Annotated in this window: 59 protein-coding genes (1 of these 59 running past the window's edge); 40 read left to right on the forward strand and 19 right to left on the reverse strand. The window is 37.5% G+C overall.

The window, feature by feature from the left end; translation table 11 throughout:
• Window positions 1–325: 325 nt before the first annotated feature.
• Window positions 326–925: an SCO family protein gene (locus tag J2S10_RS04315; RefSeq protein ID WP_307404727.1), complete on the reverse strand. Its 600-nt coding sequence runs from the start codon at window positions 923–925 to the stop codon at window positions 326–328.
• A gap of 121 nt (window positions 926–1046) precedes the next feature.
• A complete protein-coding gene (locus J2S10_RS04320; protein WP_307404729.1) occupies window positions 1047–1217 on the reverse strand; it encodes a XapX domain-containing protein in 171 nt (56 codons plus the stop codon).
• Between the two features lie 314 nt (window positions 1218–1531).
• Here J2S10_RS04320 and J2S10_RS04325 point away from each other — a divergent pair, with 314 nt between their 5' ends.
• The gene (locus J2S10_RS04325; protein ID WP_307404731.1) at window positions 1532–1720 is read left to right on the forward strand and encodes a helix-turn-helix domain-containing protein; all 189 of its coding nucleotides are present in this window, start codon (window positions 1532–1534) and stop codon (window positions 1718–1720) included.
• A 262-nt stretch (window positions 1721–1982) separates the two neighbouring features.
• Complete coding sequence (locus tag J2S10_RS04330) at window positions 1983–2309, forward strand: Na+ dependent nucleoside transporter N-terminal domain-containing protein (protein WP_307404733.1); 327 nt, start codon at window positions 1983–1985, stop codon at window positions 2307–2309.
• A gap of 9 nt (window positions 2310–2318) precedes the next feature.
• Here the strand turns inward: J2S10_RS04330 and J2S10_RS04335 are convergent, their stop codons facing one another.
• On the reverse strand, window positions 2319–3023 hold the full coding sequence (locus J2S10_RS04335) for a YoaK family protein (RefSeq protein WP_307404736.1): 705 nt from the start codon (window positions 3021–3023) through the stop codon (window positions 2319–2321).
• Between the two features lie 901 nt (window positions 3024–3924).
• On the opposite strand from J2S10_RS04335, the gene J2S10_RS04340 reads away from it, so the two are divergent.
• Entirely contained in the window at window positions 3925–4938 is a 1014-nt protein-coding gene (locus J2S10_RS04340) for a LysM peptidoglycan-binding domain-containing protein (protein ID WP_307404738.1), read from the forward strand.
• A 206-nt stretch (window positions 4939–5144) separates the two neighbouring features.
• Here the strand turns inward: J2S10_RS04340 and J2S10_RS04345 are convergent, their stop codons facing one another.
• Both J2S10_RS04345 and J2S10_RS27385 read right to left on the reverse strand, forming a co-directional pair.
• Window positions 5145–5549 carry a glycoside hydrolase family 18 protein gene (locus J2S10_RS04345; RefSeq protein WP_307404740.1) on the reverse strand — a complete coding sequence of 135 codons (405 nt, stop codon included), beginning with the start codon at window positions 5547–5549 and terminating at the stop codon, window positions 5145–5147.
• Between the two features lie 74 nt (window positions 5550–5623).
• Window positions 5624–5710, reverse strand: coding sequence for an IS3 family transposase (locus J2S10_RS27385; RefSeq protein WP_370876158.1), 87 nt, complete (start codon window positions 5708–5710; stop codon window positions 5624–5626).
• A gap of 90 nt (window positions 5711–5800) precedes the next feature.
• Between J2S10_RS27385 and J2S10_RS04350 the strand changes: the two genes are divergently transcribed.
• The 8 genes from J2S10_RS04350 (at window position 5801) to narI (ending at window position 14919) form a co-directional block, all read left to right on the forward strand.
• A complete protein-coding gene (locus tag J2S10_RS04350; protein WP_307404743.1) occupies window positions 5801–7300 on the forward strand; it encodes a nitrate/nitrite transporter in 1500 nt (499 codons plus the stop codon).
• Window positions 7301–7402: 102 nt separating this feature from the next.
• Complete coding sequence (locus J2S10_RS04355; protein WP_307404745.1) at window positions 7403–7825, forward strand: hypothetical protein; 423 nt, start codon at window positions 7403–7405, stop codon at window positions 7823–7825.
• A gap of 35 nt (window positions 7826–7860) precedes the next feature.
• Window positions 7861–8157, forward strand: a complete 297-nt coding sequence (locus J2S10_RS04360) for a hypothetical protein (protein WP_307404747.1) — start codon at window positions 7861–7863, stop codon at window positions 8155–8157.
• Window positions 8158–8174: 17 nt separating this feature from the next.
• Window positions 8175–8468 (forward strand): hypothetical protein, encoded by a 294-nt coding sequence (locus J2S10_RS04365; RefSeq protein WP_307404749.1) that lies wholly within the window; start codon window positions 8175–8177, stop codon window positions 8466–8468.
• Complete coding sequence (locus tag J2S10_RS04370) at window positions 8452–12117, forward strand: nitrate reductase subunit alpha (RefSeq protein WP_307404751.1); 3666 nt, start codon at window positions 8452–8454, stop codon at window positions 12115–12117. Before J2S10_RS04365 ends, J2S10_RS04370 begins: the two co-directional genes overlap by 17 nt.
• On the forward strand, window positions 12107–13609 hold the full coding sequence (gene narH / locus J2S10_RS04375) for a nitrate reductase subunit beta (RefSeq protein ID WP_307404753.1): 1503 nt from the start codon (window positions 12107–12109) through the stop codon (window positions 13607–13609). The genes J2S10_RS04370 and narH overlap by 11 nt, the downstream gene beginning before the upstream one ends.
• A complete protein-coding gene (narJ, locus tag J2S10_RS04380; RefSeq protein WP_307404756.1) occupies window positions 13606–14208 on the forward strand; it encodes a nitrate reductase molybdenum cofactor assembly chaperone in 603 nt (200 codons plus the stop codon). The genes narH and narJ overlap by 4 nt, the downstream gene beginning before the upstream one ends.
• Window positions 14209–14223: 15 nt before the next feature.
• Window positions 14224–14919 (forward strand): respiratory nitrate reductase subunit gamma, encoded by a 696-nt coding sequence (narI, locus tag J2S10_RS04385; RefSeq protein WP_307404758.1) that lies wholly within the window; start codon window positions 14224–14226, stop codon window positions 14917–14919.
• A gap of 75 nt (window positions 14920–14994) precedes the next feature.
• Here narI and J2S10_RS04390 read toward each other — a convergent pair whose 3' ends face one another.
• Complete coding sequence (locus tag J2S10_RS04390; protein WP_307404759.1) at window positions 14995–15141, reverse strand: hypothetical protein; 147 nt, start codon at window positions 15139–15141, stop codon at window positions 14995–14997.
• A gap of 56 nt (window positions 15142–15197) precedes the next feature.
• Here J2S10_RS04390 and J2S10_RS04395 point away from each other — a divergent pair, with 56 nt between their 5' ends.
• Complete coding sequence (locus J2S10_RS04395) at window positions 15198–15428, forward strand: cold-inducible protein YdjO-related protein (RefSeq protein WP_307404761.1); 231 nt, start codon at window positions 15198–15200, stop codon at window positions 15426–15428.
• Between the two features lie 62 nt (window positions 15429–15490).
• Here J2S10_RS04395 and J2S10_RS04400 read toward each other — a convergent pair whose 3' ends face one another.
• Together J2S10_RS04400 and yhfH are read right to left on the reverse strand one after the other, a co-directional pair.
• On the reverse strand, window positions 15491–15676 hold the full coding sequence (locus J2S10_RS04400; protein ID WP_307404763.1) for a hypothetical protein: 186 nt from the start codon (window positions 15674–15676) through the stop codon (window positions 15491–15493).
• Between the two features lie 130 nt (window positions 15677–15806).
• The gene (gene yhfH, locus J2S10_RS04405) at window positions 15807–15941 is read right to left on the reverse strand and encodes a protein YhfH (RefSeq protein WP_307404765.1); all 135 of its coding nucleotides are present in this window, start codon (window positions 15939–15941) and stop codon (window positions 15807–15809) included.
• Between the two features lie 292 nt (window positions 15942–16233).
• Here yhfH and J2S10_RS04410 point away from each other — a divergent pair, with 292 nt between their 5' ends.
• The 3 genes from J2S10_RS04410 (at window position 16234) to J2S10_RS04425 (ending at window position 22068) form a co-directional block, all read left to right on the forward strand.
• A complete protein-coding gene (locus J2S10_RS04410; RefSeq protein WP_307404767.1) occupies window positions 16234–18777 on the forward strand; it encodes a PAS domain S-box protein in 2544 nt (847 codons plus the stop codon).
• 185 nt (window positions 18778–18962) lie between these two features.
• Window positions 18963–21020, forward strand: a complete 2058-nt coding sequence (gene fdhF / locus J2S10_RS04415; protein WP_370876143.1) for a formate dehydrogenase subunit alpha — start codon at window positions 18963–18965, stop codon at window positions 21018–21020.
• A gap of 220 nt (window positions 21021–21240) precedes the next feature.
• Window positions 21241–22068 (forward strand): LysM peptidoglycan-binding and 3D domain-containing protein, encoded by an 828-nt coding sequence (locus J2S10_RS04425; protein WP_307404769.1) that lies wholly within the window; start codon window positions 21241–21243, stop codon window positions 22066–22068.
• Window positions 22069–22132: 64 nt separating this feature from the next.
• Here the strand turns inward: J2S10_RS04425 and J2S10_RS04430 are convergent, their stop codons facing one another.
• The gene (locus J2S10_RS04430; RefSeq protein ID WP_307404771.1) at window positions 22133–23434 is read right to left on the reverse strand and encodes a NarK family nitrate/nitrite MFS transporter; all 1302 of its coding nucleotides are present in this window, start codon (window positions 23432–23434) and stop codon (window positions 22133–22135) included.
• A gap of 231 nt (window positions 23435–23665) precedes the next feature.
• Window positions 23666–25174, reverse strand: coding sequence for a nitrate/nitrite transporter (locus J2S10_RS04435; protein WP_307404773.1), 1509 nt, complete (start codon window positions 25172–25174; stop codon window positions 23666–23668).
• A gap of 320 nt (window positions 25175–25494) precedes the next feature.
• Between J2S10_RS04435 and J2S10_RS04440 the strand changes: the two genes are divergently transcribed.
• The 3 genes from J2S10_RS04440 (at window position 25495) to J2S10_RS04450 (ending at window position 28286) form a co-directional block, all read left to right on the forward strand.
• Window positions 25495–26775, forward strand: coding sequence for an ArsB/NhaD family transporter (locus J2S10_RS04440; protein ID WP_307404775.1), 1281 nt, complete (start codon window positions 25495–25497; stop codon window positions 26773–26775).
• A 35-nt stretch (window positions 26776–26810) separates the two neighbouring features.
• Window positions 26811–27971: an acyl-CoA dehydrogenase family protein gene (locus J2S10_RS04445; RefSeq protein WP_307404777.1), complete on the forward strand. Its 1161-nt coding sequence runs from the start codon at window positions 26811–26813 to the stop codon at window positions 27969–27971.
• Between the two features lie 153 nt (window positions 27972–28124).
• Window positions 28125–28286 carry a hypothetical protein gene (locus tag J2S10_RS04450; RefSeq protein WP_307404780.1) on the forward strand — a complete coding sequence of 54 codons (162 nt, stop codon included), beginning with the start codon at window positions 28125–28127 and terminating at the stop codon, window positions 28284–28286.
• Window positions 28287–28375: 89 nt separating this feature from the next.
• Here the strand turns inward: J2S10_RS04450 and J2S10_RS04455 are convergent, their stop codons facing one another.
• Window positions 28376–28555, reverse strand: coding sequence for an H-type small acid-soluble spore protein (locus tag J2S10_RS04455; protein ID WP_307404782.1), 180 nt, complete (start codon window positions 28553–28555; stop codon window positions 28376–28378).
• Between the two features lie 168 nt (window positions 28556–28723).
• Between J2S10_RS04455 and J2S10_RS04460 the strand changes: the two genes are divergently transcribed.
• Together J2S10_RS04460 and J2S10_RS04465 are read left to right on the forward strand one after the other, a co-directional pair.
• The gene (locus J2S10_RS04460) at window positions 28724–29002 is read left to right on the forward strand and encodes an autorepressor SdpR family transcription factor (protein WP_307404784.1); all 279 of its coding nucleotides are present in this window, start codon (window positions 28724–28726) and stop codon (window positions 29000–29002) included.
• Window positions 28992–29624 (forward strand): SdpI family protein, encoded by a 633-nt coding sequence (locus J2S10_RS04465; protein ID WP_307404785.1) that lies wholly within the window; start codon window positions 28992–28994, stop codon window positions 29622–29624. Before J2S10_RS04460 ends, J2S10_RS04465 begins: the two co-directional genes overlap by 11 nt.
• Before the next feature lie 104 nt (window positions 29625–29728).
• Here J2S10_RS04465 and J2S10_RS04470 read toward each other — a convergent pair whose 3' ends face one another.
• Window positions 29729–29929, reverse strand: a complete 201-nt coding sequence (locus J2S10_RS04470) for a hypothetical protein (protein WP_307404788.1) — start codon at window positions 29927–29929, stop codon at window positions 29729–29731.
• A 443-nt stretch (window positions 29930–30372) separates the two neighbouring features.
• Here J2S10_RS04470 and J2S10_RS04475 point away from each other — a divergent pair, with 443 nt between their 5' ends.
• The 3 genes from J2S10_RS04475 (at window position 30373) to J2S10_RS04485 (ending at window position 34041) form a co-directional block, all read left to right on the forward strand.
• Entirely contained in the window at window positions 30373–32322 is a 1950-nt protein-coding gene (locus tag J2S10_RS04475; protein WP_307404790.1) for an LTA synthase family protein, read from the forward strand.
• Between the two features lie 140 nt (window positions 32323–32462).
• The gene (locus J2S10_RS04480; RefSeq protein WP_307404793.1) at window positions 32463–33374 is read left to right on the forward strand and encodes a thermonuclease family protein; all 912 of its coding nucleotides are present in this window, start codon (window positions 32463–32465) and stop codon (window positions 33372–33374) included.
• Between the two features lie 145 nt (window positions 33375–33519).
• A complete protein-coding gene (locus J2S10_RS04485; protein WP_307404794.1) occupies window positions 33520–34041 on the forward strand; it encodes an HD domain-containing protein in 522 nt (173 codons plus the stop codon).
• A 39-nt stretch (window positions 34042–34080) separates the two neighbouring features.
• Here J2S10_RS04485 and J2S10_RS04490 read toward each other — a convergent pair whose 3' ends face one another.
• The 3 genes from J2S10_RS04490 to J2S10_RS04500 all read right to left on the reverse strand — a co-directional run bounded on the left by J2S10_RS04490 (window position 34081) and on the right by J2S10_RS04500 (window position 36928).
• On the reverse strand, window positions 34081–34569 hold the full coding sequence (locus J2S10_RS04490; RefSeq protein ID WP_307404797.1) for a hypothetical protein: 489 nt from the start codon (window positions 34567–34569) through the stop codon (window positions 34081–34083).
• 348 nt (window positions 34570–34917) lie between these two features.
• The gene (locus tag J2S10_RS04495) at window positions 34918–36390 is read right to left on the reverse strand and encodes a cbb3-type cytochrome c oxidase subunit I (RefSeq protein WP_307404799.1); all 1473 of its coding nucleotides are present in this window, start codon (window positions 36388–36390) and stop codon (window positions 34918–34920) included.
• Window positions 36380–36928 (reverse strand): cupredoxin domain-containing protein, encoded by a 549-nt coding sequence (locus tag J2S10_RS04500; RefSeq protein WP_307404801.1) that lies wholly within the window; start codon window positions 36926–36928, stop codon window positions 36380–36382. The genes J2S10_RS04495 and J2S10_RS04500 overlap by 11 nt, the downstream gene beginning before the upstream one ends.
• A gap of 287 nt (window positions 36929–37215) precedes the next feature.
• Here J2S10_RS04500 and J2S10_RS04505 point away from each other — a divergent pair, with 287 nt between their 5' ends.
• The 11 genes from J2S10_RS04505 (at window position 37216) to J2S10_RS04555 (ending at window position 47817) form a co-directional block, all read left to right on the forward strand.
• Window positions 37216–37347, forward strand: coding sequence for a hypothetical protein (locus tag J2S10_RS04505; RefSeq protein ID WP_307404803.1), 132 nt, complete (start codon window positions 37216–37218; stop codon window positions 37345–37347).
• A 264-nt stretch (window positions 37348–37611) separates the two neighbouring features.
• Window positions 37612–38610, forward strand: a complete 999-nt coding sequence (locus J2S10_RS04510) for an ABC transporter substrate-binding protein (RefSeq protein ID WP_307404805.1) — start codon at window positions 37612–37614, stop codon at window positions 38608–38610.
• Window positions 38611–38741: 131 nt separating this feature from the next.
• On the forward strand, window positions 38742–39773 hold the full coding sequence (locus J2S10_RS04515; RefSeq protein WP_307404807.1) for an ABC transporter permease: 1032 nt from the start codon (window positions 38742–38744) through the stop codon (window positions 39771–39773).
• Window positions 39748–40542: an ABC transporter ATP-binding protein gene (locus tag J2S10_RS04520; RefSeq protein ID WP_307404809.1), complete on the forward strand. Its 795-nt coding sequence runs from the start codon at window positions 39748–39750 to the stop codon at window positions 40540–40542. The genes J2S10_RS04515 and J2S10_RS04520 overlap by 26 nt, the downstream gene beginning before the upstream one ends.
• Window positions 40543–40766: 224 nt before the next feature.
• Window positions 40767–41882, forward strand: a complete 1116-nt coding sequence (gene hppD, locus J2S10_RS04525) for a 4-hydroxyphenylpyruvate dioxygenase (protein ID WP_307404811.1) — start codon at window positions 40767–40769, stop codon at window positions 41880–41882.
• Between the two features lie 117 nt (window positions 41883–41999).
• Complete coding sequence (locus tag J2S10_RS04530; protein ID WP_307404813.1) at window positions 42000–42620, forward strand: flavin reductase family protein; 621 nt, start codon at window positions 42000–42002, stop codon at window positions 42618–42620.
• 4 nt (window positions 42621–42624) lie between these two features.
• Window positions 42625–43542, forward strand: a complete 918-nt coding sequence (locus J2S10_RS04535) for a fumarylacetoacetate hydrolase family protein (RefSeq protein WP_307404815.1) — start codon at window positions 42625–42627, stop codon at window positions 43540–43542.
• A 20-nt stretch (window positions 43543–43562) separates the two neighbouring features.
• Window positions 43563–44726, forward strand: a complete 1164-nt coding sequence (locus tag J2S10_RS04540; RefSeq protein WP_307404817.1) for a homogentisate 1,2-dioxygenase — start codon at window positions 43563–43565, stop codon at window positions 44724–44726.
• A 141-nt stretch (window positions 44727–44867) separates the two neighbouring features.
• Entirely contained in the window at window positions 44868–45482 is a 615-nt protein-coding gene (locus J2S10_RS04545; RefSeq protein WP_307404819.1) for an NUDIX hydrolase, read from the forward strand.
• Between the two features lie 185 nt (window positions 45483–45667).
• A complete protein-coding gene (locus J2S10_RS04550) occupies window positions 45668–47029 on the forward strand; it encodes an aspartate kinase (protein ID WP_307404820.1) in 1362 nt (453 codons plus the stop codon).
• 170 nt (window positions 47030–47199) lie between these two features.
• Entirely contained in the window at window positions 47200–47817 is a 618-nt protein-coding gene (locus tag J2S10_RS04555) for a GntR family transcriptional regulator (RefSeq protein WP_307404822.1), read from the forward strand.
• A 56-nt stretch (window positions 47818–47873) separates the two neighbouring features.
• Here J2S10_RS04555 and J2S10_RS04560 read toward each other — a convergent pair whose 3' ends face one another.
• The 4 genes from J2S10_RS04560 to J2S10_RS04575 all read right to left on the reverse strand — a co-directional run bounded on the left by J2S10_RS04560 (window position 47874) and on the right by J2S10_RS04575 (window position 52045).
• Entirely contained in the window at window positions 47874–49439 is a 1566-nt protein-coding gene (locus J2S10_RS04560; RefSeq protein ID WP_307404824.1) for an ABC transporter permease/substrate-binding protein, read from the reverse strand.
• Window positions 49439–50563: an ABC transporter ATP-binding protein gene (locus J2S10_RS04565; protein WP_307404827.1), complete on the reverse strand. Its 1125-nt coding sequence runs from the start codon at window positions 50561–50563 to the stop codon at window positions 49439–49441. Before J2S10_RS04565 ends, J2S10_RS04560 begins: the two co-directional genes overlap by 1 nt.
• A 261-nt stretch (window positions 50564–50824) precedes the next feature.
• The gene (locus J2S10_RS04570) at window positions 50825–50950 is read right to left on the reverse strand and encodes a hypothetical protein (protein ID WP_307404829.1); all 126 of its coding nucleotides are present in this window, start codon (window positions 50948–50950) and stop codon (window positions 50825–50827) included.
• A gap of 111 nt (window positions 50951–51061) precedes the next feature.
• Window positions 51062–52045 carry an NAD(P)H-dependent flavin oxidoreductase gene (locus J2S10_RS04575; protein ID WP_307404831.1) on the reverse strand — a complete coding sequence of 328 codons (984 nt, stop codon included), beginning with the start codon at window positions 52043–52045 and terminating at the stop codon, window positions 51062–51064.
• A gap of 267 nt (window positions 52046–52312) precedes the next feature.
• Here J2S10_RS04575 and J2S10_RS04580 point away from each other — a divergent pair, with 267 nt between their 5' ends.
• The 6 genes from J2S10_RS04580 to hxlB form a co-directional block, all read left to right on the forward strand.
• On the forward strand, window positions 52313–53098 hold the full coding sequence (locus J2S10_RS04580) for a sugar phosphate isomerase/epimerase family protein (protein WP_307404833.1): 786 nt from the start codon (window positions 52313–52315) through the stop codon (window positions 53096–53098).
• Complete coding sequence (locus J2S10_RS04585; protein ID WP_307404835.1) at window positions 53080–54039, forward strand: sugar kinase; 960 nt, start codon at window positions 53080–53082, stop codon at window positions 54037–54039. The genes J2S10_RS04580 and J2S10_RS04585 overlap by 19 nt, the downstream gene beginning before the upstream one ends.
• Window position 54040: 1 nt before the next feature.
• Window positions 54041–55321 carry an MFS transporter gene (locus tag J2S10_RS04590; protein ID WP_307404837.1) on the forward strand — a complete coding sequence of 427 codons (1281 nt, stop codon included), beginning with the start codon at window positions 54041–54043 and terminating at the stop codon, window positions 55319–55321.
• Between the two features lie 123 nt (window positions 55322–55444).
• Window positions 55445–56428: a LacI family DNA-binding transcriptional regulator gene (locus J2S10_RS04595; protein WP_307404839.1), complete on the forward strand. Its 984-nt coding sequence runs from the start codon at window positions 55445–55447 to the stop codon at window positions 56426–56428.
• Between the two features lie 169 nt (window positions 56429–56597).
• Window positions 56598–57239: a 3-hexulose-6-phosphate synthase gene (gene hxlA, locus J2S10_RS04600; protein WP_307404841.1), complete on the forward strand. Its 642-nt coding sequence runs from the start codon at window positions 56598–56600 to the stop codon at window positions 57237–57239.
• A gap of 2 nt (window positions 57240–57241) precedes the next feature.
• Window positions 57242–57671, forward strand: the 5' portion of a protein-coding gene (gene hxlB / locus J2S10_RS04605; protein ID WP_307404843.1) for a 6-phospho-3-hexuloisomerase. 119 nt of this gene lie beyond the right edge of the window; only the first 430 of its 549 coding nucleotides appear in the window; it begins with the start codon at window positions 57242–57244; its stop codon lies beyond the right edge, outside the window.

The following is a 57671-nucleotide window of genomic DNA, read 5'->3' on the forward strand; positions in this document are numbered from 1 at the left end:
AAATAAAACAATGTATTTATGAAAAACGGACAAAAAAATTTGACATGAAATATTTTCTAAAAAAATTTTTTGTTTTCACACATTATTCATATTTTTGTTGTAGAATTGGTTTAAGAAGTAATCAAAGAAGGTGAGAAGTATGGCAAAAAAACAGCTTACAGAACTAGTTAACAAGTTAAAAAAAGCTGGTATAAAAGTAAGTTTAACAAAACCAAAGTCCAATTACCTTTTATCCTTACAGCAAATAAAAAATTTTCCTTCATCCGTGAATTAAATAAGCAGTAAAAAGCGATTAATCCAATATGGACTAACCGCTTTTTTTATATTAATTAATTTTATCTAAGATATTGTTATAAACATCTTGTTTATTGAATTCTTTACCCATCGGGAACTTTGCAATAAATTTATTGTTTTTATCCACTAAATAAGTAAAGGTTGAATGAATGAATTGACCGTCACCAGGGTCTTTGTATTGAAATTGCAAAGAATTAGCAATCTCCCGTATTTTCTCTTGGTCCTTCTTAATAGTTTGCTTTTCCCCTGTTAAAAACTCCCAATGACCATCATCCTTAATGCCAAACCCTTTCATATACCCTTTTAAAACTTCAGGAGTGTCACGGTAAGGGTCAATGGAAATAGTAATAAATTCTATATTCTTCCCGAAAAGACCCTTCTTTTCTAAATCCTTTTTTAAAAGGCTCATCTTTTGAGTGGTTGTAGGACAAATATCAGGACAATGAGTATAAATAAACTCGACAAGTTTTAATTTCGAATGATCTTGTCCAAGTTTGTAGGAATCCCCATTTTGGTTAACTAAAGTGCTTGATGGTATGGTTGCATTTGCATCTCGAATTAAAAAGAAAGATATTCCACCCGCGATCCCTAGGAATACAGCAAGACTGCAAATAAGATAGATCTTTTTCATAACGAATCCCCTCCTAACAATAAGATAAAGAAGTTTTCAGGAAAAAGATATGGATATTTTGTGAACAAAAAGCAATTTAGAAAAGCAAAAGCATAGCCTTCCAATTGGAAGGCTATGCTTTTTATTTGGTAAAGAAACCCATAATCCACCCTGCGATAACACCGCCAAAGTAGACTCCGAATACACCCAATACTGCGGAAAAGACCGGTGGAGCCGGGAGGGGTAATTTTAACAATTTAAAAAGGATGCCAACAGCTATTCCCGCGATTACACTTAAAACTAATTCTTTCATTCGCAGCCCCCGTTTCCATATTTTTGAATGTTTAAAATGTCTTCTTTTTTTTAGTAGGGTGTATTTGTCTCCTCTTATTCTTTCCCAGCTATTTCATTTTCTTTCATCGGGTATACCTCATTAATTTCCGGAGGCCTTACTAGACCTTTAAAGACAACTTGAAAATAATGGTTTAGATCCAAAAGGAGAAACGATTAAAAAAGAAAGTTAAGATTTACATTTCCACCTTCTTTTATGTTTCCTATTTTAAGACTCTTGTAGTAAAATTTATCGAATCTATCTAAATAATGTTAAATTACAACAAGAGGTGCGGTATGATCGAGGGGAAAATTATCAAGTTTTATCGTGAAAAAGCAGGATTAACCCAAGGCCAGCTTGTTGAAGGAATATGTTTTGTTACACATTTAAGTAAGATAGAAAGAGGAATAACAGAATACTCAGGGGAAATTACTTACTTATTATTTAAAAGATTAACAGTCTATTCCATTTACTGCGTCAATTAATGACAAAGAAGTCGATGTCTTGAAAGCAGCAGGCATAAAGACCTATCAATCTAAAAATCTCCTATATTGGGAATCTAAGAGCATGCATTTTCTTTCATTTTTATATTGGTTATGGTTCCTTTTTTTGTATATTAAATTGACCCTTACTGGAAAATTAATAAATTTGGTTTAGCTCCCGGTCAAAGTGTTAACGGGAATGTTGCAGCAGTTGATGTTACATTAAGAGTGAAGTTCAATTTTAATCGGAATTCTTGGAATTCTTTTGCTAATCGGAATTGCATGGATAATGTCAAACGATAAGAAGAACATCAATTTTAAAGCTATTGGAATTATGATGGTCGTCCAGATAGCTTTAGCTTGGTTTAACCTTAATACTTCCATTGGTAAAATGGTATTAGAGAAAGGAACGGGGCTGTTTAATAAAATCCTCTCGTTTGGTAATGATGGCATAGCGTTTGTGTTTGGAGGATTATCTAAGCAAGGGTTAATTTCCAGTTGCTTTACTTTTAATGAAGTAAAGCTTTTTTCTTTTCTTTGTAGTGATAAAAGATGCAAAAGTTGCAAACTTGATAATAAAAGAAACTATTAAAAAAACCTATTATTTTAACGTTATGGGTTTTCTCAAATAACCTTTATCCCTATGATACAATATAAGAGCAATCACTAAAATTCCAGATGCAATCCATATAGATGTGTTTCCTATATAAGTGGTAGAAAATGTTCCTGACAAAGCACCAAATAAAAAAGAGAGTATGATAACAAAAAATTCTTTAAATTGTTTTTTCGCTTCCTGATTATGTTTAATTACTGCCAAATAAGCTGCCTGCGTTGCTGTTCGAAGATTCCCAGTAGTCATCGTTGAATTGTAGGTCCACTTGTTTATTTTATTAAAGGTAGAGATTTGTAATGATGATACAAACGCAATACATACTGTTACCACAATGTTAGGTACACTACTTGGCAAGATACCTACAAAGATTAAAACAATACATTCTAATATAAGAATTGAACGTCTATAACTATGCAATAATTGTCTTACATGAGGAATCTTAACTAGTTCTGATACCAAAACACCTAATATAAAAGCTAAAACAGGCGGGATATAAAGCAAGGAACCTTCCCATTCCCCATTTGCAGCTCTTACAGCGAGTAGTACTATATTTCCTGTTTGTGCATTGGCAAACACTCCGTCTCTGCTAATGAAGGTATACGCATCTAAAAAACCTCCAACTATAGCTAACAAAACACCTAAACGAACAGAGTTTGAAGATAATGAGGGGATTTTATTTAGTTTATCCTTCATTTAATAACTCCTTGTTCCTTTTATTAAAGTTATTCTTTTAATAATTAATATTCTGCTTAAATGAATACAGCATTCCTTATAAATTTTTCAAGAAGAGTAACATTGTAATTATATTGATAAAGCCATATGCCATATATGGCACTGAAGGTTTGATAAGGGGGAAAACTTGAGAAAGGTCTCCCAACTTTCTTTGGATAAGGCAAGTGTGGACGCACAGTGTTTATTGCGGTCAACAGCCTGAACGCGCAGAGATTATCATCAAGGCCAAGCACGGCAAAACATACAAGGCGTATAACACCACTGTACCAAGTAACCAAATCACAAAATTGCCTAATTGTCCGAAGGGTCACTAAGAAAATTAAGTATGGTCCTGGGGGAGGATTCTAATAGGTGAACAACCAGTCAAAGAAGTGAATAATATCTAAGTCAAAATGGAATGTACTTCTTATAGGATGGTCCAACGAGGCGACACTATATTCATTTAACACATTGGTATGGAACGACAGTTGATGAGATAGTTCGAGACAATGGACTGAGCGCAAGTACAAAAAATATTATTATCCCTTCAGATAGTAGTAAGTATGAAAAAATCATACTCTCTAACATTAACTGGTTCGGTTGAAAGGAAGAAACAATAGAATTAGCTACATAATAAGAGGACCATTTCGCATCGCGATTTGGTCTTCTATTTTATTTATGGCTCTGTCAAAAAATTTTGTCTAAATATTTTAAAGGGTAAAATGGGATAAAATGATTATCCAATTTACTCTTAAATTAACAATTAATTATTAGCATAATTTCATTTTTGTTTTAAAAAATAATAAATATAAAGAAAAAGGTGCTTGCTGAGAAAAGCAGAACTTTTTAATTTTCCTGATATCAAAATGAAAGGATATAAAAAATGAAAAAAAATTTTGTGCTAGTATTTAGTATGATTTTAATAATGCTAATAAATATTTCTCCTGCTCACGCATCTGGAAGTAACTTTAGCAATATTTATGATGTAAAAACTGGGGATACTTTATGGAGAATTGCAGCTAAATATGATGCTTCAGTACAAGACCTAAAAGCAACGAATGGATTGATATCCGATTCATTATTAGTTGGTCAGAAATTGTGGGTTCCGATGATATATGAAGTTGGTACTGGGGACACACTTTGGAAGCTTTCATCAGCATATAATTCTTCAGTCCAGATGATTAAAACAGCAAATGGACTCTCATCTGATGTAATCCGTAAAGGTCAAAAATTAAAGATTCCTCCTAAAAGAATGACCATGCAGGGACAATATATCCTTATGACAAAGGAGGAATTTAAGGATTGGTTATTTCACAATAAATTTACCAGAAAAATAAGTTTAATCCAAGAACATAACACGTGGTCACCGTCATACAAGAACTTTAATGGCTCTAATCATTTTTCATTGTTGAAGGGCATGGAGAATTATCATGTTAATGTAATGGGATGGAAAAATATAAGCCAACACTTAACTACATTTCCGGATGGAAAAGTAGTAGTTTGCAGACCAATTAACACAGCTCCCGAAGGTTCATTTGGGTTAAAGAATAAACCTGTAGGTTTAGCCATTGAATCTAAATCTTTAGCCATTGAAAATCTTGGGAACTTTGATATAGGTAATGATGTAATGACTCAGAAACAAAAGGAAACTATTGTTTATATCACTGCCTTGCTTGGTTTAAAATTCGGGTTAACTCCTTCAATTGATAGTATCACTTATCATCACTGGTGGGATATAAACACGGGGGAAAGAGTGTTAGATAACAGTTCAGGGCATGCTGTTAAAACTTGCCCAGGTACTGGATTTTTCGGGGGTAATTCCACAAATAGTGCAAAAACTCATTTTTATCCCCTAGTGTCACATAAAATGCAAGAAATTTTAGCATCTATGCATTAATCTTAGAGTAAAAGAGCAGATAGCTAAATTATCTGCTCTTGCGTCTATAAATGATTTTTTTTCGTAAAAAACTCTTTAGTAAAATAATCAGTTGAAGGAAATTCTAATCCTATTTGCCAAGCCCCAAATCCTCTTATTCCATAAAGACAAAATCAACTGCTGCTTCAATTCCCCCATAGTCATATCCCTTTAGCCAAGGAACATCATCATTTGTTTTCGCTGGAACAGCAACTGATGTAGTTTTTTGTTTTAACTAATTTGTAGATATTATTAATTAATCGCTCTCTTATTTCAGGAGAACCTAATACTCGTTTTGTTAATTCGGGACTAAATCCAGTTGGAGTTAAATTCGTAATAACGGCCAGGGGTGCTAACCTATTCTCTCTTAATATTCTAATAAGTTGCTGATCATCTAAAGTACTCAAACTTCCATCTTCAAGAATAGGGCGTTTAAAAATACCAAGATAATCAATAATCGGTGCAACACTCTGAACTAACAATTGATTCTTTTCAGGAGTAGATGGTGTTATATAACTAAGACGGTCTACTTCATCATAAGGGAAGTCTATATGTTTACCTTCGTGGAATGGGCTACACAGATAAAGTACCAATGTTTATGCAACTGCCAAGATAAGAAAAAAACTGGGATTTGTGTCCTATAAAATGGAAAGTTTAATAAAAGGGCCTATGCTGCTATAAGGTGAACTCGGTATTGTACTGGGGTCTCTTTATTTAAACCCCACTGGTATCGGTGATTATTGTCATCGAATATTTGAAAATATGGTTTGAAATGTTTTTATAATCGTAAACTAAAATGAATTTACAAAATATTTTTCATCCAAATTGAAAGGAGAAAAAGGGTATGAATTTACAAAAATTTCAGCTTCCTCTTCAAACCTTAAGCCTTGTAGTAGGATTTATGGTATGGGTGATTATTTCAGCTTTAATGCCAAATATAAAAAAAGACATTCCACTAACCCCTAATCAAATTGCATTGGTTACGGCAGTTCCGGTTATTTTAGGTTCGGTTATGAGGATCCTTCTGGGATACTGGACAAACCGATTTGGTGCTAGAATCATCTTTTTTATCAGTTTTATCATTATAATATTTCCCGTCTTTTATATAAGTGCGGCAAATTCACTTACGGATTTAATTGTTGGTGGATTAGTGCTAGGGATGGGGGGCGCTGTCTTTTCAATCGGTGTGACGTCATTGCCGAAATATTATCCGAAGGAGAGGCATGGTTTTGTGAATGGGATCTACGGTGCAGGAAATATTGGTACTGCGATCACATCCTTTACGGCTCCTATGCTGGCAAACTCCATAGGCTGGCACAATACCGTTCGCTTATTTTTAATTCCTGTCATCCTATTTGCTTTATTAAATTTCTTAATCGGTGATCGTAAAGAGCCGAGAGTGAATAAGCCTTTATTAGAGCAAATCAAAAGTGTTTATCGGAATGAAAAACTATGGTTTTTAAGCTTATTCTATTTCATTACATTTGGTTCATTTGTCGCGTTTACGGTGTATCTTCCTAACTTTTTAGTGACAAACTTTAAGTTAACACCGGTGGATGCAGGTTTACGAACAGCAGGATTTATTACCATCGCCACACTGTTACGCCCGATTGGCGGCTGGCTTGGTGATAAATTTAATCCCTTTATCATTTTGTTATTTGTATTCGGAGGATTAACCTTTTCAGGTGTCTTACTTTCTTTTTCACCTACAATTACCTTGTATTCAATTGGCTCTTTAACTGTCGCATTCTGTGCGGGGATTGGGAATGGGACCATCTTTAAGCTTGTACCATATTATTTTTCCAAACAAGCTGGTATTGTCAATGGGATTGTATCTGCGATGGGAGGATTAGGTGGATTTTTCCCCCCTCTAGTTCTTTCAACTGTTTTCAATATTACCGGGCATTATGCGATTGGATTTATGTCCCTAGCAATGTTTGCATTGGCTAGCTTTGTCATTGTGGTGTGGATGTATTACTTAGAAAAATTAAGCTTGGAAACAAAGATTATGGAAAACGTTGGACAAAGCATGATGGTCACCAATTCCAAGGGAATAATCGAAAAAGTAAACCGAGCCTTTACAATTGTAACTGGGTACCAAGCTGAGGAGGCAGTAGGAAAGAATCCTAACATTTTACAGTCTGGAAAACATGATCAAAGCTTTTACCAAAAAATGTGGGATGCGGTTCAGAAACAAGGCTATTGGCAAGGGGAAATTTGGAATAAACGAAAAAATGGAGAAATTTATTTAGAATGGCTAACCATCAGTGAAGTGAAAAATGATGCAGAAGAAGTTAAATATTATCTTGGATTATTTAGTGATATGACAGAACAAAAGAGCTGAAGGCTGGACTTTAGCTCTTTTTGTTGTATTGAAGTTTAGTGTATAGGATTTTGGAAAGGCTTATGAAGAAAACTTTCATATATAAAGAAAGGAGAAAAAGGAATGTCAGGACCGAGCTTAAAGAAACAGGATGCACATTCATCCATCCACGAGGCGGCATTGAATGAAGCGAAAGAGTTAAGAAGCTTATTTTATAAATGTCTGAAGGATGGAGAAAAGGAAAAAGCATTACAAGTTGCAGAAATTGTCATTGAACATTGGGAATCACGGACTCTAAAGCATGCCGAGTCAGAAGAGGAAGGTTTATATAAGGAACTTGTGGAAGAGAACGCTGATTTAAATCATCTTGTCATCAAGCTCACACGTGATCATGATCTTATGCGCAGGATGGTGGAACAAATGAAGGAGCTGCTCATAAAGAATGAAATGGATGAAAGGATGATTGCTTTACTTGATTCCCTTATTATTGTGGATTCCATCCATAATGAGGATGAAATGAATAAACTTCTAGCAAGTAACGAATGATAAAAATTAGGAAGAAATGGAAAAAGGTGATGTTTATGGTAGAGGAAAGATTATTACGTTTTGCTGCGCCGGAGTTATATCAGAGAATGGTCGAGACCTTTTCAACCTATCATCTTCATCCTTACGATGTTCAAGCTACTATTTTTAAAAGTGAGGATGGATTTGATGTCACATTAAGATTTTCAAATGATTTCTCTAAGTCTGTTACTACCTATTTCAAGAATGAACAGGCGGCACATCCGGATGAAGCTGTGACACGTTTCTTTGAAGAGGCGGCAGACAAATGTAAGTCCACCCTAATTGCAGATTATTTTAAAATGATAAAGGTATAAAAGGAGCTGGAAGACGATTGTTTTCATTTGAAACAGAAGCGCTGCTCGTCGATGACCGAGAAGATTTAATTGCTGTCCTGCAGATGCGATTCGGAAATATAACAGGTGAATTCATAGAAGAAATCTATGAAATTGATGACATGAATATGTTGCAACGTCTCATACTCTCAGCAGCAAATGCGGCTAATTGGAATGTTTTTTTGGAGGAATTTAATGCTGGCAGGGATTCGTTTCGACTAGTAGGGGAAAATTTTAACCCCCTAAGAGACCTTTTGGAAGAAAGGGGTGGAATCGATGGAAAAGAAGCATAATAATTTGCTGCACTCCCTTAAACATCTTGTTCGGGGGGAACGAATTAATGATGGTTGGACAGAGGAAAGTCCAAGCTCTCGTGATTGGGAATCCGCCTATCGTAACCGTTGGGGACATGATAAAACTGTCCGTTCCACTCATGGGGTGAATTGCACAGGATCATGCAGCTGGAAAATCCATGTGAAAGATGGAATTATTACATGGGAAACCCAGCAAACAGATTATCCTTCAACAGGTGATGATTTCCCCGAATATGAACCGAGAGGATGTCCTCGCGGTGCCAGTTTTTCTTGGTATACATATAGCCCAACGAGGGTGAAGTATCCTTATGTTCGCGGGGACCTTTATGCGTTATGGAAGGAAGAGCTAGGAAAGGCCAAAAATCCTGTTCAAGCCTGGGAGAATATTGTCTCAGACCCGGTAAAACGCGAACGGTATGTGAAATCAAGAGGAAAAGGCGGCTTTGTCCGTGCAACATGGAACGATATTTGTCAAATGATTGCAGCAGCATCCATTTACACGATCAAAAAATACGGACCCGATCGAATTTGCGGGTTCAGTCCTATACCGGCAATGTCCATGGTTAGTTATTCAGGCGGGACAAGATTTTTGTCCTTAATCGGCGGCACTATTTTAAGCTTTTACGATTGGTATGCAGATTTACCGCCGGCTTCTCCACAGGTATGGGGGGATCAAACGGATGTTCCTGAAAGTGGTGACTGGTATAACTCCAAGTATTTTATCATTTGGGGGACGAATATCCCGCAAACGAGAACACCTGATGCCCATTTTATGGTGGAGTCTAGGTACAACGGAACGAAAGTAGTCGGGGTTAGTCCTGACTACGCTGAGTATGATAAATTTGCTGACATGTGGCTGCCTGCAAAAGCGGGAACAGATGGAGCACTTGCCATGGCGATGACTCACGTCATTTTAAAAGAATTTTACGTCGATAAAGAAACTCCGTATTTTATGGAGTATGCCAAACAATATACTGACCTTCCTTTCCTTGTTCAATTAAACAAAATGAATGAATCTTACCGCTCAGACTGCTTTTTGAGAGCATCTGATATTTCAGACCAGCATGATCTTGGGGAATGGAAAACGGTTGTATGGGATGAAGATACGAAAGATTTTGCTATCCCTAATGGCAGTGAGGGGTTTCAGTGGGATAAAGGGAATAAGTGGAACCTCGATTTACATGAAATCAACCCTAAAATGAGCTTTATAGATGAATCAGATGCAATCGCCATGGTTGAGTTCCCGTATTTTGGTGAAAAAGACGGCGGTATGGTGAAACGTGGTGTCCCCGTTAAAAAAATAAAAGATAAATCAGGCAATGAATTGATGATTACAACTGTTTATGATTTAATGCTGGCTCACACGGGGATCGGCAGAGGGTTAATGGGGGATTATCCAGCAGACTATAATGACGCAAATAAACCCTATACACCTGCTTGGCAAGAAAGTATTACGGGTGTGAATCAATCCCATGTCATTCAAGTAGCGAGAGAATTTGCTGAAAATGCAGCTCTTACAAAGGGAAAATCAATGATTGCCATGGGTGGAGGAACCAATCATTGGTATCATAGTGATCAAATTTATCGTTCTATTTTGAATCTTGTATTATTAACAGGCTCACAAGGAGTGAATGGAGGCGGCTGGGCACATTATGTTGGACAAGAAAAAGTGCGCCCACTAGAAGGTTTCCAACAAATTGCCTTTGCAAATGATTGGGTGAAATCTCCAAGGCTGATGAATGGAACCTCTTTTTTTTATTTTGCGACCGAACAATTCCGCTATGAGTACGAGAAACATGAAGAAGAAACCGAGTGGGGCAGTCAATACACGAACATGCACCCGGCAGATTTTAATGCACTTTCTGCAAGATTAGGATGGCTGCCAAGTTTTCCACAACTTTCGCAAAATTCCTTAGATGTAATGAAAGTAGCACGTGGACGTAATAGTGATGATCAAGCAGTGGTTAACGATATCGCCAAACAGCTTAAAGAAGGAAAGTTAGATTTTGCGATTGAAAATCCAAATGACCCACGTAATTTCCCGCGTGTCTTTTTTAATTGGCGTTCCAATCTGTTGGGTGACAGTGGAAAGGGGCATGAATATTTTGTAAAGCATTTAATCGGGTCAACAGATTCATTGTTAACGGATATTGAGAACTCCTGGCAGCCTGAGAACGTAAATATTTCTGAAAAGCCGCCCGAAGGAAAGACTGACCTTTTTGTAAGTATGGATTTCCGGATGACAAGTTCCGGTCTTTTCTCTGATATTATTTTGCCGGCCGCTACTTGGTATGAAAAATTCGATATCAGCAGTACGGATTTACATCCATTTGTCCACCCATTTAATGCGGCAATTAACCCGCCATGGGATACAAGAAGTGACTGGGATGCCTTTAGGGAAATTGCCAAAGCCTTTTCGGAGCTTGCGAAAGAACACCTTCCAGCGCAAGAGGATCTTGTTATGTCACCCCTGGCTCATGACACGATTAATCAAATTGCGCAACCCTATGGAAAAGTAAAGGATTGGCGAAAAGGTGAGGTTGAAGGGATTCCAGGCAAAACGATGCCTAATTTCAATTTCGTTAAAAGGGATTATCCTCATGTGTATGATATGTGGATAACTATTGGACCGAATATTAAAAATGGCTATGGAACAAAAGGAGTTAAAATACCCGGAGAAAAGGTATACAAAGAGCTCCTCGATCGCCTTGGACCTTCTAAGTATGATGGAATTGGAAAGGGTTTTCCTGATTTATTTTCTGATAAAAAAGCAATTAATGCCATTCTTCTGATGTCTGGGGCAACTAATGGAAAGCGTGCCGTAGAAGGTTGGAAATCTATGGAAGAGAAGACCGGGAAGAAACTTGCTCACGTTTCAGAAGGGCGTGAAGAAGAGGACTACACCCTAGATGCGTTGACAATCCAACCGCGACCAGCGATATCGACCCCTGTTTGGAGTGGCTTAGAGAATGAAAATCGCCGTTACTCTCCATTTACAGTCAATAAAGAATTCAATATTCCTTGGCACACTCTAACAGGACGTCAAAGTTTTTACCTTGACCATGAGGTAATGCTTGATTATGGAGAAGGACTACCATTGTATATCCCTCCGATTACAAGAGGAGCCTTTGTAAAAGGAGAAAAGGAAATAGAGAATAGCGGTAAATCCATTACTCTCCGTTATATGACTCCCCATCAAAAATGGGGGATCCATACCATGTTTACGGATACAAACAATATGGTACAGCTGTTCCGAGGTTGGCAGGTTGTTTGGATGAATGAAGAGGATGGGGCTGCTATCGGTATTAAAGATAATGATTGGATTGAGCTGTACAACAGAAATGGCGTCGTGGTGGCAAGGGCAGTTTTAACGTACCGGATGCCGCGAGGAGCCGTTTATATGTATCATGCACAGGACCGCACCATGGGTGTTCCCGGAAATACCATCAATAAAACCCGAGGCGGTACCCATAATAGCGTTACGAGAATCTACCCGAAAGCAACCCATATGATTGGTGGATATTCACAATTAAGCTACGGATTTAATTACTATGGACCAACAGGTAGTCAAAGAGATACCATGACGATTATCCGTCCGTTAAAGGAGGTCGATTGGCTTGAGGATTAAAGCGCAGGTTGCCATGGTCATGCATCTGGATAAATGCATTGGCTGTCATACTTGTTCTGTCACATGTAAAAATGTATGGACTAACCGACCGGGAATGGAGTATGTATGGTTCAATAACGTCGAGACCCGTCCTGGGGTGGGGTATCCAAGAGAATGGGAAAATACCGACCGCTATAAAGGCGGCTGGGTTTTACGAAATGGAAAATTGCATTTAAGAGCGGGCGGTCCTCTTTCGAAGTTAGCCAATATTTTCTACAATCCAAACATGGCTGATATGAATGATTTCTATGAGCCCTGGACTTATGATTTTCAACATCTTCATTGGAGAGAAAAAGGGGAAAGTATCCCTGTTGCTCGTCCTAGATCGATGATTACCGGAAACTATATCGACAAACCTGAATGGGGACCGAACTGGGATGATGACCTTGCAGGCGGAAGTGAATCGGTTCCGAATGATCCGAATGTCCGTAAACTTCAAGAACATATCAAAATGGAATATGAAAAAACCTTTATGATGTATTTGCCGAGGATTTGCGAACATTGCCTGAATCCCTCTTGTGTTGCATCCTGTCCTTCTGGGGCTTTGTATAAGCGCGATGAAGATGGAATTGTCTTGGTCGACCAGGATGCCTGCCGCGGATGGCGCTTCTGTATGAATGGCTGTCCTTACCATAAGGTGTACTACAATTGGAATACACACAAAGCGGAAAAATGTAATTTTTGTTATCCGCGAACAGAAGCAGGTCTTCCAACCATTTGTTCTGAGACCTGCGTAGGAAGGATTCGCTATATCGGTGTGGTTTTATATGATGCAGATAAGGTTAAAGCTGCCGCATCGGTAGAAAATCCAAAGGATTTATATGAATCCCAGCTATCTGTCTTTTTAGATCCATTTGACCCGGAAGTTATCCAAAAAGCACAAGAACAAGGAATTAATAATAGCTGGATTCAAAGTGCCCAGGAATCACCGGTTTATAAAATGGCTATAAAATGGAAAATCGCCTTACCGCTCCATCCAGAATACCGGACATTGCCGATGGTATGGTATGTGCCCCCGCTAAGTCCGATCATGCATCATCTTACCAATGAACAGGAATTGGGCGTAGACGGCTTTATCCCCGCTGTCGATCAAATGAGAATACCAATGGAGTATTTAGCTTCGTTGTTAACGGCAGATGATACAACCGTTATTCGTAAGGTTTTGTTAAAAATGGCAGCGATGAGAGTTCATATGCGTGCTAAAACGGTTGGCGGGATTGATGAATTGAAAAAGAGCAAACTCCTTGAAGAAGCAAACACATCAGCAGATGAACTTGAAGAAATGGCAAGGCTACTAGCGGTCGCTAAATATAATGAGCGATTTGTTATTCCAACCGGTCGCCGTGAGATGCTCGACGATTTGCATTACAGACAAGGGGCCTGCAGTATTGAAGAGTTGTCCCCACCTGAAGGAATGGTTACCTATCCATTTGAAAGAAGTGAAAGTCAATGAAGGATGAAAATAAAGCTATTTTAGTCATTTTATCAAGGCTGCTGGACTACCCAGATCAAACCTTTATTGACGAACAACAGTCTATTGTATCCTTAATTAAGGAATATCTCCCATCGGTCGGCGTTCAGGATGAAGTATTAAAAAGAGTCACCCCCTTTTATTCAATGAATTTAAAGGATTTACAAGAGCTATACGTTGAAACATTTGATTATAAGGAAAAGACTAACCTTTATTTAACTGCCCATGAATTAGGAGATAGCAGAAAGCGCGGAGTTGCACTCATTCAATTACAGAAGCTGATATGTGAAGTTGGATATGAATATGCAGGCAAGGAATTGGCTGACTATATTCCCATGCTATTAGAGCTTTTGGCAATTGCACCGGAGGATGAGAAATTTTTTAACCTTTCCCGTAGGGTAGCATACGCAATAAACCGGTTATTAGATAATCTTCCTAGCTGCAATCCCTACAAAAATGCAGTCGAACTACTACTGATTCATGTTTTTGAAGCTCCTGGACTAGAAGAAATCTCTTCGCTGGAAATCCTGCGTGAAGAAGCGGATTTGGATGAACTGCCTTATCCATTGATGTATCGATAAGAAGGAGGGCTGGAGATGGAAGTTGTATTTTGGTGGACCATTTTTCCCTATATATGTGGTACGATCCTAATTATAGCTACTTTTTACAGATTTGTTTTTCGAGGAAAAAGCTGGACTGCACCTTCAACTGAAATTTTTGAGAAAAAATGGCTTCGTATAGGTTCTATAGTCTTTCATTATGGGATTATTTTTGCCTTTATAGGACATGTCATGGGCGTGTTAGTTCCGATTGAAGTGTATAATGCGCTGGGTGTTGCAGACCATATATACCATTTCTTTGCGATAGCAGGCGGTGGACTTGCAGGTCTCATGGTAGTCATAGGTTTGGTAGTCATGCTCATTCGAAAGTTTTCATTTCCAAGTGTTCGTGCCCATACCACAAGAGGCGGGTACTTTACAATTATCTGGTTGTTGTTAGTTGCAGGATTGGGGACCTATATGACTCTTATCTACAACACCACTGTTGGTGCTTATGAGTATCGATTAGCCATTGGACCTTGGTTCAGGAGTTTATTTACCTTCCATCCTCAGTCCCAATTAATGCTGGGGGTTCCTACCATCTTTAAGGTCCATGTAATTTTATCGTTTATTTTGTTTGCATCCATACCTTTTACCATGCTCGTCCATATGTTTAGTTTTCCTCTTCGCTACCCAACACGAGCACCACAGCAATACCGCTCAAGGAATGGGTATAATAAGAATGGAAGATAATTATTAGTTAGTGAATTATTTTGTCCACCAATCTTTCAAAGAATATAAAGTGAAATAAAAAGGAATAGCACGCTGCTATTCCTTTTGCTGTTTATTCATAACATATTTTTCTGCAAGCAATTGCTTTACTTCGTTATAGCTTAAACCTGATTGACTGTTTAGTCTTTTGACTTCATCAATATCCGTTCCCACCACTGTAATATTTTTTCGAATTGGTTTCATGGAGCTTTCCTCCTGTCTATTTTTCAAAAAGTAAAAAAATCTGGAAATGAAAAGGAATGTTTTGGTGCATACTAGTACTAGTTAAAAAGGAGGCGGTTCCTATTTTCTATGGTAAAAGGGCAAAGGAAGAAGAAATTGAAACCATTTTAGTGGATACTGAAATTTATTCCTGTATCGATGATTCATGTATTGGCTGGATGAGGAAAGATTTTGTTGCTGATGATTTTTTATGTCCAATGTGTGGTAATGAAATGATCCAGCAAATGCGGGAACTCCCAAAAATCTAATGAAAGTATGATACAAAAAGACTGTCTGATGTTTATGGACAGTCTTTTACTATTCTTTCCTTTTATAAGTTTTCGTTCTGCTGGCGAATTTCATCCCCGGCAATAATTGTGTTGGCTTCTTCAAGAAATTTATGTTCATCCACAGAATCACCGGCTACATTTTTGAGATTTGGGAAGATTGCTCCGTTATTAATAGATATTTGTTGTTCTTTTGGTGCGGTTGTAAGATAATCTTCTTTTTTTGCCATTCCCTTCAGCTCCTTTGTATAAGGTTGTGCGCCAAGGAAAATGTTTATGCTTATCTTTTTCTTTAAAAAGCGGTATTTATTGTAAAACAAAAGAGGCTGAATCCCATATCGGGTGTTCAGCCTCTTTTAATTATTCCTCTTTTTTAGCTAGACAGCGATCACATTCCATTAAGTAAGATTCAGCCTGTTCCTCCATATGTTGACCACATTCAGGACATTCCTTCTTTGGCAAGTTACGAAAAAATTCAACCGGACTCATTAACATTAGTACCACTCCTTTTTTAATACAGTTTATTTTTAATTAACCTGTTGTAGTACAGTATAAACAAAAAAAATAAGATTGTGTAGACTTTTTTTAAAAAATTTTTGATTTTTTAAAAAAATAATACTTTTATCATAGGCCAACGATAATATGGTATGGTTAAACTGATATGATTATTCATCTTCAGTATAAAATAAAGATAGTTGGAATCTAATTATTTTTGTACTTCCCTAACTATAGACATTACATTACAATCATAGTAGAAATAGAGCGAAGATTGGGGGGATGCTTGTAAATGAATGCAGTGATTGGAACATTTCACCCTTATATTATCGTGATTGGCGTTGGTTTAACAATTGTGTCTTCATATACAGCACTTGATATGTTTACACTAATAAGGACATCAGATCAGAATAAAAGACTTTTATTCCTAGGCGGTGCCTTTACTTTAGGCATAGGGATATGGATAATGAATTTTCTAGGTCTTCTGGCAGCAGATTTAAGTCGGTTTGCCAGCTATCAAATTCCACTCACGATCCTTTCCTTATTTATTGGTATCGCATTTGCGGGAATGGCTTTCGTGACTTTTTTTGGCAAAGCGATTCGTTTTTATCAGTTAGTAATGGGTAGTATATTTTTAACAATTGCAGTTATTTCGATTCATATTATTGATATCTTTGCCATGAACCTAACGATTAAATATAATGTTTCTCTTTTTGTTTTTTCCGGATTATTAATATTCTTCTCATTTTTATTTTCATTATGGATGTTGTTTTCCTCGAAAAACGATACAAAGGGGAATCAAGTTTGGCTTAAGCCAATTAGTGCCATTATTATGTCAGGTTCTATCACCGAAGGCCATTTTCTTTTAAGAAGAGCATCCAGCCTATCCAGCGCAAATATTGACATTAAAACTGTAAGCATTGAAGATACTTTTATCATTTATTTGGTGTTATTTGTATCCATTCTAATTATTGGAGGTCTCATTGTATCCAGTACATTAATTAATAAACAATTGGCGACAACTGACACAAATTTAAAGGATATAAAAGCAGCTATTGATGCATCGGCCATAGTAGCAATTACTGACAAGCACGGGACGATTTTATTTGTAAATGATAAATTCGAAAAGATTTCAAAATATAAAAAAGAAGAAATTTTGGGACAGAACCATCGGATATTAAATTCAGGCTACCACTCAAAAGATTTCTTTCAGGACTTGTGGAAAACGATTCATTCCGGACAGATTTGGAGGGGAGAAATTCGCAATAAAGCGAAGGATGGTTCTTTTTATTGGGTCGATACCACCATCGTTCCTTTCTTAAACAAAAAAGGAAAACCCTTTCAATATATTGCGATTCGTTCTGATATTACCAAGAGGAAAGAAGCAGAAGGGAATCTTTTTGATTCACTTAAAGAAATTCGAGATATTACATTTGCCCTTGATCAATCATCCATTGTTGCAATCACGGATGAAAAAGGTAAAATCACTAGTGTTAATGAGAAATTTTGTGAAATTTCCCAATATGAACGTGATGAATTAATTGGTCAAGACCATTCGTTATTAAATTCCGGATATCATTCAAAGGAGTTCTTTAAAGAACTTTGGAAAACAATTGGTGAGGGAAAAGTTTGGAATGGTGAAATTTGCAACCGTGCAAAAGACGGAACAAATTATTGGGTAGATACAACGATTGTTCCATTTTTAAATGGAAATGGAAAGCCCTATCAATACGTTGCAATACGAACAGATATAAGTGATCGAAAACAGGCGGAAGAAAATCTAAAAGTAACAATTAAGGACAATACGGATATCAGATTTGCTCTGGACCAATCCTCCATTGTGGCCTTTACCGATTCAAAAGGAAAGATAACCAGTGTTAACGATAAATTTTGTGAGATTTCCAAGTACAATCGAGAAGAAATTATTGGAAAAGATCATAATATCTTAAATTCCGGTTTTCATTCGAAGGAGTTTTTCAAATATTTATGGAAAACCATTGGCGAAGGAAATGTATGGAAAGGTGAAATCAGAAATAAAGCTAAAGATGGGACCTATTATTGGGTCGATACCACCATCGTTCCTTTCCTAAATCAAGAAGGCATGCCATACCAATATCTTGCGATTCGTAATGACATAACTGAACGGAAGAAAACAGAAGAGGTTCTTCATCGCCAGGATAAGCTCGCAGCGGTTGGACAATTAGCAGCTGGTGTGGCACATGAAATTCGCAATCCGCTTACTTCGATGAGAGGATATGCAGAATTCTTACAGTTAGATGAACAAGATCCGGAACGAATGGAGTTTCTGGGCATCATCCTGGATGAAATTGAGCGTGTCAATACAATCGTAGAGGATTTTATGGTATTAGCTAAACCAAAGGCTGTTGAATTAGAAGAAAAAAATGTGGTTCCTGTTATCCAAAATGTGGTCTCACTGCTTGAATTTGAAGCTAGGAAGAAAAATGTTCGCCTGACCTTTGAGTGTAATCAGGAAATTATTCAAATTGAGTGTGATGAAAACCGCTTAAAGCAAGTCTTTTTAAATTTTATTAAAAATGGAATTGAAGCGATGCCAAACGGTGGCGAATTGCATGTAAAAACAATTATTCATGACAATAATGTGCAAATATCCATTCAGGATACAGGCGTGGGAATACCTGAAGAAAAATTAAAGAATCTTGGGGAGCCGTTTTTCACCACAAAGAAAAATGGCAATGGCTTAGGGTTAATGGTTAGCTTCAAAATCATTGAAAGCCATAATGGTAAGGTATTTGTTGAAAGTGAACCTAATAAAGGAACAACCTTTAATATTTTGTTACCTGCGAAAACTGCTTAATAAAACATCATGAAGAACGGGAAATTTATTTCCCGTTCTTTTTTTAGATAGATTCATTGGAGCATGCCATCTGATTAATATTTTTCAAATAATAGACATATATTCGATGAAAAAAGAAATCTACATTCCTGTTAATTAGATTAATATGTTTATATAGGTATTAATGTTTTTGGGGAGGAAAGGTTATGGGAGATGCAAATTTTGTAAAAACAATTTGCGGCTATTGTGGTACCGGTTGCGGATTAGTGGTAGAAGTCGAGAATAACAGAATTATGAAAATTCGCGGCGACAAAGATGCACCTGTCAACAAAGGACAAACATGTGTTAAAGGTGCTTTTGCGTACGAATACGTCCATGCTAAAAATAGATTATCTTCACCGCTAATCCGTAAAGCCGGTTCGCTTGTTGAAACAACATGGGAAGAAGCCTATCAATTTATTGCAGAAAAATTAACTTTAATTAAATCGACATGGGGTTCCAATGCCATATCTATGTTTGCATGTGCAAGAACTACAAATGAATCCAATTTTATTACGCAAAAATTCATGAGGACAGTGGTAAACAGTAACAATATTGACGGTTGTAACCGAACGTGACACGCTCCAAGCGTTGCCGGTCTGGCAACTGTTTTTGGAAGTGGTTTTCCAACCAATACACTCGAAGACTTTGAAAAAGCAGAAGTATTATTGTTAATGGGATCGAATACATCTGAAGCACATCCGATTATTGCCAATCGAATTAAAAAGGCGGCAAAATCCGGGCTAAAACTAATCGTCATTGATCCCAGAAAAATTGATATGGTAAAAGTAGCTCATCGTCACCTTCAAATAAACGTGGGCTCAGATATAGCCCTTATAAATTCCTTTATCCGAGTCATCTTAAAGGAACGCTTGTATAATCCTGAATTTATCGAACAATTTACGATTGATTTCGAAATCCTTGCAAAGAGGGTCGAGCCGTACACCCCTGAATATGCTGCAACCATAACAGGTATCTCGCCGGAAGATATTGTTGTTACTGCGAGGGAATACGCATGTTCCAGCGGTTCAATGATTGCTTATACTCTTGGAATCACTGAGCATCACTGTGGAGTAAACAATGTGTTTGATATTGCCAATCTTGCATTACTAACGGGCAATATCGGAAAACAAGGCACAGGGATTATGCCGCTAAGGGGGCAAAATAATGTTCAAGGTGCAGGAGATATGGGATGTTTGCCGAACCAGCTGGCAGGAGCCATAAGCCTTACTAATGCTGAATATAGAGCACGCTTTGAAAAAGAATGGAATGTCGTTCTTAACCTGGAAGCAGGTGATACGCAAACGAGAACCTTTGATCGACTAGAAGCAGGACAGCTAAAAGCGCTTTATTTCATCGGTGAAAACCCACTCCTCGCAGATGTGCATATGAATCATACCAAAAAACTATTAGAAAAGCTTGAATTGTTGGTAGTACAGGATATCTTCTTAACTGAAACAGCGCAAATGGCTGATGTCGTCCTACCTGCCCGTTCTTGGGGGGAGGTTGACGGGACATACACGAATACTGACAGAAGAATTCAAAGAGTTCGCAAAGCTGTTGAAGCACATGAGAATACGAAGGACGATTGGGAAATACTCTGTGAATTATCAACTATTATGGGATATCCAATGAACTATAGCAGCAGCCGGGAAATATGGGATGAAGTAAGAAAACTGGCATGGGAAATGTATGGAGGAATTTCTTATGAAAGACTTGATCAAGAGTATAGCATCCATTACCCGTGCCCTGAAGAAAATCATCCAGGGACCTTGATTATGCATGAAAGGTTTCACCAACAGGAATCCCTTAGTAAAAAGGCGCCATTTGTACCGGTGGACTATACTCCGCCGATGGAACTTCCGGATGATGAATTTCCCTTTACGCTTACAACGGGAAGACGTTATGAATCTTATAATACACATTCCCAGACTCGTCACTACGCCTCCGGTGTCAAGGTAAAACAAACTGAGGAAACCGTTGATATACATCCTGAAGATGCGCATGTCTTAGGTATTTCGGATGGGGAAGTGGTCCGGGTCAGTTCCCGTAGAGGAGAACTAACTGTTAAAGCAAAGGTAACGGAACAGGTGGTACCGGGTCTTGTGTTTATGAGTTTTCACTGGAGTGAAACCCCAACCAATGTACTAACACTAAATGAATATGATCCAATTTCGGGAACAGCGGAATTTAAGGCCTGTGCTGTTACGATATCCCGTATATAAAATAATATAGTAGAAAAAGCGCGGATGAATTTCCGCGCTTTTTCAGTTTGAAAGCTTTAGGTTCCACTTTGCAATTTTTTAATTTTCAGTTTACTTAGAAATGTTATCGTAATATAATTGCCACCATTGTAAACGAATTAACATCTCCCTGTTCTTTGTTACAGAAAAATCCATGTTATGCTTATCTCAAGTTAGCTACGAAAGAACATGGGAGGTAAAAATGATTAACAAAATTAAAACATTTATAGCAGTTGCTGCACTCTCAGGAACTGTAGGTGCTAATGTACAAGCAGCAGACATAACGGTGAAAAAAGGAGATACCCTTTGGGATCTATCACGCGTACATAATACATCTGTAGAAAATATTCAAAAATGGAACCATCTTTCAACTGATCTTATTCACCCTGGTGATGTATTAACGATTGCGACAGAAAAACATTATATCGTTAAAAAGGGTGATACTTTATGGGACATTGCCATAGAAAATCATGTCACTGTTGAACAAATCATGGAATGGAACAAATTAACTTCCGATCTTATTCATCCCGGATTAAATCTCGTAATCTATGATGGTTTAAACGCTACAAATAAAACCGTAACAGAAAAACAAGTACAAACAACTGCACCCGCAGCAGCTGTTTCAAGCGTGACAAAAGGTGAATCAACATCAAAGGTTGAGAGCACACCAAAACCTACAGTTCAAGCACCAAAGGAAAGTACACCTGCGGTAAAACCGGCTTCAACAAGTGGGTCAGGCTCGAGGGAAATCACAGTAAAAGCAACCGCTTATACTGCTTCATGCGGCGGATGTTCAGGAATAACGGCAACTGGCATTAATTTAAAAGCTAACCCTAATGCGAAGGTCATCTCGGTTGATCCATCTGTTATTCCACTAGGAAGTAAAGTTTATGTTGAAGGTTACGGTGAGGCAATCGCTGGAGATACCGGCGGGGCCATTAAAGGAAATCGTATCGATGTGTTTATTCCATCTCAACAAGACGCCATCAATTTTGGTTCAAAACAATTAAAAGTAACAATATTAAACTAAGCTGCCATCTGGCAGTTTTTTTTGATTACAAATAAAAAAGGCCGGTAAATCCGACCTTTTTTTATTACCCAACTTGCTTAACAAACGTTTTGACTGCAGTGCTTTTTCTTTGATAATAGAACCAGTTGATTGCAAAAGAAATGATATAAAATCCGATGAAGAAGTAGAATGCAGTGACAGGTGTTCCAGTTGTTTTTACAGACCAGCCGAATAGCTTAGGGATAAAGAATGATCCATATGCTGCAAATGCGGCTGAGAAACCAATTACCGGTGCTGCTTCTTTAGGGATGAAAATATTTGGAATCATTTGGAATGTCGAGCCTGAACCAATACCGGATGCAAGGAAAAGGACCAAGAAGGAAGCTAAGAATCCTGCAAATTGTTTCGCATTTAAGAAATAGATAACTCCTACTGCTCCTATTGCCATAATTACTAGTACATAAGCTGTTACTCTAGCACCGCCAAGTTTATCTGAAATCCATCCGCCCACAGGTCTTGCTGCTGCTGCAACTAAGGCGCCAAGGAAGGCAAGGGATAAATGCTCGGGAAATTGAGATTTTAATAAAAGCGGGAATGCCGCAGAATAGCCAATAAAAGAACCGAATGTTGCTACATAAAGAATAGTCATAATCCAAGTATGCTTACGCTTAACGATAACAAATTGATCAGATACAGATTGTTTTGCATTTGGCACATTATCCATTCCGAATATCGCTAAAACAGTCATAATCACTATTGGAATTACCCAAATAAATGCTGCATTTTGTAACCATACATGTTGGCCGTTTGCTAAGACTTGTTTGCCGCCGACAAAAGCGAAAGTTCCTGATGTAATGACTAAAGGTGTTATAAATTGAACTACTGAAACACCCATATTACCTAATCCGCCATTAATTCCTAAAGCAGTGCCTTTTTCCTTTTTAGGGAAGAAGAAACTAATATTTGCAGAAGAAGAAGAGAAGTTTCCTCCGCCAAGACCGCAAAGGGCAGCAAGTAAAAGCATAATGGAAAATGGAGTACTTGGATTTTGAACGGCAAATCCGATACCGATTGCCGGAATTGCCAAGATTGCAGTGGAAATCACTGTCCAGTTTTTACCTCCGATTGACCCAACCGCAAAAGTGTAAATAAATCGAAGTGTTGCACCAACAAGACCGGGAATAGCTGCCAGTGTAAATAATTGTTCATCAGTAAAATGAAAGCCGATATCATTTAATCTTACTGCAACCACTGACCAAATTTGCCAAACGATAAAAGCTAACATTAATGATGGTACTGAGATCCAAAGATTTCGTTTTGCATGTTTCTTACCTTCGGCATTCCAGAATTTTTCATCTTCCGGATTCCAATATTTTATTCGAGCCATTTTTATTTCCCCCTTTTATCATTTTTAAGAGTTGTATTTTTGAATGCGGTGTTTATGTTGTTAATATAAACCACATATAAGGGTGATTATTGTGACGTACGTCACAAAAATGGTGAAGGAAATGTGAACTCAAAGTGTTTGACAAAAAGTTGTAATAAATAGCAATTGAAATAACTTTAGCGGAAAATGGAAAAGAGACCTTCGGAATGCGAAAGTCTCTTTCGAGTTTGCTTATCGTTTTTCTTTCATTTGGTCGTTTTCTTCACTAAACATTCCTACATAGTTTTTGGTTTCACCAATGTCATCTTTGATGGCTGTGATTGTTAACCATTCTTTATAAATTTCATTATTTTTCCGTTTATTCCAAATGAATCCTTCCCATAATCCATTTGTTTTTAAATGAAACCACATATTTTTGTAAAATTCGTTATCGTGTTCCCCGGACTGTAGAACACTTAGTGTTTTTCCGACAACCTCTTCTTGTGTATACCCTGTAATTCTTTTAAAAGCAGGGTTTACTCTTTGGATAATCCCGTTAGTATCCGTGACAACAATACCATCCACAGCCGTGTCTACGATTTTAGTAGATATGTCGAGTTTATCCTGATAATAGAGCCAAACTACTAAAATAAAGCTAGACAATGAAAACTCGGAAAGTGACATAAAACCTATCGCATAATGCCCGGTAAAATTAAATAGAATCGTCAAAATTAATGGCGGGAAAAATCCACCAAGTCCTCCCATTGCAGCAACAATCCCATTCACGATCCCTGCTTGTTTTGAAAAATATAAAGGTACTAGTTTGAATATAGCGCCATTCCCGATACCGGCACAGAATGCAACTAATAAACAGCCAAAAGAGTAAACCGGTAACGATGGAGTGAACGATAAAAGAAAACCGGCAAAGGTGAGGCCGAAGAACACAGCCATTAAAATGAGGAAAGGGTTAATTTTATCCCCAAGCCAACCGCCAATTGGTCTGAAAAGTGTTGCCAATGCGATAAAACCGGCAGTCCTTAGGCCTGCATCTACTTTCTCTAAGCTAAAATGATTAACCAAAAAGGAAGGTAAATAAATGGTAAACGCAACAAACGAACCAAACGTGATAAAATAAAATAAACTTAACAGCCAAAGTTTTGGATTACGATAAACATCTTTAATTTGCTCGGATAAGGAGTTGTTTACTTTTTGTTCCTTCCTGTCGCCGAAAATAAAGTTAAGAATAGCAAAAATCAAAACGACAATTAGGAATAGTTTAATCGTCCCCCTCCATCCAAAAAGATTAGCCAGAACCGGAGCCGAAAAGGAGGTAAGGGCTGTTCCTATATTACCTGCTCCATAAATTCCATTGATAAATCCGTGTTTTGCTTTGGCGTAATATTTGGGGAGCGAGGTAACACCGATTGAAAAAACAGCTCCGCCAATTCCAAGCAAAAATCCGCCTGAAATCAACATCAAAATCGAATGGGCATAGCTAATTATGGCAATCGGAAGAAGCATTATAATAAAACTAATTGTAAATAAAATCCTTGCTCCATACCGATTGGTCCAATAACCGATAGGTACCCTTAGCAGTGAACCGAGAATAACAGGGACCGCTGTGGCCCAAGCAATTTGCGTTGATGATAGTTTAATATCAGCTTGGATGAAAGGCATGAGCGAAGAAATGAGTACCCAGACCATAAAACCGGCGACCAGGCTTGCTGTTTGAACAAACAGTTGTTTCGTTCCTTGATTCATTTAAATCCCCCTTATAGTCCTTAACATTCGTAGTATCCCCAATATCAATTTTAAGCAAACTTTATTAGTAATTTAAACACTTGATGGAAATATTTTCTTTGAAGTATTATAAAACAATTTTTAATAATTAACAGTGAGGTATGACACAAAACTATCATAATTTAAATCTTTTCAGTGATTTACTGTTGATAATGTTCAATAATTGATTTACATAACTAAAGACCTTCGATAAATTTATTTTTAATTACAAATTTTATTGTGGTACAATTTTTACCAATAATTAACTTGGTACCACTTTCTATCAGTAAGGAGCTAATAGGATGGGATCACATGAACTGATTGCCCTGGTTATATTTTTATTTACATATGCAATGATAATATCGGAACAAATCCACAGGACCACAATAGCTATGCTTGGCGGGTTGATCATGATCGCATTTGGTGTCCTTGACCAAAAGGCAGCCATTCATTACATCGATTTCAACACAATTGGTCTTTTAGTTGGAATGATGATTATTGTTGGAATTACCGCACAAACAGGTGTTTTTGAATATATAGCGATTAAGTCCGCTCAAATAGTCAAGGGAGAACCAGTTAAATTTCTCATTGCATTAAGCTTGGTTACGGCTATTTCATCTGCATTTTTAGATAATGTAACAACCGTCCTGCTGGTTGTTCCTGTTACTTTAAGCATTACCCATCAATTAAAGATCCCTCCGATTCCATTTTTGATGTCTGAAATTTTTGCTTCCAACATTGGAGGGACAGCCACTTTAATCGGTGATCCTCCCAATCTCATGATTGGAAGTGCTGTTAAAGAATTAACCTTCCTGACTTTTATTGAAAATCTTGCTTTAATTAATCTCATTAATTTAGCTGTTACAATATTTCTTTTTACCTTAATCTACAAAAAGCAATTAAAGTCCAATCCGGAATTTAAGCACCAGCTATTAAATAAAAATGCTAGAGATGAATTAAAGGATAATGACTTATTGGTAAAATGTATGTTTGTTATTGCGATCACGATCGGTGGTTTTTTCGCCCATCAATTGTTACATATTGAAACAGCAACAATGGCTTTAATGGGAGCTTTTCTTCTATTACTTCTAACTGGTGACAAATATTTAGCTACTGTATTGGAAAAAGTAGAATGGACAACCCTTTTCTTTTTCATAGGATTATTTGTTATTGTAGGCGGATTGGTTGAAACAGGGCTAATCGCCACGTTAGCAAAAAAAGCAATTTCATGGACGGGAGGGGAATTAAAAGCTACAACCATCCTCGTTTTATGGATGAGTGCGATAATTTCAGCTTTTGTTGATAATATTCCTTTTGTCGCGACTATGATTCCAATGATTAAAGAAATGGGGACATTAGGGATCTCGAATTTGGATCCGCTGTGGTGGAGCCTCTCTCTTGGCGCTTGTTTGGGTGGAAATGGTACATTAATCGGAGCCAGTGCAAATTTGGTAGTAGCCGGTCTTGCCTCAAAAGAAGGGCACCCTATTTCGTTTATGGAGTACCTAAAGGTAGGGTTTCCTTTAATGATAGTATCTGTATTGATCTCAATGATTTATGTATATATAAGATATTTATTTTAGTAATTAATGATAAAAGGAATGGGAGAGAAATAATTATGGATTTTCAAGAGAAAGAAACATTAGAAGATCGTCTGAACTTTATGGAGGATCTTTCAAAACAGTTTTTATCACGTGCCCACAAGATTGATATTGAGGGAAGCTTCCCATTTGCAAATATCCAAGATCTTAAGAATTCCGGCTATACAGGCCTAACCGTACCAAAAAAATTTGGGGGGAGGGAAATCTCTCTTTATGAATTGGTACGTCTTCAGGAAAAAATAGCAGAAGGGGACGGAGCAACTGCCCTTTCTATAGGTTGGCATATGGGAATTATTATGAATCTAGGTGAAAAAGAGACTTGGAAGGAACCAGTTTTCAAAAAACTTTGTGAAGAGGTAATTAGGGGAGCATTAATAAATAGTGCTGCCACGGAGCCTAAAACCGGTAGCCCTACACGCGGAGGGTTGCCCGAAACAACTGCAGAAAAAAGGGGTACTGACTGGGTGATAAACGGCCGAAAAACGTTTACTACAATGTCTCCTGTACTTGATTTTTTTATTATTAGTGCTTCCATTAAAGGGGAAAATCGTCAAGTAGGTAACTTTCTCATTCCCCGCTCTGCTAAAGGCTTAGAAATAGAAGAAACTTGGGATAGTATTGCCTTAAGAGGCACAGGCAGTCATGATTTGATTTTAAAAAATGTAGCAGTGTCTGAAGAAAACTTTGTAGAACAGCTCGGTCAGGAGAAAAAAAGTGTGAACGGGTGGCTCCTCCATATACCAGCTTGTTATCTGGGCATTGCGAAGGCAGCGAAAAATCATGCCATCCGTTTTGCCCGTGAATATTCCCCGAATAGTATTGACGGGGCGATTATTGATTTACCAAATATAAAACAAAAAATAGGCGAAATAGAATTAAAGATTATGCAGGCTGAGTACTTTTTATATGGAGTTGCGAAACAATGGGATATATCTGGTGCCCAAGAAAGAGAAAAAATGGGCCCTTCGCTGGGAGCAGCTAAATTTACGGTGACAAACGGGGCAATCGATGTTGTCGATCTTGCAATGCGGATCGTGGGAGCGAGAAGTCTTTCTTTAAAAAACCCATTGCAACGATATTATCGGGATGTAAGAGCCGGGCTTCACAATCCGCCAATGGATGATATGACAATTCAGCTACTTGCAAACCATGCTATTTTCAATACACATGAAAATTAAATCCTATCACCCACCAAACTGTACTCAAGCACAAAACCCTCTAACTTAAAAAGTAATAGATTATTAATATCCTTGTTGAATATGTTTAAGAAAAAATAATTTTTGATTAAATTTAGTGAAGATTGCACAACTTAAAAGAAAGGAGTGAGGAATATGCCAAGAGGAAAAGAATTAGAACAGCTGCCAGTGGCTAATATTGCACCCGGAGCAGGGAAAGATGCCAGTATAACGAACAGAGAGGTACTCGGGAGTATTGTCCAACAAGAACAGCCCGAACCGGCAGATATCGAAAAAGAAAATGAGGATATGGTTTAAGGCGGGATCTAGAACCTGCCTTTTTTGTATTTCTTGATTTTTAATAATAAAAAACCCACCGTTTCAAAGGAAAGGGTGGTAAAAAGATCTTATTCTTCAATCAGTTCTCCTATTTCAACAATCGTTCTTTCTTTAAGCGGGCCTCGTAAATGGACAGTTGCAGTTCTTCCATCCTCATTTAATTGGTCAATCCAAACGGACGCTCCATTGTATTTGACTTCAATATCGGTAGAAGAAGATAAAATTTGCTTTACTCTGTTAACATTCATTAATAATCACTCCCAAAAAAATAGTCGTTTTATTCTTTGCGATTTTACTGTATTTCATAAGTAAAATAGAAAATTTTTCACTTTTTTTCCTAAAGCTCCTATTAAAAGCCGTTTTAAGGTGTTATTATATATTTAGATAATTAACTAAATAATAAAGAAGGGAACGGAATGAACGAAGTTTTCAAGGCGTTATCTGATCCAACAAGAAGAAAAATTCTCGATCTAATAAGAGATAGTGATTTAACCGCGGGTGAGATCTCTGATCATTTTGACATGAGTAAGCCCTCAATCAGCAACCATTTAAAAATCCTTAAAAATGCCGGTTTAATTGTGGATGAGAAGAAGGGGCAGTTTATATACTATTCACTAAATTCAACCGTATTACAGGATGTTATTAAATGGTTATTAGATAAAAGGGATAAAGGGGACGATTCACATGAAAAATAAATTTTTTTATGTTTCTTTAGCCACATCACTTATTGCTCTTATTATCAATATTATTGCTTATCCGCATTTACCTGATAAAGTACCCGTACATTGGGGGCTAAACGGAGAGGTTAATCGGTATGGTTCGAAAATTGAAATGCTTATGATGGGTGCTTTGCCCCTACTTATTATTATTTTTCGACAAATCATTCCCTTAATTGATCCGAAGAAGGAATCTTATAACATTCATTCTACGGCTTATTCAATTATTACCTTAAGTATAATTACCTTCTTAGTAATAATAAATCTTATCGTAGTCTTTAGTTCACTGGGATATAACATCTCCTTAGCAAAAGTACTGCCGGTGCTGCTAGGTTTATTGTTTATCGGTATGGGGAACTATATGACGCAGCTCAGGCCAAATTATTTTATTGGTATACGTAATCCTTGGACACTTGCTTCTGAACAAGTTTGGAGAAAAACCCATCGACTTGGCGGATTTGTCATTGTCATAATAGGTTTGGTACCGCTTTCTTCTATTATTATAGGCGCATTGGGGATGAACCTTTTCTTCGGGGCTTTAGTTCTTGGTATTGCGGTGATTTTTTTCTATTCGTATTTGACATTTAAAAAAAATTTATAATCATTATTTGGATCAAGCGTGGAGTGTTGGGGAGAATAAACACCCGCATATTGCTAAATATAAAAAGGAAGGATTATATGGGTAATCCTTCCTGATTTTTAATCTTAATACTTCCATATATCACCGTATGGATAGCCAATGCGAACTCCATTTATAGTACCGGGTTCATCAATTTCCTCTAGGGAATTAAGATAGTTCTTTAATTCAGTTTGAAGATCCTCAGGAGCTCCCGGCTTAAGGTGCCAATTTCCTGGCTCATCAACGAAATAAGGACTTTTAGTAAATTCAGGTCTAATTCTCGGCATTAAAATCTCCTCGTTTCAGTGCTTTTCTATTATGCTTCGCATTTCACCTTTTAATATACAAAAAAAATCTTCATTTATTGCTTCTAAAAAAAGAGCTTGTTTTATATTCTGTAAAAAGATAAGTCTAAAATCATATTGCACACGCTAAACATCAGGTTTATGATAGCTAAGTATCGAATTGTCAACTTACCATTTAAAGGAATTAATTCCATCTACCAATGGCGGTTGTTTTTAAATAGAGAAAAAATATGAAACTTTTATTAATTCTGTACCGTCTTATTATTGTGGTTTGCTGATTGCAAAAAAGTAAGAAAAATGACGAAAAATTTAGAGTCAATAAAAACATAAAATGCCATAATTTATGTTTTTATTTTTTAAAAATATATGATATAGTAATTGAGGTTCGTTTACCTTTGGTTTTGGTAAGTGAGAGGAGAATTAAAATGAAAAAAATAAAACTACCAACAAAATTTAATAATAATCATCTTACTTTCTTTGCAATTGCAGTTGTTTTATTTTGGATCAAAACATATGTGGCATACCAACTCGAATTTAAACTTGGTATCGATAATAATCTACAGAAATTTTTATTAATGATTAACCCGCTAAGCTCTGCACTATTCTTTTTTGGGATATCATTGCTTTTCAAAAAGCATACAAAACTCGTATTGATTATTACGGATTTCATATTATCGTTTCTTTTATACGCCAATATTGCTTACTATCGTTTTTTTAATGATTTTATCACAATCCCAGTAATAATGCAGACAAGGACAAATGCAGGACAGCTTGGGGACAGTGCTACATCTCTAATGTCAGGCTTTGATATTTTTTATTTTGCCGATACGATTGTATTAATCATTCTTGCCTTAACCCTATTTAAAAAGGTTACTGTGACAAATAGAAAATCTTTCAAAATAGTTCTTTTATTTGCAATCACTGTTTTTCTTTTTAACCTTGGACTAGCAGAAAAGGATCGTCCGCAGCTATTATCACGCTCTTTTGACCGCAATTATTTAGTTAAATATTTAGGCGCATACAATTTTACGATTTATGACATCATTCAAAATATTCAATCATCCAGCCAGCGTGCCTTTGCTGATGGCAGCGATATTACAGATGTTGAAAACTATCGGAAAGCAAACTATGCAAAACCAAACCCGGCTTACTTCGGTAAAGCTAAAGGAATGAACGTTATTTACGTCTCATTAGAATCATTCCAAAACTTTATGATTGACTATAAAATGCCTAATGGTCAACCTGTAACACCATTTTTGAATTCATTAGCACATGACGGGAACACCTTCTATTTCGATAATTTTTACCATCAAACCGGACAGGGTAAAACATCGGATGCAGAATTCTTAATGGAAAATTCTTTATATCCAATGTCTCAAGGTGCTGTTTTTATCAATAAAGCACAGAACACTTACCAGGCAGCTCCGGCAATTTTAAAGGGATATGGATATAATTCTGCGGTATTCCATGGTAACTATAAGACCTTCTGGAATCGGAACGTAATGTATAAAGCTTTAGGATATGATCAATTTTTTGATGCAGAGTATTACAGCATGACACCTGAAAATAAGAAAAACTATGGAATGAAAGATAAGCCTTACTTTAAAGAATCAATGCCAATGCTTGAAAGCTTGAAACAGCCTTTCTATACCAAGTTTATTACATTATCAAACCATTTCCCATTTGAAATGGATCCGCAGGATACTACGTTCCCTGCAGGAGATTTCGGTGATACTGTTGTAAATCAATATTTTCAATCTGCAAATTATATGGACCAAGCGCTTGAACAATTTTTCAATGATTTAAAAGCTGATGGTCTTTATGATAAATCTGTTATTGTTCTTTACGGTGACCATTACGGTCTATCCGAAAACCATAATGACGCTATGGCCAAAGTTCTTGGAGTTGATAAAATTACACCGGCACTTAACGCAAAATTGCAGGAAGTACCACTGTTTATTCATGTTCCCGGCGTAAAAGGCGGAGTTCAACATCAATACGGCGGTGAAGTTGACGTTCGCCCAACACTACTTCATCTAATGGGAATTGATACAAAAGATTACATGGAATTTGGATCTGATTTATTATCTAAAGATCATCGTGATTGGGTAGCATTTAGAAATGGGGATTATGTATCGTCTCAAACAATTCAAGTTAGTGATAAATGCTACAATACTGTTACCGGTGAATTAATGCCAAATGTTAATGCATGTAAAGATATCAGTGGTAAAGTGAAAACTGAGCTGCAAATGTCTGATGAAGTCGTGTATAAAGATCTCTTGCGTTTCTATAAACCTCAGGGATATAAAGCGATTAATCCAAATGACTATGAATATTTGGGTCCTAAAGGTAAAAAAGTGACAAAAACACCTTAGGCTGTTTTGAAGAGGGAAGATTAATTTCTTCTCTCTTTTTTATTTTCTCTTTAAACGGATTATTGGTAATCATTTGAAGGGGATTTTGTTACAATAATATTATTCATCCAATATATTATTTTGAAAGAGGAGTCTCAAATATGGAAAAAAGAATCCTAAAAATGTTGCTGTCATTGATGATTATGGCCATTGTTTCAATATCAGGATGCTCCGAAAGTAAAGGAAATAATTCAACCAGCCCGGCTGTTATAAATAAATCCGAGCAAAAAGCAAGTGCACTCGTCGATTCTTCAGCTAATTCCAATGCTCCGGCAACATTATCATCCGAAAATGCCGTGAATGAAAAAAAGAACTTACTTCCTGCGAGCATTCTGAAAAATGTTGATGGGGATACAATAGATATAAATTTAAATGGAAAAGAAGAAAAAGTAAGGATGCTTTGTGTCGATACACCGGAAACTCATCATCCGCGATTAGGAGTACAGCCATTCGGTCCCGAAGCTGCAGAATATACGAAAAAAATACTCCCGGTGGGTACAAAGGTTGAAATTGAAACCGGAATTGGAGGGGGACGTGATAAATATGGACGTCTTCTTGTTTATATATATGTAGATGGGAAAATGTTTAATGAAATGTTACTGGAACAAGGGTTAGCGCGGGTTGCATATATCTACGCCCCAAATACGAAATACGTTGATGAATTTTATGCAATTCAAAAGCAAGCACAGAAAAAGGGCATTGGAATCTGGTCGATTGAAAACTATGCAAAAGACGATGGGTACCATCCTGTTGCTTCCAATGAACAAAACACATCATCAAACAGCACTTCTAAATCGACCACCAGTTCATCATCAGGTAACGGTTATCAAAATAATTCAAGTGATGATAGGGAAACGAACGTGAACTGTAAAGGGAAAATTAAAGGAAATGCCAATTCACATATATACCATGTTCCTGGCGGAGCTTTTTATGATTCTACCAAAGATAATATTATTTGGTTTTGTACCGAAAAAGAAGCCGAAGATGCAGGGTATCGAAAGTCAAAAAAATAACAAGGTTTAGAATGTAAAAAAAGCAGTGGACATTCATTAATGAATTTCCCTGCTTTTTTTCATTATTTAACAATAAAATAATAGCATTGGAAAGATGAATATCATATAATAAATGAAAAAAATTTCATGAGTGGGGAGGGATTGCATGAGAGATGTCACACTTGGAAATATATTCGAACATCGTATTGCGCAAAAATATTTGAACCGCTCCGGACTAGCCCATGCGATTGCGGTAGCATATCATGCCTTCCATTTAGCGAAAGAACATCAATTGGATGTAGACATTGCAGCGAAAGCCGGACTTCTTCATGATATGGGGCATTATACTTGGTATAAAAATGGGAAATGGGACTATGAATTGTACAAGCAAAATGACATTCACGCGATTAAAGGGGCGGAACGGGCTCATAAATTGTTGATTCGACTTGGAGAAAATCCGATAAAAGCGAAGACAATTGCCCTAGCTATTTTATTCCATACGGACTCGTTTTTGCCTTCGAATGATATTATCAGGACCCCATTGCAGCAAATTGTTAAATGGGCAGATGAAAAGGACGAAGAAGTGGGCGGAATGCATCATTACCGTAGGATTGAGTATACACGCGCAAGACAAAGTATACACCGATTAGATGAATGGATTGATCAGGAATATGTAAACAAGGATTAAAGAAATATTGAAAGCTGTGCCGAGATATCGACACAGCTTTTATCTTGGAAAATTATCCCTATGAAAGCCTTCTTCTTTTAAAAACTCAACTGCTTCCTCATACGTATCAAAGCTCTCGTCCAAGTTTAATCCAAAATAAATATTCCAGGTATCATTTTCATTTTTTAAAAGAAGTAGATTGTTTTCTTCATCAACCCAGTGCTCTTCAGACAAGTCTCCAATGATTGCTTCCTCCGGAACAGGTTTAACTAGAGGGGATAGTGTCCCAATTGCCTCTTTTATCAATTGACGCAATTCATCCGCAGAAAAATCACGAATATTGACCAACCCTTTTTCATCCTTGGCATAGTTTGGTAAATCACCAGCATAGACAAAACCATTCCCATTTGGATGTAAATGATAAACAATATTTTTTTTGTCCGATTTGCTTTCGGGAAATTGAAAATTGATACGTCCCAGTGAAACATTTCTTCGCTCTAACTCAGGAAAAGATTCAATAATAGCTAGTTTTTCGTCAAATGTTAGCATCGTTGCCTCCAACTTTTATGTAATGATTTAATAATACAGATATTTATCGACAAGATACAACTTTATTTAGAAAAAATGCAGCATAAAACGAAACTGCCTGTAAAACAAAAAAAATCCAGTCTAATCTAGACTGGATGTCGAAAAGGGGGTTTGTGTGATTGTCCTTAACAATTAATATTTTACTGGACAAAAATGAATAAACTATGAACAAAAGTTGAAAAGATTATTAATTAAATGTTCTAACAGAATTATGAAAATTGAGTCCAGGTAGACGCTTTTTTAAACATATTCAATTTAATAATGATAAAAGAAACTCCAGCCACCTGAGGGTGGCTGGAGTTTGAGAATCTATGAAACCGAATTAAATGTTTTGTCGGTGGCGGAAGTAACTCTGCCATCACTTTTTAAGCCGATAAAAAATCGAATCGTAAAAATGAGTGCTGCCACTATGATGAAACTACCACAGAGGGCACCTACCTGGTCTGAACCAGTCCATTCAGGTAAATGTTCAGCCCATCTTCTTGGTGCGCTTATTTTTCCTGCATATAGGAATGATCCAGTTAGACCAGCAAAGAAGACAAAATAAGTATAAATAGCATAGTTATCATACCCAGTTTGTTTCTGAGCGCCTTCGGTTTTATTAAAATAATACATGAAACCGAAGATCATTGCGATGACACCCATACCCATATATGTATGAAAATGGCCTGGAACCCATTTTGTATTATGCATCACGTGGTTTACTACGATTGTAGCGTCAATGATAGCTGGAACAGCTCCTGCAACCCAACCAAACATTGAAACAAAGAACATACTTGATGTAAAGTCCCATTTTATTCCTGAACGGAAAACGACCATCAACGCTCCATAGGCTGTAACGACCATTACAGGAAGTCCGTTAGCATACGAGAATATTTGACCGATAATCAACATCCATTCTGGAACAGCAAAATCCATTAACAAATGGTGTGTATAAATCATCAATGTAAAGAGGGTAGAAAAGTTCCAGGCAATTAAAAAAGCTTTATTTGATTTCCATGGACGTCCTGTATATTCAGATAAGACCTCATAAACGGCGATAACGGCCATATAAATGGTACAGTTTGCGAAAATATGCCCGAACGCATAGGTTAGATGTTTGGCGAGCATGGGATCAAAGGCGAAATTAGGGTTCAATATGTTTAAAATGGATTCGCTTAAAGCAGTTGCACCTGCAAGAATTCCTACAGAATTCGCAATAATGACCATTGTTGTTGCCACAACAGCAGAAGGTGGTCCATAACCCTTTTTGCCTCGGAAAATATAATCCCAGCCAAGAGATTTTCCTAAGCCTCCATATTCTTTAATCAGTCTACCTGCCAAATAAAAGTACATGACTAAGTAACCTACACCTAATAATAACAGACCAAACAAAAACAATAATGCCCCAGTAATTCCATTTAGTTTTGCTGAGAAAGAAGGTAGTGGATAAAGAAAGGTCCAACCATCTGAAAAATTAAAGACAAATATGGCAACGAGTATCATTACAACACCAATCATTGACAAAATAAGGTTGGTGAAAAATATATAAGGATTTAAATGGATATATTTAGATAAAAAATACCACATAATTGCACTTCCACCCAAAGCAGCAATACCAATCATTCCTGTGCCATGGATGGTCATAATTTTATAAAATAGCTGTGAAGGGATTTTTACAATGTTCCCTTGATTCAATAACATTATCACTCCGAAAATCATCATGAGTACCAGTACTACAGAGGTAACCATTAATGATAAAGCAACACCTTTTTTGATAGAATTTCGTGCTTTAGTTTCCATGGCTTATTCCCCCGTTAGGCTTCACAATAATATCCTTCATCATTAGATGATGGCCCGTGCTGCAATACTCCAGGCATAAAATTTTATAAGTTCCGGGTTTTGTGAATGTAATTGAAACAGTGTTGATATATCCAGGCATTGCTTGGGTTTGGGCCATTAAATGTAAATTCGTATCATAGAGCCCAAAACCATGTGTAACATCCTTACTTGTGACGCGAAATTGTACAGGTTCTCCTACCATAAAGGTTTCATCACTCAGATTCCAAGAAAACTGCATCCCCGTAACATTTACAACCTTCCCTTGTCCTTCAGCCATTGCATGTTGGTCATGATAGGGAAGTCTGCTGAGAGACACTGCTGAAGCAAATCCCATTATGGCAATTAGCCCAAGGAAATAGAACTTTCGAATTTTGTAGCCTTTTTCTTGAATCGGTCCATACTCTTTCAATTTTCTTGATTCCCCATACACAAAGGAAAACGCCAATGCAATTAGGAATACAAAAAACAATGTAGCGTACCAGGCAAGTGATTGGTACATATGATTCCCTCCTATAATTTGGTTAATCAAACAAGTAGTCCCCCAACTGCTTGCTTAATTCCATCTTTCATTGTAATCTGCTTTATCTGGAAAAATAGTGAAAAAAATCATACTTTTACTAGTATTTTAATCAAAGCAATCACCCCTATTTACTGTTTACTTCAAAGTGAAGTTAGGAAGCTCATATAGGAGATTTGTTGAATTTTTTCACAAGCACCCCCACATAGGTGATTCATGGTTCGAATACTTTTTTAAGATGATTACCTAAACTACTTTGGAGGTTAGATATGGGACTCGTAATGATTGATATTGACAAATTGCTAGAATCTACATCAGATCTAACATCTGAGAAAAGTAACTTTAAAGTGTTTCCAATTGAAATTGACCAATTACTTGAGAGTACAAGTGATTGGACTTGAAATTTGCTGCCCCAATCATACCTAAAATACATTTTGGTCAAGCCTTCTATTTTATGAGAAGGCTCTTTTTCTGTTGCAAAAAGGATTAATTTTTGCAACTTCTAACAGAAAATTCATATAGATTGACCACAATTTAGAATAACATGCTTTAAAGCGCAAAAATATTTTTAGAATATCTATTGATTGTAGAGCAAAAAAATACTAGAATAATTTTTAAATATAAAAAATTATTAGAATAATTAATTTCAAGGGGGATTTAAGTTAATGAAGAAGAATATCAAATCGCTTTCCTTTGTGTTAGCGGGAATGTTGATGCTTGCCGGGTGCGCAAGTAAAGAAACTGCTGGCAGTACGAAAAAAGATAGTGCTGAAAAGGAATTTAAAATTGGGATTAGTCAATTTGCCGTTCACCCATCGCTTGATGCAGCAACAAATGGATTTAAAAAGGCATTAGCGGACAAAGGTATTAAGGTCAAGTATGATGAGCAAAATGCACAAGCTGATATGAATAATACACAAACAATTGCCAAAAATTTTGTCGGGGACAAAGTGGACTTGATTTTTGCTAATGCAACCCCAAGTGCTACTGCGGCATTAAATGCTACGAAGGAAATTCCGATTGTCTTTACATCAGTAACAGACCCTGTAGGAGCCGGCTTAGTGAAGTCATTTGATAAACCGGGGAAAAATATTACCGGTACAACAGATAATCACCCTGATGCAACGAAAAAGACGATTAGCTTTATTACAGACGAAGTAAAAGCGAAGAAGATTGGTGTCATTTATAATTCAGGTGAGCAGAATTCAGTTGTACAGGTAAAAACGGTAAAACAATTAGCAGAAGAAAAGGGAGCTAAACTCGTAGAAGTTTCGGTTTCATCTTCTGCGGAAGTTAAACAGGCGGCAGAGTCATTAGTAGGCCGTGTCGATGCAATTTACATTCCGACAGACAATACAGTGGTTTCGGCCTTGGAGTCAGTCATTTCAGTTGCCAATAGCAAGAAAATTCCCCTTTTCGTCGGCGAACTTGATTCCATGAAAAGAGGAGCAGTTGCCGCAAGTGGTTTCAATTATTTTGATATCGGTTATCAATCAGGTCTGATGGCTGCTGATATTTTAACAGGTAAGAAAAAGCCTTCAGAGATTCCTGTTGAACTTCCGAAAACCTTAAAGCTTGTGATTAACAAAAAAGCTGCTGAAGCTCAAGGGTTAAAAGTAAACGATGATTGGAAAAAGCTTGGCGAATTTTATGAAGGTAATTAATTGAAATTAAATTTAAACTTACAAGGCTGACCCATTGAATATCGAGTCAGCCTTGGCTCATTCATATATCAATGATGGCGATAAAAGGTTTTGCTTTGGCCATTAGACATAAGGAAAGGAAGATGATCAAAATGTTTACAGCGATATTCGGTTCATTTGAAGCCGGTATCATTTATGCGATTATGGCTCTCGGTGTCTATCTATCCTTTCGAATACTGGATTTTCCGGATTTAACAGTAGATGGGAGTTTTGTAACCGGAGCTGCGATTTCAGCAGTCATGATTGCCGGCGGGGTCAATCCGTTTTTGGCCACAATGATGGCACTTATTGCCGGATTTGCCGCAGGCTGTTTAACCGGTTTAATTCACACCTTTGGAAAAATAAATAATTTACTTTCCGGGATATTAATGATGATTGCCCTCTATTCTATTAATCTGAGAATTATGGGGAAATCCAATATTCCACTCTTAAATACTGATACAGCATTTACAAAAATCAGCAGTATGTTTGAAAAAACAGGAATCGATTCCTTTCTTAACAAAATGTTAACAGCTATTGGCCTTGGAGACAGTTTACCGGAAACTTGGGGTATTCTTATTTTTATGGTTGTTGTAACTTTCCTAATAAAATGGATTACGGACTGGTTTTTACAGACTGAAATTGGTCTTGCGGTAAGAGCGACAGGTGATAATAAACGCATGATTCGAAGTCTTTCGGCAAATACAAATCTCCTTGTTGTATTGGGTCTTGGGCTTTCTAATGCTTTGGTAGCTTTCTCAGGTGCCTTAATAGCTCAACAAGGCGGGTTTGCAGATGTTGGTATGGGAATTGGAATGATCATTATCGGTTTAGCATCAGTCATCATTGGTGAAGCATTATTTGGGACCAAAACGATCGCCCGTACAACATTTGCAGTAATTGGAGGATCGATTATTTATCGTATTGTCGTAACTTTAGCTTTAAGAATTGAGTTCTTTAGTCCTGGTGATGTGAAGCTAATTACAGCAATCATTGTCCTTATTGCGTTAACTGCCCCGAAAATGATTGAAAATTCAAAAGAGAAAAAGCGTAAAGCTCGTAAAAGAGCAGAAAGAATGACGAATCTTCAGGCTTCCGGCGAACGAAAGGGTGAGAGTCATGTTGCACTTAAATCAGATTCATAAGATTTTTAATGAAGGGACACCCGATGAAAAAATCGCCATTGATCATGTCAACTTAACGCTAAAACAAGGTGACTTTGTGACCATTATCGGAAGTAATGGTGCCGGTAAGTCAACCTTAATGAACATCATTTCCGGTGTTTTAACCCCTGATGTAGGCGAAATTCATATTGGTGAAAAAAATGTTACTCATATGTCTGAATTTAATCGGTCAAAAATGATAGGCCGTGTCTTTCAGGATCCGATGGCGGGTACAGCTCCAAGTATGACAATTGAAGAAAATCTTGCTATGGCTTTTTCCCGTAACAAAACGAGAACGCTTAGAAGAGGAGTAACGAAAAAAAGACGCGATTATTTCCGGGAAGTGCTTGAATCTTTGCATCTTGGTTTGGAAAATCGACTAAATGCCAAAGTTGGTCTCTTGTCCGGTGGTGAACGGCAGGCCCTTTCTCTCTTAATGGCCACATTTACGGAGCCCGCGATTTTGCTTCTGGATGAACACACGGCGGCACTTGACCCGTCGAGAGCGGAGTTGATTACGAACCTTACAAGGGAAATTGTCGATCGGTATCAGCTGACAACCTTAATGGTTACCCATAATATGCAGCAGGCAATTGATCTTGGCAATCGATTAATCATGATGGATAAGGGACAAATTATATTAGAAGTAAACGAGGAAAATAAGAAACAGCTGACGATCGAGGGCTTATTAGAGGAATTTAAAAGAATTCGCGGTGTTCAAATGGCGAGCGACCGAGCCATTCTTTCATAATTATTTTGACGAAAGATTTTTTTACCTAAAAAATATTGGTTATTTAGTCAAAGGAAACATTCTTTAATAGGAATGTTTTTTTTTTAGTTCTTTTTCAAGCTGTTTACCTATCATTCTTTAATGCCTAAAAGCGTTATTGCTTTACCTCCAACTCTTGAGAAGTAAGGAATAATTCATTTATTATTAATTCAGAATATTATTTTTTTATTATTGGAGGTTTTCGAATGAAGGAGCAAAGAATAAAAGCCGATCAGCTGGTAAATGATTTTTTTCCTGTGAGAGATGTTGATTATATAGAAATTTTTACCGGTAATGCCAAGCAGGCTTGTCACTTTTTTTGCACAGCGTTCGGGTTTCGGCCTGTAGCTTATTCAGGTCTTGAAACAGGAAATCGCGAAACGGTTTCTTATGTTCTCAAGCAACGGAATATCCGCCTTATCCTGACCGGCTCTTACAAAGAAGATAGCAGGGTCGCGCAATTTGTAAAAAAGCACGGTGATGGTGTAAAAGACATCGCCCTTTTAGTTGATGACGTCGAAAAAGCATTTCAGGCAGCTGTTGAAAGAGGTGCGATTGCACACGCAGCACCATTTGAATTGAAGGATGAAAAGGGTGTAGTGAAAAAAGCCGTTCTGGGTACATATGGAGATACGATCCATACGTTAATCGAACGGAAAAATTATCAAGGGCTTTTTATCCCCGGATTTGAGCCCTACAATCAATATTTGCCAATTGAGGATGCCGGCTTAATTGGGTTTGACCATGTGGTTGGAAACGTGGAGAGTATGGAGGAGTGGGTAGAATATTACTCCAAAGTAATGGGCTTTAAAGAAATGAAGCATTTCTCAGACAAAGACATCACCACTGAATATTCTGCACTAATGTCAAAGGTTATGCATAATGGCGGTCGAATCAAGTTTCCAATCAATGAACCAGCAGTGGGAAAACGCAAATCACAAATCCAAGAATATTTAGAATTCTATAACGGTCCAGGTGTCCAGCACCTTGCAGTCTTAACAGAGGATATCGTTTCTACAGTAACAACGTTGAGAAAGAACGGCGTAGAGTTCCTCACTACCCCGGGTTCTTACTATGAAGCATTAGGAGAGCGAATTGGGAAGATAGATGAAGAAATAGAGAAGCTCCGAGAGTTGAATATTTTAGTAGATCGGGATGATGAAGGATACCTACTGCAAATTTTCACCAAACCGATTGTAGACCGTCCTACCTTATTTGTGGAAATTATTCAGCGTAAGGGGGCCAGGGGTTTTGGGGAAGGAAATTTTAAAGCACTATTTGAGTCTATTGAACGGGAGCAGGAAAGACGGGGAAATCTATAAAAAAATTAAAAATAGCACGATATATTTTGAATGGGGATAAATATAGTGGAAAGAGGGAGAATTATTTCTCCCTTTTTTCAAAGATAAGAGGCTATAGGAAAGTGTGGTGAATTTTAAATGGAAATCAACTCGGAAACACTTGAGTGGAGAGATGCATATAAGCTATTGATTGGATCAATCCTGCCCCGTCCGATTGCCTTTGTGTCGACAATTGATGAAAAGGGAACAGGAAATGCCGCACCATTCAGCTTCTTTACTGCAATTTGTGCCAACCCGATGCTTGTCTGTTTTTCACCAATGAGAAGGGGATCTGATGGAGCGAAAAAAGATACCCTTGTAAACATAGAAACCACCGGTCAATTTGTCATTAATATTGTTAGTGAAGAAATGGCTGTACAGATGAATGACTGCGGGATTGAATATGCTCCTGAAATCGACGAAATGGAGCGGGTCGGTTTAACGAAAGAACCAAGTATAAAGATAAAAGCTCCTCGAATAAGGGAATCACTTGTCCATTTAGAATGTGAACTGTATCAGGTTTTACATTTTGGGGAAAAACCCGGGGCCGGCAGCCTTGTGATCGGCAAGGTTATTCAGGTACACATAAAAGATGAGTTATTTAACAATGGAAGAATCGATACAGCTAAGCTGCACCCAATTGGAAGGATGGCAGGAAATACATTTACTGATCCATTGGCAAGAATGTTTGATATGGTTCGAAGAATGGAAGAAAGGTGAGTTAATGAAATTTGTCACTTTTGAAAAGAAGGATGGAACAATTAAGGCAGGTTTATTATTGGGTCAGGACTATGTAATTGATCTTAACGAAGCTACAGATGGTGTGCTACCGGATAATCTAATCGAGTTTCTTGATCATAACGAAGAGTTATTAGAGAAATCTTCAGGTTTATTATCTCTATCCAATGAAAATAAAGGGGTATACCCATTGAGTGAGCTTAAATTAAAGGCACCTCTGCCTCAGCCAAGAAGCTTTCGTGATTTTTATGCGTTTGAGCAGCATGTAAAAAGGGCCAGGGAAAACAGGGGACTTAAAATGGTAACGGAATGGTATGAAATTCCTGTTTTTTATTTTTCCAATCATCTTGCCATAAAGGGTCCTAATGATGAAATTGCTTTGCCAATTAAATGCGACTGGCTTGATTATGAGCTTGAGATCGCCTGCATCATTGGAAAAAAAGGCAGAAATATTCGTGCTGAAGAAGCAGATGATCATATTTTTGGTTATTGTATTTTAAACGATTGGAGTGCCAGAGACCTGCAAAGGAAGGAAATGAAAGTAGGACTTGGTCCTGCAAAAGGAAAAGACTTCGCGACCTCAATTGGACCATGGATTGTTACGAAGGACGAGTTTAAATCCTTAAAAATTGGAAAAGGGTTCAACCTAGCTATGAGTGCACGAGTTAACGGAGTTACTCTTTCAGAAGGTAATTGGAAAGATATCTATTTTTCGTTTGCAGAAATGATTGAAAGGGCGTCAGAAGACGTCACGCTCTATCCGGGTGAAATCATTGGCTCAGGAACAGTTGGGACGGGATGTATCCTTGAGCTTGGAGCAAAGGTCCACCGCTGGCTTAAACCCGGTGATGATATAGAGCTCGAAATTGAAAGATTAGGAGTTTTAAAGAATACCATTGTTTAAGATAGAAAAGAGGTGAAGCGATGTATTATCGTCAAATGGGGAAAATACCGTACAAACGGCATACGATGTTTAAAAAAGAAGATGGAACTCTTTTTAGAGAGCAGGTAATGGGAACAAGAGGTTTTTCAGGTACCCAATCGATTTTATATCATCAATTCTTGCCAACGGAGGTCGTTAAATCTGAATTAGTCGGAAGTTATTTACCTGAATATGAAAAACAGCAGTCATTAAAGCATCGTCATTTTTTTACCAGCAAGATACTAAAAATTGGTGATGCCATTAAAGCACGGGAATATCTACTGGGAAATCAGGATTTATTAATTGGTACAGCTAATGTGACAGAAGCAATGCAAAGCTTTTATCGGAATGGAGACGGAGATGAATTACTCTTTATTCATTGTGGTTCAGGAAAGCTTGAAACGATGTACGGGACCATTTCGTATCGTTCTGGTGATTATCTAATCATACCGATTGGGACGATTTATCGCTTGATACCTAACGAAAATGAAGTGACAAAACTATTGTTTGTTGAGTCTTTTAGCCAAATTACAACCCCAAGGCGCTATCGGAATGAATACGGCCAATTATTAGAGCACAGTCCATTTTGCGAACGGGATTTCCGCGGACCTGAGACATTAGTTACTTTTAATCAAAAAGGTGAACATGAAGTATTAACGAAATCGAGAGGTTTTATTCATTCCCATATTATTGGGCATCATCCGCTTGATGTGGTAGGTTGGGATGGTTATCTATATCCTTGGGCATTTAATATTGAAGATTTCGAACCAATAACAGGCAGGGTCCACCAGCCTCCACCCGTCCATCAAACCTTTGAAGGAAACAATTTTGTAGTCTGTTCCTTTGTCCCGCGGCTATATGATTATCACCCGGAGTCCATTCCGGCACCGTATTATCATAGCAACGTCAATAGTGACGAGCTCCTTTATTACGTTAAAGGCAATTTTATGAGTCGAAAGGGTATCCAAGAGGGTTCTATAACACTTCATCCCAGTGGAATTCCACACGGTCCACATCCGGGGAAAATTGAAGCGAGCATCGGGAAAAAAGAAACACTCGAACTTGCAGTGATGATCGACACCTTTCACCCTTTAAGGGCAGTTAAGGAAGCAGGCCGCCTTGAAGATCCAGCATATATGTATTCTTGGATTGAAAAGAATGAATAAGTATCGCTAGTAAGACAATCCGACTTGAAAAAGGTTGGATTGTTTTTTTAGGTATAGAAATGAAAAATAAAAACGATTAAAGATTGTAAAAAATGGTATTGTATATATAGGATGTTTTAAAGGTGATAAGAGGTGAATTCAATGGAATTAGAAACTCTAATGATGAAATTAAAAAAACATGCACCCAAAATCCTCGGAAGTGATAAATTTTCAAAATATGCTGTCCTATTACCATTGATTCAAAAAGAAGATGGTATCCATGTATTATTTGAAGTCAGATCAATTGAATTAAGAAGACAGCCCGGTGAAATATGCTTTCCCGGAGGAAAAATTGATTCACAGGATTCAACGGAAAAAGATGCAGCGATACGTGAGACTGTTGAGGAATTAGGTATTATAGAAGAGAATATCAAAGGTGTTTTCCCGCTCGATTTTATGCTCTCTCCTTTCGGTATGATTATCTATCCGTTTGTCGGCTTCATAAATAAACCGGAAACGATTCAGCCAAATCCATCAGAAGTAGGAGACATTTTCACGGTACCTTTGTCTTTCTTTATGAATACAAATCCGGAAATATATCAAATAAACTTTAAGGTGGCACCTGAGGGGAACTTTCCATTTAACTTAATACCTGGCGGTGAAAATTACAATTGGCGGGCAAGAGGACTGGACGAATATTTTTATCAATATGGAGAAAAGGTAATTTGGGGATTAACGGCTAAAATTCTTTGCCATCTTATTGAAATACTTCGTTAAATAGTTATGAACATTACCAGTAAAAGCAGGGATTCCATGTTTGGAATCCCTGTTTTTTTATTATCAAATCAATAATGTCCTTTAGAAAAATACAAATGTCCTCTTGAGGTAGAAAAAACTCTTGATTATTTTCTGAATAGGATTAAAATTAAAATTATATTTTTCAGAGATTAGGAGATGTCAGAATGAAAGTAATTAAGTTTGGAGGGTCCTCATTAGCATCCGGTAAACAAATCGAGAAAGTATTCCGGATTGTTAATTTAGATCCCGAGCGGAAAGTAGTCGTTGTATCAGCTCCAGGGAAAAGGTATTCAGATGATCAAAAGGTAACTGATTTATTAATTGAGTGTGCCGAACAATGCTTACTGAATAGGGATCCAAAGGTAACATTTGAAGCGGTCATCGAAAGATATTCTTCTATCGCAGAGGAATTAGCTCTTCCGAATCAAGTTATTAAGGAGATTGAACATGATTTATCGGAAAGGCTTAACGGAGATAGAAGCAAGCCTGATAGATTTATGGATCTGGTAAAAGCGAGTGGAGAGGATAATAACGCAAAATTGGTTGCCGCTTATTTTCGTAAACAGGGAATAGAGGCCCATTATATTGATCCTGGAGAAGCCGGGCTTCTAGTAAGTGATGAGCCGGGTAATGCTCAAGTTTTAGAGGAATCATATGGACGGCTCTATTCACTTCGAGAGCGCTCAGGTATTTTAATTTTTCCGGGTTTCTTCGGTTATAGCAAAGATGGAGAAGTGTTCACTTTTTCACGCAGCGGGTCGGATATTACCGGTTCAATCCTTGCTAATGGGCTAAAGGCAGACTTATATGAAAACTTTACCGATGTGGATGCTGTATACTCCGTCAATCCTTTTATTGTTGAAAGACCTAAAGAAATCAAGGAATTAACATACAGAGAAATGCGTGAGCTTTCTTATGCAGGCTTTACAGTATTACATGACGAAGCGCTTGTTCCTGCATTCAGAGCCGGGATTCCGGTTCAGATCAAGAATACGAATAATCCGTCTGCACCTGGGACGAAAATTGTTTATGAACGTGATAACACAAATGGTCCTGCTATTGGAATAGCGAGTGATCAAGGTTTTTGCAGTATATATGTAAGTAAATACTTAATGAATAGAGAAATTGGCTTCGGACGTAAACTTTTAAGTATCTTAGAAGAATACGGGCTATCATATGAACACACACCTTCGGGAATTGATGATGTGTCCATCATTTTGCGCGAAAATCAGCTTAGTTCTGAATTGGAAATAGAAATTAAACATCGGATTATAACAGAATTACATGCAGATGAGGTGAAAATCGAGCGTGGTCTGGCTCTCATAATGGTGGTTGGTGAAGGTATGCGCCGTAATGTAGGGACGATGGCAAGAGCTTCCAAAGCCCTTGCAAAGGCAAAGGTCAATATAGAAATGATTAACCAGGGTTCCTCTGAGGTGAGCATGATGTTTGGCGTGAAAGAGGTAGAAGAGAAAAAAGCGGTGCAAGCACTTTACGATGAGTTTTTTGCGGCAGTGACAGTGTAGTGTAGTATTATCTATCCTAAAAAACTTAAAATGGCTGCCGGCATGGCGGCCATTTTAATATTCATTCCATTTCTGCTCGCAAACAGCCGGTTAAAAGTTTATAGTGGATATGTGTCAAACTGTAATTTAGGTAAAGACTTCTTTATGAATCAATAATGTCGGAGGATTCTATGCAAAGGGCACAAATACCAACCTATGAGCGGATAGCGATTGATTTGGCGAATCGAATAAACGATGGACAATTTAAGGTAGGGGAAAAAATACATGGGAGATCCACATTAGCCAGTGAATACAAGGTATCCCCAGAGACGGTAAGAAGAGCAATAAAGATATTAGAGGATGTCGAAATTGTTCATTCTGCAAAGGGAAGCGGGATTGTTATTTCTTCCCGGGAGAATGCATTTAAATATATCCAACGTTTTTCGAATTTAGAAAGTATCAAAGATCTTGAAAAGCAAATGAACACGCTGATTGCAGAGCGGGACCAGCTGGATGGGCAACTATTCGATACTCTTAGAAAAATCATGGATTACTCTGGGAAACTTCGGCATACGAACCCATTGGCGCCGATTGAGGTAGAGGTATTTCCTGGCTGCATCCATATTGGGAAGACCATCTCTGAAGTGAAGTTTTGGCAAAATACTGGAGGTACTGTTATTGGGATGAAGCGAGAGGGAGAAATGATCATCTCACCAGGCCCATATGCTTTGATTCTCCAAGGGGATGTATTGTTGATAATTGGTGATGAAAAAACCTATGATCGAGTCGTTCATTTTTTGCAGGAATAGGTTTTGAAAGAAAGAAAAGCCGGGTCAACTCATGATGAGAGAACCGGCTTTTCTTTTTACTTCAATAATCCTTCTGTTTCTAAAAATTCTTTTGCTACTTTTGCAGGTGATTGCTTTAGGCTATCAACTTTATAATTCAGATCGCGCATTTTTTCATCAGTAAGCTTACCTGAAAGGGAATTAATGATGGTTTTTAATTCCGGATGTTTTTTTAATGTTTCTTTCTTAATTATAGGCACTGCGTAGTATGGGGGGAAGAAGTGTTTATCATCCTTTAATACCCTTAAATGAAAGGCCTTTAGCAGCCCATCCGTGGAAAAGGCATCAATAACATCACTTTTATGATTGTTTAATGCCGTATATCGTAAACCTCCATCAACCGCTTTTACATCTTTAAAATTGATATTATATGTTTTCGTAAGTCCAATTAATCCGTCCGCTCTGTTTGGAAATTCAATCGTTGGTCCGATGATTAGCCCGCTGCTGACTTTAGCAAGATCGGTTATTGTGTTCAAATGATACTGTTTTGCCGTATCTTGGCGGACAGCCAAGGCATAGGTGTTATTGAATCCAAGCGGTTTCAATAGTTGAATCTTATATTTATTATTAAATTCCTTTTGGACTGTATCATAAACTTGTTCAGGATCACTTTGCGGACTTTTCTTTAGAATATCAACTAATCCTGTACCTGTATATTCTACATACATGTCAATATCGCCTTTATTTAGGGCGCTGAAAGTCACCTGGGTACCTCCAAGATTTAATTTCCTTTCTACTTTTATATTAGTTTTGTTTTCTATTAAATCTGCTAAAATATTGCCTAATATCAATTGTTCACTAAAGTTTCTTGAACCAATTATTATTTTATCCTCTGCATTCGCTTTTGAATAGATAGTAAATGCGCCTCCAGCTGCTAAAATCATGCAAGACAAGCCAATCATCCATCTGCGCGTTTTCTTGACTGACCCTGCAGCACCTTTGGCAGATTGGTGTTTGGTGGCATATGAGAAAGAAGATTCGAGCTTCCCAACAACGAAGTCGATGACAAGTGCTAAAATACATGCTGGAATGGCTCCTGCTAAAATCATATTATTGTCGACGGTTTGCACGCCTGAGAATACAAGGTACCCAAGTCCGCCTGCACCAACAAAGGCTGCAATTGTCATTAATCCAACAGCGGTAACTGCTGAAATTCTGATACCCGCCATAATCATCGGGAAGGCTAGTGGCAACTGAACCTTTCTCATCGTTTGACTTTTAGTTAAACCGATACCTTTGGCGGCTTCCAGAATGTCTGCATCAATATTAGTTAAACCTGTATAGGTGTTTTTGACGATTGGAAGAAGGGAATAGAGAACGACCATGACAATGGCTGGAGTACTTCCAATTCCGATAAATGGAATCAAAAAGCCAAGCAGGGCTAAGCTTGGGATTGCCTGGATGACATTCGTGGTCCCAATGATTGGTTTTGAGAGCTTTGGTTCCCTTGAAATAAGGATTCCAAGCGGGATTCCAATTACAACGGCGATTAATACCGAAACGATACTTAACAGAAGATGTTGTCCAAGCAAATTGAATATTTGCTGATAATTTGTGGCTAGATAATTCCAAAAATTATTCATTAAAAAGTCACCTCCAAATCAATTAATTGGCTGCTTAATGCTGATAAGATACTGCTCCTTGTTATGAGACCAATTAACTGTTTTGCATGATTTACGACAGGAAGATATCCGATTTTATGCTCATTCATCGTTGATAACACCGATATTAAATTTGCATCCTGTGAGACAGATTGGATATTTTGTTCCATTACTAATTCTATTGCAGAATTCCGATTAAGTAATTGAATACTCTTTAACGTGACCATTCCTCTAAGAATATTATTTTTGTCTGTCACCATTAAGCTGTCTACTTTATTGTCCTTCATAATTTCAATTGCCTGCAGGACATTCCGCTGAGCCGTAATTTTAACCGGATGATGGATCATAATGTCTTCCGCGAGTAATAGTTCGGGATTGTTCCAAACTCTTCTTTTTCCAATAAAATCCTCAACAAATTCATTAGCAGGATTTTTTAAGATATTCTCCGGGGTATCGTATTGGAGGATATCTCCATCTTTTAATATACAAATTTTATCTGCAATTTTAATGGCTTCGTCCATGTCGTGCGTGACGAAAATGATGGTTTTATTTAGTTCCTTCTGCATTTGAAATAATTCATCCTGCAGTGAGCTTCTTGTAACAGGATCCAATGCACTGAATGGTTCATCCATTAAAATGATATCAGAGTTAGTGGAGAAGGCTCTTGCTACACCAATTCTTTGCTGTTGTCCTCCACTTAATTCTTTTGGAAACCGGTGCAAATACTCCACGGGATCCAATCCCACCAACTCAAGTAATTCCTTCGTTTTCTTACTAATTAAACTGGGATCTTCCCCTTTTAGCTTCGGAATTAATTCTAGGTTCTCTTTAATGGACATATGTGGAAATAATCCGGTATTTTGGATGACATAACCAATATTTCTGCGCAGATCGATGGCATTCATAGCAGAAATATCAATTCCATTTACAAAGATGTTTCCAGCCGTCGGCTCTATTAACCTATTAATCATTTTGAGTAGTGTTGTCTTACCACAACCGCTCGGTCCAATAAAAACCACCAACTGACCTGCTTCAATGTCCAAGGAAAAAGGATTGATGATTGTTTTGGTCCGATATTTCTTTTCGATGTTTTTAAATTGAATCAATTTCATTCCTCCCTCAAATAAATAATAACCCTTTGGCATGTAACAACTTAATCGTAACATAAAAGTTGTTGGTTTGTCGAATCGTTCACAAAAGGTCAAAGGATATGGCTTTCCATTTTCTCGCACAAAAAAATAACTCTGCAAAGTGAGCCGATTTATCCTTGGGATGAAAATAGGGTTATATAAATTAGGATAGATATAGAAAAAAGAAGGTAGACGTTGTTAATCCGTCTACCTGAAAAGAAATTTATTGACATTAAATTATTTTTGCAAGTCTTTTTTCGTGATTTCACTGCGAATATTCGTTTCTTTAGCGAATTCAGTTTCTTGCTTCTTGTTATTAGGGTACTTATTCATGCGCTCGCGGTTATCGTTACGATTTGTCATGACTGATTAACCTCCTTTCGAATCTCTTAGGTGATTATTTTGTACAAGGAGGTGTTTTTTAGTCTACAATTTCATAATTTTTGGTTCCAATACAATTGCAACGAGTTGCTCCTAAAGCTCTTGGTTTATTGCATCACTGTACTCTGCTGTAAGATTATTGATAATTTGTTGGACCGGTAAAATTTCCTTGATTTCGTCTACTCTAGCACCTGCAAAAACAAGTCCGTTATCTACATCACCAGAGACAGATGTTAGTAAAGAATCGAGAGTACAAAAACGATAAGAACAATTTTTTAAGCAATCATGGCATTTTGCGATTTTCAACTTGTCTGGTCCACTAATCTTTTTGGTAAAGTTATTTATAATCGCTCTACCTTGCAAACCGACGGTCGTTTTGACAAGAACAGTATCCTCTTTACTTGCATCAACATATTTTTGTTTAAAAGCGAGAGGAGCATCACATTCCTCACTTGCTACAAATCTGGTGCCCATTTGAACCCCTGATGCACCCATTCCAAGAGCTTTTGCAATATCACCGCCAGTCATTATCCCTCCTGCGGCAATGACAGGTATGGAAACTGCTTCAATAATCTCAGGTAGGATTTCAAACATAGGTCTATCCGTTCCTAAATGGCCTCCTGCTTCAAAACCTTCCACTACAACTGCGGCAGCTCCCAGTTTTTCAGAAATTCTAGCCAATTTCGCAGATGAGACAATAGAAATAACGGGAGTACCGGTTTGTTTGCCCCAAGCATACATATCCCTCGAGATACCTGCACCGGAAATAATAAAATCAACTTTTTCTTCGAGAGCAGCCTTCATTTTTTCTGCAAAATCATTCATAGCAAACAATACGTTTACGCCAATATAACCTGCGTCTTTCACAAGACTTTTTGCTTTTTTTATATGTTCACGCATTTCCTCTACCGAAATTCCTGTTCCGGAAATGATCCCAATTCCTCCGGCATTTGCGACTGCGGAAGCCAATTTACTTAATGAAATACCAACGCCCATTCCACCTTGCATAATCGGAACTTTTGGCATCATATGACCTATTTTTAATTGTGGAAAGTTCAAATCAAAACCCCGTTTCAATTGATATTATTAATTGACTTCTTTTGAATAGTACCATCTTGTTTTAGAAATGTATGTGATTTATGTTACCTGGTCATAGAAGTTGATAATATTATTTTTTAACAAATATAAGAGATGTTGGAAAAATAATGGGCATTAATGTAAATTATTTTTTTTTGAAAATTCTCTTGAAAAGCGCTTACATTCATTTTATACTATTAATAAATCGATTTACTAAACCGATTTATTAAAATGATTTATAAATTATTCGTTGAAAGGGGCTATCAAATGACAAATGTGATTGTTCCGTTAAATGCCTTTGAAAGATGGCAAGTTTTGAAGAATGGGCAGGCAGCATTCATAAAGTTAATTGCTCAATCAGGGGCTTATGGTATTGAAATTCGCCGTGAGCTGCTGCCAGAAAAAAATTTACAACTTGATTTGATAAAAAGTAAGATTCAAAAATACGGGCTTTTTACGGTTTACTCTGCTCCTATCGAATTATGGAGAGAAGACCATTCTTTAAATATTGAGGACTTGACAAAAGTATTTAGAGAGGGTGACCAACTAGGAGCCAAATGGGTAAAAGTATCATTGGGGTATTTTAAAAAAGTGCATTCAGATGTTTTTGTTCTAAAAAATTTCTTATCCGATTACCCGGAGATTCAATTATTGGTTGAAAATGATCAAACTAGTTATGGGGGAGATGTAGTCCGCTTAAAAGAATTTTTTGAAAGCGTTACCTTGTATGGTATTTCAGTTAAAATGACGTTTGATGTAGGAAACTGGTATTACTCTTATCAAGATTTAGAGTTCGCTTTAAGTGAACTTGGACCGTATGTGATTTATCTCCATCTAAAACAGGTCGAAAATCAAAAAGGAGAGCCTGTTACCGTACCATTGCAAAATGAAGGGAATACGAGTTGGAAGAAAGCTTTTTTCCAACTTCCTAGCAATATTATGAAAGCAGTTGAATTTCCGATTGAACCGATAGAAAAAACAGAAGAGTATATAAGGTTTATTAAAGAATTAGCAAAGGAAAGTGAGGCAGCACAATGCAAAAGCTTGATGTAATTACCTTTGGGGAAGCCATGGCAATGTTTATGGCCGATCATCCGGGCCCATTACACGAAGTCAGTCAATTTCAACTTGAGCTTGCCGGGGCAGAAACAAATGTAGCAATTGGACTTTCACGGCTTGGATTCCGTTCGGCGTGGGTTAGTAAAGTAGGAAATGATGCGTTCGGGAAGTTCGTTATTGAAAGACTTAAAAAAGAAAACGTCGACATAAACCAAGTCTTATTCGATGATTACTATCCTACCGGATTTCAGCTAAAATCAAAGGTCCTTACGGGGGATCCGGAAGTTCAGTATTTCCGAAAGGGTTCTGCTGCAAGCCATTTAAGTGTAACCGATTTTAATAAAGACTATTTTAAATCAGCTAGACATTTGCATTTGACCGGCATCCCCTTAGCACTCTCGGCAGAGATGAGAGAGTTTGCAAAACATTCATTGTCGTTTATGAAAAATCAAGGTCGATCGGTTTCATTTGATCCGAATTTACGTCCAACGCTTTGGTCAAGTACAGAAGAAATGGTGAGACAAACCAATGAAATAGCCTTTCAATCAAACTTTGTTTTGCCGGGTATGTCGGAGGGAGAACTTTTAACGGGCTTTAAAAATCCCCATGACATTGCTTCATTTTACTTAGAAAAAGGTGTTGAACTTGTCATAATTAAGTTGGGAGAAGCAGGGGCCTTCTTTAAATCACACGCGGAAGAAGGCACGGTAGAAGGGTTCAAGGTAAGGGAAGTAATTGACACTGTCGGGGCCGGTGACGGGTTTGCGGTTGGCGTGATTAGCGGGCTGTTAGACTGCCTCGATATACAGGATGTGGTTTTAAGGGGAAATGCAATTGGTTCTTTAGCAGTCCAGGCACCGGGCGATAATGACGGCTATCCAACCAAAAGTCAGTTGCACGATTATATTGAAAATAATTTACTGGGAGTGAAGTAGTATGATACAAACGATTGCAAAGCAAAGATGGTTTTATCTAATTCCAATCGCGTTTATCACATACAGTCTAGCCTATCTGGACCGTGCCAATTATGGATTTGGTGCAGCTGCAGGCTTAGCGAAGGATCTTCATATTACACCGGGCATTTCATCCCTATTGGGATCTCTTTTCTTCCTAGGCTATTTCTTTTTCCAAATACCAGGTGCCAGCTATGCGGAAAAAAAGAGTGCAAAAAAGCTAATTTTCTGGTCTTTAATCCTATGGGGAGGATTAGCTTCTGCAACAGGACTTATTCATAATATTAATCTATTATTTGTCATTCGCTTTGCACTTGGGGTTGTCGAAAGTGCTGTTATGCCGGCTATGCTTGTGTTTTTAAGCCACTGGTTTACGAAAGCAGAACGTTCGCGCGCAAATACTTTTTTAATCTTAGGAAATCCGGCAACGGTTTTATGGATGTCAATCGCTTCAGGTTATCTTCTGAAAGCATTTGGGTGGAGATGGATGTTTATTCTGGAAGGTCTTCCAGCAGTGATTTGGGCATTTATTTGGTGGAAAGTGGTTAATGATAAACCGAAAGACGCGAAATGGTTAAGTACTCAAGACAAAAATGAGTTAGAACTTCAATTAGAAAAAGAACAAGCAGGCTTAAAGGCCGTTAAAAATTATCGTGAAGCATTTAAATCAAAGCCGGTTATATTATTAAGTATCCAATATGCTCTATGGAGTATTGGAGTTTATGGTTTCGTCATGTGGCTTCCTTCGATTATAAAGGCAGCGCCGAATATGGGTATTGTCGAAACAGGCTGGTTATCCTCTGTACCATATATTTTAGCCGTTATCTTAATGCTGTCAGCTTCGTATTTCTCAGATAAAACATTAAACCGAAACGCTTTTGTTTGGCCATTCCTATTGATTGGTGCGGTTGCGTTTTATATTTCTTATGCAATCGGAACGAATCATTTCTGGATTTCCTTTTTCCTTTTAGTAATTGCCGGCGGCGCGATGTATGCTCCATACGGTCCATTCTTTGCAATCATTCCGGAAATCCTGCCCCGCAATGTTGCAGGTGGAGCCATGGCGCTTATCAATAGTATGGGTGCATTAGGTTCATTTGTTGGTTCCTATGTTGTTGGCTACCTAAATGGAGCAACGGGTGGGTTTGGAGCATCATATATTTTCATGGCAGGGTCTTTGTTCCTTTCGGCAATTTTAACAGTATGGGCGATAAATTCAGCTAAAAAGCAAAGTAAATCAACGAATGTAAAAGTAAGCGCTTAAAAATAATATTGGATGTGAGGATGACTGATGCATATGGGTCATCTTCTTTTTTATTATACTGGATAATAAATTCTTTAACCGATAAAATGGAGTCAATGAAATACGCTGAAAGAGGAAGATAGAATGGAAAGAGTTACAATGGCAGATGTTGCCAAAGAAGCTGGGGTATCCAAAAGCACGGTGTCCCAGTTTTTAAATAATCGCTTTGAATATATGGGGGAAAAAACAAAAATTAAGATTGAAGAAGCGATTTCAAAGCTGGGTTATCAACCCAATTACATCGCTAGAAGCCTAAAACAAAAGCGCACCTCTATGGTTGGAATCATCGTAGCTAACATCATGCATCGTTTCTCAACTGAAGTAAGCCGTGCGATAGAGGATTTTTTTCATAAGCATGATTTGCATGCAATCGTATGCAACGCCGATGATGACCCGTTGAAAGAAAAAAAATATATTGAAATGCTTAGGGCCAAGCAAGTGGATGGTCTGATTATTTTTCCGACAGGACACAATACCGATTTGTATAAAAGCATGATAAAAGAGGGGTACCCTGTCGTGTTTATGGACAGGAAGGTATCACACCTTGAAGCGTTTTCAGTTGTTACGGACAACTTGGAATCTACCTATCAGGCTATTAGGGAGCTTATTAATAGAGGAAATCAGAAAATCGCTTTTGCTGTCCAGCCTCTCACGATTAGCACACGAATAGAACGACTGGAAGGCTATAAAAAGGCATTGCTTGATTCGGGTTTCGAAATTAACCCTGACTTTGTTTTAGAAGCAAGTATTTCTGAAATGAAAAAGAGACTTGATAAACTTTTTTTATTAAAAGATCGACCTACTGCGCTATTTGCGGCGAATGATCGTGTATTTTTGGAGGTAGTAGAATTTCTCCAGATAAAAGGAATAAAGCTGGGTAGTGAAATTGATCTCATCGTATTTGATAATATACCTTTTGCTCATTTGATTGAGTCTCCCATATCATTCATTATTCAACCAGCCTTTGAAATGGGCAATAAGGCTGCAGAATTATTATTTGACCAAATTAATAAAACAGATGCGGGACCAAAAGAATTTGTTTTTCCAAGCAAGGTCCTATTCCGTTAACGTTTCCTCTAAAAAATAGTAAAAGCAATCGGAATTAACTGCCGATTGCTTTTATTATTCCATAATGACTAGGAACATTTTCGATTGAAAAACGCTTCCAAAAGCCTTATAATTTTATTTATAAACCGATTTAGTAAATCGATTTACTAAATCAAAAGGAGTTTGCAACATGAAAATTCAATTAGCATTAGACAGAATGGAAATCGAAGAAGCAATCCAATTAACAAGGTTGGTTGAGAGTTCTATTGACTGGATTGAGGTTGGAACTTCTCTAATTAAGGAATATGGCGTCAGCAGTATAAATGAATTAAAAAAGGCATTTCCCAAAAAGGTGATTGTTGCCGATATAAAAACGATTGATAATGCCCGCTATGAATTTGAAATGTGTTTTAATGCAGGGGCTGACGTGGCTACCGTAATGGGAGTGTCCCCTCTCGTTACAATTGCTACTTGTTTGGAGGTCGCGAGGCGTTTTAATAAAAAAGTCATGATCGATTTATTAAATTCCTCTGAGGAACAAAAACGAGCTTTATTGAAATATAGCGATGTTATTTTCTGTGATCATGTTAGTAAGGATGAACAAGAGGAATCAGGTTCACGCAATCCGGGGACGAGCGGCGGGGGTCTTTATGAAGATGACTCTCTTCAGATTGCCGTTGCAGGTGGAATCACTTTGGAGTCATTTGTGAACCTAAAACAAAAGATGAATCCAACTGTTGCGATTATCGGGTCTGCAATAACGAAAGCGGAAGACCCTGCAGCTACTGCCGCAAAATTTAAACAAATGATTTTTCAAATGAAAGGTGTGTAAGCATGAAAGTTATTCCGACAATTTTAAAAGAAATTGAAACAGTGCTTAATCATGTAGATCAAGAACAGCTTCAAGAATTCGCTATTCGTTTACATAAAGCAAAGCGGATTTTTGTAGTTGGAGAAGGACGGTCCGGTTTAATGGCTAAATCGTTTGCAATGAGGCTAATGCATCTTGGAGCAACTGTTTATGTTGTAGGTGAGACAATCACTCCTTCTATTGGAGAGGGAGATGTGTTAGTTGCTGTTTCCGGATCAGGAACAACGAAAAATGTTATTTGGACTGCAGAAAAAACGAAAACGATTGGCAACGAAGTATTAGCAGTTACAACTAATACAGAGTCATCTTTAGCTGCTGTTGCCGAAAAGTTTCTTCATGTACCTGCAGCCACAAAGTATCGCCATGAAAATGAGTTAAAAACGATACAACCAC

The sequence above is a fragment of the Neobacillus ginsengisoli genome, from assembly GCF_030813055.1.

Bases quoted from the DNA above. Each gene is read 5' to 3' on its own strand.
- yhfH (WP_307404765.1), bottom strand. From the start codon at position 15,941: ATGTTAATGAGTCCGGTTGAATTTTTTCGTAACTTGCCAAAGAAGGAA.
- J2S10_RS04455 (WP_307404782.1), bottom strand. From the start codon at position 28,555: ATGAATGTTAACAGAGTAAAGCAAATTTTATCTTCTTCTACCGATATT.
- J2S10_RS04350 (WP_307404743.1), top strand. From the start codon at position 5,801: ATGAATTTACAAAAATTTCAGCTTCCTCTTCAAACCTTAAGCCTTGTA.
- J2S10_RS04355 (WP_307404745.1), top strand. From the start codon at position 7,403: ATGTCAGGACCGAGCTTAAAGAAACAGGATGCACATTCATCCATCCAC.
- J2S10_RS04450 (WP_307404780.1), top strand. From the start codon at position 28,125: ATGCCAAGAGGAAAAGAATTAGAACAGCTGCCAGTGGCTAATATTGCA.
- J2S10_RS04490 (WP_307404797.1), bottom strand. From the start codon at position 34,569: ATGCTAACATTTGACGAAAAACTAGCTATTATTGAATCTTTTCCTGAG.
- J2S10_RS04535 (WP_307404815.1), top strand. From the start codon at position 42,625: ATGAAATTTGTCACTTTTGAAAAGAAGGATGGAACAATTAAGGCAGGT.
- narJ (WP_307404756.1), top strand. From the start codon at position 13,606: ATGAAGGATGAAAATAAAGCTATTTTAGTCATTTTATCAAGGCTGCTG.
- J2S10_RS04590 (WP_307404837.1), top strand. From the start codon at position 54,041: ATGATACAAACGATTGCAAAGCAAAGATGGTTTTATCTAATTCCAATC.
- J2S10_RS04495 (WP_307404799.1), bottom strand. From the start codon at position 36,390: ATGGAAACTAAAGCACGAAATTCTATCAAAAAAGGTGTTGCTTTATCA.
- J2S10_RS04595 (WP_307404839.1), top strand. From the start codon at position 55,445: ATGGAAAGAGTTACAATGGCAGATGTTGCCAAAGAAGCTGGGGTATCC.
- hxlA (WP_307404841.1), top strand. From the start codon at position 56,598: ATGAAAATTCAATTAGCATTAGACAGAATGGAAATCGAAGAAGCAATC.
- J2S10_RS04425 (WP_307404769.1), top strand. From the start codon at position 21,241: ATGATTAACAAAATTAAAACATTTATAGCAGTTGCTGCACTCTCAGGA.
- J2S10_RS04550 (WP_307404820.1), top strand. From the start codon at position 45,668: ATGAAAGTAATTAAGTTTGGAGGGTCCTCATTAGCATCCGGTAAACAA.
- J2S10_RS04445 (WP_307404777.1), top strand. From the start codon at position 26,811: ATGGATTTTCAAGAGAAAGAAACATTAGAAGATCGTCTGAACTTTATG.
- J2S10_RS04440 (WP_307404775.1), top strand. From the start codon at position 25,495: ATGGGATCACATGAACTGATTGCCCTGGTTATATTTTTATTTACATAT.
- J2S10_RS04465 (WP_307404785.1), top strand. From the start codon at position 28,992: ATGAAAAATAAATTTTTTTATGTTTCTTTAGCCACATCACTTATTGCT.
- J2S10_RS04580 (WP_307404833.1), top strand. From the start codon at position 52,313: ATGACAAATGTGATTGTTCCGTTAAATGCCTTTGAAAGATGGCAAGTT.
- J2S10_RS04515 (WP_307404807.1), top strand. From the start codon at position 38,742: ATGTTTACAGCGATATTCGGTTCATTTGAAGCCGGTATCATTTATGCG.
- J2S10_RS04480 (WP_307404793.1), top strand. From the start codon at position 32,463: ATGGAAAAAAGAATCCTAAAAATGTTGCTGTCATTGATGATTATGGCC.
- hppD (WP_307404811.1), top strand. From the start codon at position 40,767: ATGAAGGAGCAAAGAATAAAAGCCGATCAGCTGGTAAATGATTTTTTT.
- J2S10_RS04360 (WP_307404747.1), top strand. From the start codon at position 7,861: ATGGTAGAGGAAAGATTATTACGTTTTGCTGCGCCGGAGTTATATCAG.
- J2S10_RS04315 (WP_307404727.1), bottom strand. From the start codon at position 925: ATGAAAAAGATCTATCTTATTTGCAGTCTTGCTGTATTCCTAGGGATC.
- J2S10_RS04370 (WP_307404751.1), top strand. From the start codon at position 8,452: ATGGAAAAGAAGCATAATAATTTGCTGCACTCCCTTAAACATCTTGTT.
- J2S10_RS04530 (WP_307404813.1), top strand. From the start codon at position 42,000: ATGGAAATCAACTCGGAAACACTTGAGTGGAGAGATGCATATAAGCTA.
- J2S10_RS04585 (WP_307404835.1), top strand. From the start codon at position 53,080: ATGCAAAAGCTTGATGTAATTACCTTTGGGGAAGCCATGGCAATGTTT.
- J2S10_RS04400 (WP_307404763.1), bottom strand. From the start codon at position 15,676: ATGGCAAAAAAAGAAGATTATCTTACAACCGCACCAAAAGAACAACAA.
- J2S10_RS04545 (WP_307404819.1), top strand. From the start codon at position 44,868: ATGGAATTAGAAACTCTAATGATGAAATTAAAAAAACATGCACCCAAA.
- J2S10_RS04435 (WP_307404773.1), bottom strand. From the start codon at position 25,174: ATGAATCAAGGAACGAAACAACTGTTTGTTCAAACAGCAAGCCTGGTC.
- narI (WP_307404758.1), top strand. From the start codon at position 14,224: ATGGAAGTTGTATTTTGGTGGACCATTTTTCCCTATATATGTGGTACG.
- J2S10_RS04325 (WP_307404731.1), top strand. From the start codon at position 1,532: ATGATCGAGGGGAAAATTATCAAGTTTTATCGTGAAAAAGCAGGATTA.
- J2S10_RS04485 (WP_307404794.1), top strand. From the start codon at position 33,520: ATGAGAGATGTCACACTTGGAAATATATTCGAACATCGTATTGCGCAA.
- J2S10_RS04510 (WP_307404805.1), top strand. From the start codon at position 37,612: ATGAAGAAGAATATCAAATCGCTTTCCTTTGTGTTAGCGGGAATGTTG.
- J2S10_RS04505 (WP_307404803.1), top strand. From the start codon at position 37,216: ATGGGACTCGTAATGATTGATATTGACAAATTGCTAGAATCTACATCA.
- J2S10_RS04475 (WP_307404790.1), top strand. From the start codon at position 30,373: ATGAAAAAAATAAAACTACCAACAAAATTTAATAATAATCATCTTACT.
- J2S10_RS04570 (WP_307404829.1), bottom strand. From the start codon at position 50,950: ATGACAAATCGTAACGATAACCGCGAGCGCATGAATAAGTACCCTAAT.
- J2S10_RS04500 (WP_307404801.1), bottom strand. From the start codon at position 36,928: ATGTACCAATCACTTGCCTGGTACGCTACATTGTTTTTTGTATTCCTA.
- J2S10_RS04460 (WP_307404784.1), top strand. From the start codon at position 28,724: ATGAACGAAGTTTTCAAGGCGTTATCTGATCCAACAAGAAGAAAAATT.
- J2S10_RS04320 (WP_307404729.1), bottom strand. From the start codon at position 1,217: ATGAAAGAATTAGTTTTAAGTGTAATCGCGGGAATAGCTGTTGGCATC.
- J2S10_RS04410 (WP_307404767.1), top strand. From the start codon at position 16,234: ATGAATGCAGTGATTGGAACATTTCACCCTTATATTATCGTGATTGGC.
- J2S10_RS04560 (WP_307404824.1), bottom strand. From the start codon at position 49,439: ATGAATAATTTTTGGAATTATCTAGCCACAAATTATCAGCAAATATTC.
- J2S10_RS04470 (WP_307404788.1), bottom strand. From the start codon at position 29,929: ATGCCGAGAATTAGACCTGAATTTACTAAAAGTCCTTATTTCGTTGAT.
- J2S10_RS04335 (WP_307404736.1), bottom strand. From the start codon at position 3,023: ATGAAGGATAAACTAAATAAAATCCCCTCATTATCTTCAAACTCTGTT.
- J2S10_RS04540 (WP_307404817.1), top strand. From the start codon at position 43,563: ATGTATTATCGTCAAATGGGGAAAATACCGTACAAACGGCATACGATG.
- J2S10_RS04520 (WP_307404809.1), top strand. From the start codon at position 39,748: ATGTTGCACTTAAATCAGATTCATAAGATTTTTAATGAAGGGACACCC.
- J2S10_RS04340 (WP_307404738.1), top strand. From the start codon at position 3,925: ATGAAAAAAAATTTTGTGCTAGTATTTAGTATGATTTTAATAATGCTA.
- J2S10_RS04395 (WP_307404761.1), top strand. From the start codon at position 15,198: ATGTTTTGGTGCATACTAGTACTAGTTAAAAAGGAGGCGGTTCCTATT.
- J2S10_RS04430 (WP_307404771.1), bottom strand. From the start codon at position 23,434: ATGGCTCGAATAAAATATTGGAATCCGGAAGATGAAAAATTCTGGAAT.
- J2S10_RS04555 (WP_307404822.1), top strand. From the start codon at position 47,200: ATGCAAAGGGCACAAATACCAACCTATGAGCGGATAGCGATTGATTTG.
- J2S10_RS04390 (WP_307404759.1), bottom strand. From the start codon at position 15,141: ATGAAACCAATTCGAAAAAATATTACAGTGGTGGGAACGGATATTGAT.